Below are 57,671 nucleotides of genomic sequence, written 5' to 3'. Positions count from 1 at the left end.
CCTGATCGCGACCGGTTCCGAAGTCAGCTTGGCGGTGCGGGCGCAAAAACAATTGGCCGAAAAAGGGATTCACGTACGTGTGGTCAGCATGCCTTGCCGCGAACGGTTTGATCAGCAGTCCCAAGAGTATCGGCAGTCCGTTCTGCCCAAAGAAGTCTCTGTGCGCGTCGCCATCGAAGCGGCACATCCGATGGGATGGGACCGTTACGTCGGTGAACGGGGAGCCGTGATCGGGGTGGACCGTTTCGGTGCATCCGCGCCGGGTTCCCTTGTCATGAAAGAGTACGGTTTCACCGTCGAAAATGTGGTCGCACAGGTAGAGCAGCTGTTGGGTTGAGGAAAAGTCGGTTGTCGGGAAGACAACCGGCTGATTGTTGGCAAAGTACGCGGGCTCGAATTTCCTGTATCCGCTCGGACGGGAAATTCGGGCCCGTTCCCCTTTAATGGGGTGGCCGTCCCAAGCGACCTTGGAGTTTGCAAAAGAGGAGCGAGAGGGAAAGCGGCTCACCCGAAAACGCGAGTGGATTTCGCAGTCTCCCGGTTGTTTGCGGACAACCGGATTTTTTTGTGACGCATGCTACCCATCCTTCCTTTTTCGACGACTGCGGGTTTCCACCTGCCGATCTTTTTTTGGCGAACCGGGCACATTAAGAGCGATCACTCAGAAAGGAGGGATCGCTTTGCGTCGGTTGCCCAAAGCAGGTGCGATGTCTGAACAAGGGTGTCAACATTTCACCGCCGACCCGAACAACCATACACATCCCCCAACGGAAGAGTGCGAGGCTTACCGTCGATCGGTCCTCCTTTCCTTGCCATCTGCGTGGTCGTGGCCGCCACGTTGCCGTTGACAGATGCATTGATTTCTTTTGTTATCTCGGCTAGACTGAGGGAAGATTGACGGAAATGGTGAGATAAAGGGGGAACGTGCACGTTACCGGGCACAGGGGCGTGTGCGAACGATATGAAACGGATTCGCGTGTTTGGGGTGGATGACACCTTTTATCGGGATATTGAACTGATTGCCGGGCTGTTTTTCGGTGAGGCAAAAGTGGTGACGAATGACGAACCGCGGCCGGATATGAGGCTCGCCGTTCGGGTGGAAGATCATGGCGATACCATAGAAGCGGCAGTGGAAATGGCGGACTCGGATGACGGGCAACGTTGGTCGGCGGCACATACCAAACAAGTTCCGTCGACGCTTTCCGGTCGGGAGCGCCGCAAAAAAATGAAACAGGCGATCAACCACGCTTGGTTGCGTGTATTGCAGGAAGCCACAGGTGTGGTGCAGCCTTGGGGGATTCTGACCGGCGTGCGCCCCACCAAACTGTTCCACATGCTGTTGTTGGCCGGTTATGGGAAGGAAGAAATCCGTCGTCACCTGCAATCGGAGTACCTGATTCAGCCGGAGAAAATCGCCTTGCTGGAGGAGATCGTCGACCGACAACTGGCTGTTTTGCCGGATTTGTATGAACTGGATCGGGAAGTCAGTCTCTATATCGGCATCCCGTTTTGTCCTACCAAGTGTGCGTACTGCACCTTTCCCGCCTATGCGATCCAGGGACGCAACGGCTCGGTCACCGCGTTTCTGGAAGGCCTTCACGAGGAGATTGCGGCGGTGGGTGAGTGGTTGAACCGGCAGGGATTGCCGATTACGACCGTGTATTTCGGCGGGGGTACGCCCACTTCCATTTCCGCGGAGCAATTGGATGCTTTGTTCTCCCGGATGAAGCACTCGTTCCGTGCGTTTGACGGCGTGCGGGAATGGACGGTGGAAGCCGGCCGCCCGGACACGATTGATGAAGAAAAACTGAACGTGCTGAAGAAGTGGCAAGTCGACCGGATCAGTATCAACCCGCAAAGTTTCCGAAACGAAACACTGAAGGCGATCGGCCGTCACCATACGGTGGAAGAGACGCTGACCAAATTCGCGCTGGCCCGTGAGATGGGCATGAACAACATCAATATGGATCTGATCATCGGCTTGCCCGGAGAAGGTTTGGAGACGTTCCGCGAAAACTTGCGCATCGTGGAACAGTTGCGGCCAGAGTCGCTCACCGTACACACGTTATCATTTAAACGCGGTTCCACCATGACCCGGAACAAGCGGAAATACCGTGTGGCAGAACGGGACGAAGTGGCCGATATGGTCAACCTGGCCCGGGAGTGGACCAAGCAGGCGGGGTATGTTCCGTACTATCTGTACCGGCAAAAAAACATCCTGGGCAACCAGGAAAATGTCGGTTACGCATTGCCCGGCCATGAAAGTTTGTACAACATTATCATCATGGAAGAGCGGCACACGATCATCGGATTGGGATGCGGGGCGGTAAGCAAAATCATCCCGCCGGGAACGTCCAAGGTGAGCCGCTGGGCCAATCCGAAAGAACCACAAGCGTACATCGACACGTACCGGACGATGATCCCGGAAAAATTGCGCGCACTCTCCGAAGCATACGGATAGTATGTCGCGGTTCAGGGGGAAACCGAAGCCTCACCGCTTTTTTGAAGCGGCGGGGTTTTTTATTGGCGAGGTTTATTTCCGACTGGGCTTGCATCAGGACCGAAGGAAAGACCGGCAGATGCAGTACTGTACCACTCTTTTAATGATTTGGTTACCTTCTTCCATGAACTGGGCCATATGGGGAGAAAGAAGCTATGGGGTTTGCATTTTGGGATTACAGGATGCAATTACTGGGAAAGACGATTTAAAAGCGATTTACTAGGCGCCCCATGGATGAAACAGTTTTGGCATGGATATCACTCAATTTTGCCGATTTCAAACTTCCGCAAGGTATTGCTGATATGCTGGTCTTAAATGATACTAACAAAAAGACCTGTGTCTGATATCATGACTGTTTATCAATATGAAAATTGCACGTTATCCTTTCTCATTCAAAAAAGAAAAGATAACGTACTTTTGTTTTTGAAGTAGTGTATCTCTTCATTTGGTGTATACAGACTATGACCACATCATCAAACGTTATGCATTCCGTTTCTCATTTCTGTAGACAGAAAGCAATTCTCGCTTAAAATCCTCATACATCGAAAACGCCTCTTTTAATATTTCTTTCAAGTCATTATAATTACGAAATACGGGCGCCCTTACATTTTCATCTGTCCCATCTAATAATCGCTTTAAGATATCCCACGGACTACCTGTAAGTAACTTCCCATCCTTCCGTACTACCCATATGAACTCTAATAGACTATATTTGAGAGAGATGTTGAATTTAAATTGATAAGGAGACCCTTCCTCCGCAATTTGAAAGAAATTTTCTCTCTTGTCGAAACGGGCATGATAACCCAACTCATTAAATATACGCAATACCTCATGATTGTCATATAAAAATTCTTCATCAAAATTATACTTCATAGACAAGTTTTGGTACCTCTCAATAAATTGAATATTCTCTAATGCCACTTTGATTTCCGGTGTTAATTGCATTGTTATTCCTCCCTGAAACGAATTTCAATGCCATATTTATTTCCGGTGATCAACGATAAAACCGTGACGCGTGCGGTGGAAGAAGCGGTTGTCGAAGCGCTGGGGGAAGAAATAATCGAACGGGTGAAGACGTCGATGGTCGGAGAAGATTTTTCCGCCTATCAACAAGTGACACCGGGAACGTTTCTCTTCATTGGTGCCGGAAACCCGGACAAGGGAGCCGTGTACCCGCACCACCACCCACGATTCACCATCGATGAAGATACATTGGCGATCGGGGTGACCGCACTGGTACACGGAGCATGGAAGCTGTTGCACGGTTGACGGGGTTGACTCCTCCATCGTTTTTCAAGCGGAATAGAATGTGAAAGCGATTTTATCAGAGGGCAATGATTTTCCAGGTGAGCGGCCACCTGAGCCTGGCCGAACGGAGCCCCGGAAAAAGTGCAGGAATACATTCGCGGGCAGTTTCCTCTAAAGGAAAGCGTACTTTGTCCGCGCCCTGCACTTTCTTCTTTTGCAGGGCGCAGGTGCTGGCCGAAGCGAGTGCGCGATATTACCAAGCACGAGCTGGAATCGATTTCCATCATCTGAGATCGTTATCGCGATGGACTTTCTGTCCGGAAGGAGCGTTCGCCGTTTCCTTGCCGTAAGCGACCAGCAAGACGACCGCCAGCGCTGCGACGACGGATTGCCATGTGATCATTTCCCCCAGCATCACCGCCGAAAACAAAATCGTGAAAAACGGTTGCAGGTATTGCAGTTGACTGACACGGGCGATGCCGCCTTGGGCCAGTCCGGCGTACCAGAAGAAAAAACCGAGAAACTGGCTGACCAAGGCCAAGTATAAAAAAGCCCCCCACACGTGCATCGGAACATCCATCATCCCGGGCACGATCATCCAAACTGTCGGAACGATGAGCAGCGGAAACGAAAGAACCAGTGCCCAACTGATCACTTGCCATCCACCCATCTCGCGGGACAGTTTGCCTCCTTCCGCATATCCCCAAGCGGCGGACAAGACGGCACCCAACAATGCCCAGTCTGCGGTGCGCCATCCGCCAAATCCCGCTTCTTGCCAGGTATACCACAACACGATCAAACATCCTCCCGCACTGCAGACCCAAAAGAGTCGGGACGGCCGTTCCCCAGCCCGCCATGCACCCAAACCGGCAGTCACCAACGGCAGCAAAGCCAAAACGACGGCACCGTGGGAGGAAGGGACACGGGTCATGGCCCATGCACTCAAAACGGGGAAACCGATAATGACGCCGAGGGCAACGCTGAAAAGCGGTTGCCATTGACCGCGTTTCGGAAGAGGGGGCCGTTTGGCCCACAACAGGATGCCCGCCAAAAGCGCTGCGATCACCGCCCTGCCCAGACCGACGAATACCGGGGGCCAATGGGCGACAACCATGCGGGTGAAAGGCAATGTAAGACTGAAACTGACCACACCGATTCCACCGTAAAACATTCCTTTGGCAACCGGACGGTTCATCTGTTTTCCCCCATCTTGTTTGAATTTATTTGCTATAGTGTATAATAGTTTATCATAGGATACAATCCCCCCATGTCAAGGATTTGAAAGGAATGAAATTCGTGTCGTTGGGAGACAACATCCGTCAACATCGCATGAAAAAAGGTCTGTCCCTGCATACACTGTCACAACGATCCGGTGTCAGTCCGTCCATGCTGTCCCAAATCGAACGCGGCGTGAAAAACCCCACCGTACAGGTGGCATGTCGGATCGCGGAAGCGCTGGACGTCACATTGTCGCAACTGTTGGGGGAGAAACCCCGGCGGCAGACGATCCTCATCCCGAAGCACCGGCGTCTCGTATACCGGGAAGAAGAGACGGGAATCGAGCGGCATGTGCTGTCACCCGCATTTCCGTCAAAGGGGGTGGAGCTGGTGATGAATGTGCTCCCGGAAGGAACAGATACCGGAGCGTTCCCGCCCCACCAACCCGGTGTGACGGAATTGGTATATGTGGAGGAGGGTGAATTGGAAGTGACGTTGGACTCTGCCACCTATCGGCTGAACGCGGGGGACTCCTTGTACTTTGAAGCCGATGTGCCGCACCGGTTTCAAAACGTGGGGAAAGGGCGTTGTCGATACTTTCTCGTGATTGATTCGAATACCCACGACTGACTCTTGACAAGCCGTTTTCATTCCATTAAAATCTATTGCTAATCGAACGAAACGAACCGGATATGCCCATGATGTGTCTGATCATTCCATCAGGAGTTCAGAGTGAGCGACTGACCTGCATTCGGTAGAGCGAAGACCCGGAAAGCGCAGGGATGAAATCGCGGCATTTCCTCACTGATCAGACCTCCTCTGAACGAAAACCCGACACGGTCAACATCGATGAAGGGACAAGTACCCGTCAAACGGGCAGTCAGAGAGAGGACGCCGTGGCTGGAAGCGTCCTTCTGTCACGCGGCGGGGAATGACACCCGGAGGTTTCGGGGCGAACTCCCGTTGGGGACAGTAGACTCGAACGTTTGCCGAACGTTATATCGGCCTCGAGTGGGAGACACACCGTTGATTGCGGGTGTCTTCAAACAGGGTGGCACCGCGGGTGATGGTGGAAGACCAATCTCTCGTCCCTGACAGCATCGTCAGTGGCGGGAGATTTTTTTATTGGATCGAGAAAAAGGAGGCAGTACCGATGAACGTACGCATTCCTCGCGGCACGGCCGACATCATGCCGGGAGAAGTGGAGAAATGGCAATACGTCGAAGAAAAAGCGCGCGATGTGTGCAGGCGTTATCATTTTTCCGAAATTCGCACGCCGATCTTTGAACACACCGAGTTGTTCCAACGCGGGGTGGGTGAGACGACCGATATTGTGGAGAAAGAGATGTACACTTTTGAAGATCGGGGCGGACGCAGCCTCACCCTGCGCCCCGAAGGGACAGCGGCTGTGGTGCGGGCGTTCGTGGAACACAAGGTGTATGGCCAGCCCCAACCGACCAAGTGGTTTTACATCGGACCGATGTTCCGGTACGAACGGCCGCAGGCGGGGCGGATGCGCCAGTTTCACCAGTTCGGCCTCGAGGTGTTCGGTTCACATGATCCCGGAGCGGATGCCGAGGTGATCGCGCTCGGTGCCCACTTTTTTGAGGCTGTGGGCCTGAAGGGCGTCACCGTGCACCTGAACAGCGTCGGTTGTCCGCGATGCCGACCGGTGCACCGGGAGAAACTGGTTGCTTATCTCACACCGCACAAAGACCGGTTGTGCCGGGATTGCCAATCGCGATTGGAGCGGAACCCGCTGCGTATCCTGGACTGCAAAAACGAGACCTGCCGGCAGATCACCGAAGGCGCTCCGGCTGTGTTGGACGTGTTGTGCGACGAGTGTGCGCCGCATTTTGAAGCGGTGAAACGGCACCTGGATCTGCTGGGCGTTGATTACACCGTCAATCCGCGGCTGGTGCGCGGATTGGATTATTACACCCGGACAGCGTTTGAATACATGCTGGAAGGGCTGGGTGCGCAAGCGTCGACGATCGGCGGCGGCGGGCGCTACAACGGCATGGTGGAGGAATTCGGCGGTGGCGACGTCCCCGGCATCGGCTTCGCCACCGGATTGGAGCGCGTGTTGTTGGCGTTGGAGGAGCAAGGCGTGACGCTGCCGCTGGATCGGAGTCTGGATTGCTTCCTGGTCACGCTGGGAGATCAGGCCCAAGAAAAAGCGGTCACACTTTTGCAATCACTCCGCAAGGCCGGTTGTTCGGCGGACCGGGATTATCTGGGTCGTAAAATCAAAGCGCAGATGAAAGCGGCCGATCGGATGAACGCCCGATTTGTGGCCATTTTGGGGGAAGAGGAACTGAAACAGAATCAGATCGTGGTCAAGGACATGACCACAGGCGAACAGGAAACGGTCAACCTGGATCAATTCGTCGACTACATCCGTCAGGGAAGCAAGCGTTAGGAGGTATCAAGGGATGGAAAGCGTGCATAAAACGCATCATTGCGGTGAGCTGCGAAAAGAACATGTGGGCCAAGAAGTCGTCCTCAACGGTTGGGTTCACAAACAACGCGATTTCGGCGGATTGATCTTCCTCGATCTGCGTGACCGCTCAGGGCTGGTACAAGTGGTGTGCAATCCGGAAACATCCCCCGCCGCTGTGGAAATCGCCCAAAAAGCGCGGAGCGAGTACGTATTGGCGGTCAGGGGAAAAGTGATCTCCCGCTCCCCGGAGACGGTCAATCCCAAGCTGGAGACGGGGGAAATCGAAGTGCAGGCTGAGGAGATAGAAATTCTCAACCCGGCCAAAACACCGCCGTTTGTCATTCAGGATCAGGTGGACGTGGACGAACCGGTGCGGCTCAAATACCGGTATCTCGATCTGAGGCGGCCGGTGATGCAACAGACGCTGATCCTCCGTCACCGTGCGATGCAAGTGGTGCGCCGTTTCCTGGACGAGCGCGGTTTCATCGAAGTGGAAACACCCATGTTGACCAAAAGCACACCGGAAGGCGCACGTGACTATCTGGTCCCGAGCCGGGTACATCCGGGCGAATTCTACGCTTTGCCCCAATCGCCTCAATTATTCAAACAGCTCTTGATGGTGGCGGGGATGGAGCGGTACTTCCAGATCGCTCGCTGTTTCCGGGATGAGGATTTAAGGGCGGACCGGCAACCCGAATTTACCCAGATCGACATCGAAGCCTCGTTCCTGCCGCAAGAAGCCTTCCTGGAGATGATGGAAGAAATGGTGGCGACGCTCTTCCGTGAAACAATCGGGGTGGAGGTGGAGCGTCCCTTTCCGCGGATCACTTATCGGGAAGCGATGGAGAAATACGGTTCGGACAAACCCGACCTGCGATTCGGCATGGAACTCGTCGATTTGTCGGAGATCGTGAGAAACAGCGGATTTAAGGTGTTTTCCTCCACCGTGGCCGCAGGCGGCCGGGTCAAGGCGATCAATGTGAAAGGATGTGCGGGCTGGAGCCGCAAAGAGATCGACAGTTGGGGCGAAAAGGCGCAACAGCTGGGAGCCAAAGGTCTCGCTTGGCTGGCGGTGAAAGAGGAAGGCCGCAAAGGTCCCGTCGCCAAATTCCTGAGCGAGGAAGAATGGGAGCGGGTCCGGGAGGCAACCGAAGCGGAAACGGGCGACCTGCTCCTGTTCGTGGCCGACCGGCCCGAGGTGGTGGCTCAGGTGCTGGGCGAACTGCGGCTGAAGCTGGGTAAACATCTGAACCTGATCGATCCCAACGTATACCGGTTCGCTTGGATCACCGAATTCCCGCTGTTGGAATATGACGAGGAAACGAAACGGTATTACGCGATGCACCATCCGTTTACCATGCCGGTGGAAGAGGACATTCCGTTGTTGAAAACCGACCCGGGCCGCGTTCGGGCGCAAGCGTACGACATGGTGCTCAACGGATATGAAATCGGCGGGGGCAGCCAACGGATCCACCGCCGGGAAGTGCAGGAGGCCATGTTTGAAGCGTTGGGTCTGTCGATGGAAGAAGCGCGGGAGAAATTCGGTTTCTTGCTGGAAGCCTTTGAATATGGTGCACCGCCGCACGGTGGCATCGCATTCGGATTCGATCGTTTGGTGATGCTGTTGGCGGGCCGGAGCAACCTGCGGGACTGCATCGCGTTCCCGAAAACGGCCAGCGCCAGCTGTTTGATGACGGAAGCACCGTCGCCGGTCGATGAACGCCAATTGGACGAATTGCATATCGCGGTACGCGAAGCAGTGACCCAAAAGGCAGAGGAGTAAAGGTATGTCTTTGTTCGGGCGTGTCCGGTTTTATCCGTGAGGGAGCACATGCTTTTCCGGGTCAGTGAAGACGTAAGCCCGGCCGGGCAAAGACGCGGAACGCGCAGGTGTGAAATCTCGGGCAATTTCCTCTGAGCGAATCGTACTTTTCCCGTGTCCCGGCTCCGGGTCGAAGCGCCATGACCTGCTCTCTTGCAGGGGGCAGGTGGAGCATGCCGGAAAGCAATGGCGCAGCCGTCACCCGACACGCTCTGGGGAGATGGTGCTTGAATAAGGGAAAACTCTGTGGTAACATATAAACACACCAAGAGCCCTGCGATGTACGTGAACCACCGAAAGTTTTGAGCCAACACCATTACAAAAGGGAGCTCGGCGTCGTCTGGGGGAGCGGAAGCCTCCGGTGAGAGGACCCGTGAACTCAGGCGCAGGGCACCCACCTGCGAGAGAGCAGGTTCAAAACTAAGGGAGCCACGGCATAATGGGGCTCTTTTTTTATTTATTTTAAGTTTCTCGATTCCGGGGAAGACTGAACGATGTGATCGCTGCGACGAGGAGGGGGAAGATGAAAATCGGCATCGACATCGACGGTACCATCAAAGATACCCAATCGGCCGCCGTCCAGGTATACAATGAAGCGCTCAACCGCAAGGTGAAACGGGAGGACATCAAGGAGTTTCACTTGGACAAGGCTTACGGTTTGAGCAAAAAAGAAGGCGCCCATCTGTGGCGCAAGCTGGAACACAAAATCTACTCCCTGGCCGTTCCGCTTCCCGATGCGGCTGAAGTTTTGACCCAGTTGCAGCAACAGGGTCACGAAATCCACTTCATCACCGCTCGTCCGGGGAAGCCCAATATTGTGGATATCACGAAAAAGTGGCTGAAAAAGCATGGCTTCCCCTACAACGGGGAGAATCTGAAAATGAGTGCGCAAAACAAGGCGGAAGTGGCCCGGCGTCTCGGCATCGAACTGTTTTTTGAGGACGCGCCGCAACATTTGGACCGTTTGGTGGAAGCGGGCATTCCGACCGTCATCGTCGACGCGGTGTACAATCGGGATTACCCCCATGATTTGCCGCGCATCACCAGTTGGAAGCAGGTGTTTGCTTTGGTGGAGCAGATGGAAGCGCGACGCGTCCCGGATGAGTGAACGCGACCTTTCGCTCTGAGGGTTGGACACCAGTCGATCCCCCGAAGAGTTGTATCTGTCGGCTTCAGTTTTCCCGGTCCGTCCCTCTTCCCGATTCTCCTTTCATCCAACGAAGAAAGTGCTGCAACTTCCCTTCATAACCGATGTCTGTCGGGTGATAAAACGTTTTGCCGACATGTTCGTCCGGCAAATATTGTTGGGGGATGTAACCGCGCGGATAATCGTGCGGATACCGGTAGCCGATCCCCCGATTCTGCCCTTTGGCACCGGGGAAATGGGCATCCCGCAAATGCGGGGGGACTTCTCCGTGCGATTCGTTTTTCACCGCTTCCATCGCTTCATTGATCCCGCGTACGACGGCATTGCTTTTGGGGGCGGTGGCGATGTAGATGACGGCTTGCGCCAGCGGGATTTGCGCTTCCGGCATGCCGATGAAGTCCACCGCATGTGCCGCCGCAGAGGCGATCAAAAGTGCGCGCGGATCGGCCATCCCCACGTCCTCCGCCGCATGGATGAACACCCGACGGGCGATGAACCGGGGATCTTCTCCGGCTTGGATCATTTTGGCCAGATAGTACAATGCCGCATCGGGATCGGAACCACGCATGCTCTTGATGAAAGCAGAGACAGTGTCATAATGCTGATCCCCGCTTTTGTCGTAGCGGATCACTTTTCGCTGGATGGATTCCTCCGCCACGTCCAGTGTGATACGCCGGACACCGTCTTCATCGGGATCGGTGGTAAGGACGGCCAGCTCGATGGCATTGAGGGCGTTGCGCGCATCACCGCCCGCCATCCGCACAATGTGCTGCAAAGCAGCTTCTTCGGCTTCAACGCGGTATGTGCCCAATCCTCGCCGTTCATCCGTCAACGCCCGACGAATCAGGGTCATCAGGTCCTCTTCCCCGATCGGCCGCAATTGAAAGAGGCGCGATCGGGACAACAAGGCCGGATTTACTTCGAAAGACGGATTTTCCGTCGTCGCTCCGATCAGGATGATGGTGCCGTCTTCCACTGAAGGCAACAGGGCATCTTGCTGTGACTTGTTGAACCGATGGATTTCGTCGATAAACAGCACCGTTTTTTGTCCGTACATACCCAGTCGCTCCCGTGCCTCCTGAATGAGGCGACGGATATCCGAAACCCCGGCTGTGACCGCATTGATCTGTTCGAAATGGGCACTGGTGGTATTGGCGATCACACGTGCCAAGGTGGTTTTTCCCGTTCCGGGCGGACCGTACAGGATGATAGAAGTGAGCTGATCCGCTTCGATGGCCCGGCGGAGCAGTCTGCCCTTGCCGATAATATGGGATTGTCCCACGATTTCATCCAATGTGCGCGGCCGCATGCGAGCGGCCAACGGGGCGCGTTTTTCCGATTCCTGTTGTCGTCCGTATTCAAACAGATCCATCGCACTTCTCCTCTGCAATTCTCTGCATCTTCCTGATTACAGGGTACAGGAACAAGCGTTCCAGATCAACTTGGATTCCAAGCATGAGGTCGTGTCTGGTTCGTCACAACGCTGCGGAGAACATCCGCAGGGCTGGTCAACCAACCGTACGCGGGCTAGACCTGCAATCCCACGGCTTGAGCCGGGGGATAGGTGACTGCCCTTTCCGAGCGAACAAAAACCTTTCCCGGTTCGCTTCACTTGCGTCCGCTCCGATTTGCTCCGTCATGGATTGGTCAGACACGCTCCGAGCCCGACCGGTTGAAAGAACCGAAACAGTGCATTCATTCACGGGCCATGTTCTCCGAGCAGATTGACACTAAGATCCCATGAATCGGACCATAATAAAATTAAGCAAAAAGTACGATGAATGCAGATTGGACGGATTTGGCGAGTTTCGGTACAATTTGGGGAGAGCAAAGATGGGACAGAAACGAGGAAGAGGTGTGATTCGGTGAAAGTGTCCACCAAAGGACGATACGGTTTAACCATCATGATGGATTTGGCCCGGCGATACGGAGAAGGACCGACGTCTCTGAAAAGTGTCGCCGAACGGCATCAGTTGTCGGAGCATTATTTGGAACAACTGATTTCTCCCCTGCGCAATGCCGGTTTGGTGCGCAGCGTACGCGGAGCGTACGGGGGATACATATTGGCAAGGTCCCCGGAGGAGATCACGGCAGGGGATGTGATTCGCGTATTGGAAGGACCCATCTCTCCGGTGGAGTTTTCCGAAGAGGACGATCCCGCACGCCGGGACTTGTGGAAACGCATTCGGGATGCGATTGCTGACGTGTTGGACAACACGACGTTGGCCGATTTGATCCATTTCACCCCGGATGGACAAAGCGACGCTTATATGTTTTATATTTAAAAACAGCAGCAGGTGAAGACGATGTCGATTTATTTGGACCATGCGGCGACAACGCCGATCCATCCCAAAGTGAAAGAAGCGATGCTTCCTTTTTTGGAAAACCACTTCGGCAATCCCTCCAGTTTGCACGCCTACGGACGCACCGTACGTCAAGCGATCGATCACGCGCGTGATCAAGTGGCGGCATCCATCCATGCTGATCCCGGTCAGCTCATCTTTACCAGCGGGGGAACAGAGGCGGACAACTTGGCGTTGATCGGTGTGGCGACAGCCATGCGGGAAAAAGGAAAAGATCGGGTCATCACCACGACGGTGGAGCATCATGCCGTGTTGGATACGTGTCGATATCTGGAAAAAATCGGGTTTCAGGTCATCTACGTACCGGTGGACGGACATGGCCGTGTGAAGATCGAGGAGTTGAAACGGGCCATCGATGATCGTACCGCCCTCATCAGTGTCATGTACGGCAACAATGAGGTGGGCACCCTGCAGCCGATCGAGGAGATCGGGAAAATCGCCAGAGAGCGGGGCGTCTGGTTTCATACCGACGCCGTTCAGGCACTGGGTTCGGAACCGTTGGATGTGCGCAATTTGCCGGTGGATCTGCTCTCGATATCCAGTCACAAGATTAACGGGCCCAAAGGTGCCGGCGCGTTGTACATTGGGCGGAAGGTGCCGATACAGCCGCAAATGCACGGCGGCGTACAGGAACGCAGAAGGAGAGCCGGCACGGAAAATGTGATCGGAATTGTCGGCTTCGGGCAAGCGGCAGAACTGGCGATGGCCAACCGGGAGGAACATCGCGACACGGCACAACGCTGCCGGGAAGCGATGTTGGACACATGGCGTCGGGAGGGCCTCTCTTTTGTCGTCAACGGCCACCCGGAACATTATCTGCCGCATGTGCTCAATGTCAGTTTTCCCGGAGCAGAAACCGAAACCTTGTTGATGAACCTGGATCTGGAGGGGATCGCGTGCTCCAGCGGTTCGGCTTGCACATCGGGAACGCTGGAGGTTTCCCATGTGTTGAAAGCAATGGGCTTGCCAAACGAGATTTCGCGTTCTGCGATTCGGTTCAGTTTCGGTTGGGGCAATACGGTTGAACAGGTGACGGAAGCGGCAAAAACGGTTGCCCGCGTCGTCCGGCGTCTCACGAAGCGGTGAAGTGAAAGAGTCGAGGTCGTGATACGGGTTTTTGCTTTTGAGACTGCTGATCAAGTGATGAAGCCAACACGATTTTCAGTAGCGGGTCCGCATTTCCCGTCGAACTCCGGCTGTTGCTGCGGAGCGAAGACGTGAAATCGGAGTTCGCCGGTTTGTACAACCTGAGTGTTTCGCCCGTTGCGGCGAAACACTTCTTTTATCCGAAAAAACAGGGAAGGGAGAGTAAAGGATGAGAAAAGATGGGAATATCATCAACGGAATGGACGATTGGGAATCGACCTTGGACAATATCGATTGGAAAGAAGTACTGCAGGAAATCGACAGTGCCTTGTTGGACAATTTGGCAGCCGAGTTGGGGTTTCGTTCTTATGAATTACTGAAACGGGCTTCACGGATGTTGACGCCCGATTATTACCTGGTCCATCTGTCCGACGGCCGATGGGGATTGTGGAGTCCGACGCATTACAAACACCAGGACCCGGTCTTCACTCACAGCCGGGAAGAAATGTTTGAACTCATTCAAGACGGATTTCAATTGCCCAACGAGGAAGCGGTTCAATATGTGCGGGAGACGTTGGATTCGGTCAGGCAGATGCAACGTTGCATCCAATGCGGTTTTGAATTCGATCCTGAGGACCCGATGCGGAAGGAATGGGGAATGGAAAGCGGTGTGGAAGCACCCGAGCGGTTTTGCTCCCCCGAATGCGCGATGGAAAGCGTGGTAAAACAGTTGCAACAGGATCACGGGTGGGAATGACGAAGCATTTTGCGAATTTGTGATGAAATGTTTGCATTTTCACTGGCTTTTGGCATTCTTTTCTCACTATACTGGTATCAGAATGGTTGTTCGGTAAGAGGTGCGAAAAAGCATGCAACAATCCGGGCTCGACCTTTGGGGGGAACAGTATCTCAAAGGTGCCGTCATCCAGGAGATTTACCACAATGAAGAGAACGGCTTCGGGGTGTATCTGCTGAAAATCCTTGAAGCTTCGGAGCTGACGGATCAATCGGAAACCGTCGTGGTGGGTCATCTGTTTCGCCCGCATCCGGATGAGGTGTTGACCTGTTACGGACAATGGGTGCAACACCCCAAATATGGACGGCAGTTCCAGGTTCAGCGAGTGAAAAAGGAGTGGCCCCGATCGGAAGAAGCCGTCGTCAAATATCTGTCCAGTGGACTTTTTCCCGGTGTCGGCAGGAAAACGGCGGAAAAAATCGTCCAACATCTGGGGCCGGCGGCACTGGAGAAGATCAGCGCCAATCCGGATATTCTGACGGAAGTACCGGGGATAACTTCGGCACGGGTCCGGACCATCGCCGACAACATCCGGGAGAACCAGACATTGGAACAGGCGATGGTGTATTTGTACGAGTTCGGGATCGGGCCCGCTTTGGCCTTGAAAATCGTACAGACATACAAGGAAGAGACCATGAACGTCCTGCGTGAAAATCCATACCGGCTGATCGAGGATGTTGAAGGGATCGGTTTTCGACGGGCGGATGAAATTGCCCGTCAGGCCGGAGTGGCGCAGGATTCCCCGGCTCGTTTTCAGGCGGCGGTTTTGTATGTCGTCAAAGAAGCCGCATACACTTACGGGCATGTCTACGTGACCCCGGAACAGCTGTTGGCGGAAGTGAAGGAGCTGTTGGGAGAAGACGCCTCCCTGTTTGATGATCGTGCCCGTCAGCTGTTGGATCAAATGGTGACGGAAGAACGGTTGGTGGAAGCGGAAGGGCATTTCTATCTGCCGTCTCTGTATTACGCGGAGCACGGATTCGCTTTGCGTGTACGGCTGTTGATGGAGCAGAAAGTGCCCACTTTCCCGGCACAGGAAATCTACCGGGCGATTGGTGAGTTGGAAGAGGAGCTGGGAGTGGCGTATGCCGACCGGCAACGGGATGCGATGATGGAAGCTGTTTCTTCTCCCCTGATGATTTTGACGGGGGGACCCGGTACCGGGAAAACCACTGTCATACGCGGGATTTGTCATCTGTTTGCCCGTTTGCATGAGTGCTCGCTTGATCCTGCCGTTTATGAAGGGACCGACCGGCCTTACCCGATCCGACTGGTTGCGCCCACGGGCAGAGCAGCGAAGCGGATGTCGGAGGCGACAGGCCTCCCGGCGATGACCATCCATCGCCTGCTGGGGTGGAAAGGGGACTTTTTTGAGCGAAATGCGGACAATCCCATTGAGGGATCGTTGCTGATCGTCGACGAGGTGTCGATGATGGACATCTGGTTGGCCAACCAATTGTTCCGGGCGATTCCCAAAGGCATGCAAGTGGTGTTGGTGGGAGATCAGGATCAACTCCCCTCGGTCGGTCCCGGCCAAGTACTTCAACATTTGTTGCAGGTGGAGGACATTCCGCGCGTGGAGCTGACGGAGATATTCCGGCAGGAAGAAGGCTCTTCCATCATCACGTTGGCACACGCATTGAAAAAGGGAGAAGTACCGGCCGATCTGGTCCAACCCATGCCGGATCGCCGATTTTTCCCTTGCACCCAGGAACAGGTTGTCGATGTGGTGCTCCAAACGTACCAGCAAGCCATCAAAAAGGGATATACGTTGTTTGACGTGCAGGTGTTGGCTCCGATGTACAAAGGCCCCGCCGGTGTGAATCGCATCAACCGGGCGATTCAGGAAACGGTTAATCCCAAACGGGACGGCGTCCGGGAAATTATCTGGGGTGAAACCGTTTTCCGCGTCGGGGACAAAGTGCTTCAGCTGGTCAACCATCCGGAATATCCCATTTACAACGGGGATATGGGTGTCATCATCGCAATTGAGGAAACGGCGGCGACTGACGAGCCGGTCTGTTGGGTGCGGTTCGATCGGCTGGAGGTGCCATACAAACGCAATCAACTGAATCAGCTTTCATTGGCCTACGCTTGTTCCGTCCACAAAGCACAAGGATCGGAGTTTCCCATCGTCATATTCCCCGTGGTCCACGCTTACAGGCGAATGCTCAGACGCAACCTGATCTACACGGCGGTGACGCGCAGCAAATCGTATTTGATTCTGTGTGGAGAGCGGGAAGCCATTCATATGGGTGTCCAGCAGATTCGTGGAGATGAGCGCAACAGCCATTTGGTCGAATTGTTGCGGCGTTGGCATCAACCCCCAGCGTAGGTCCCGGAGGGCAAATGCATACTAAGAAATGCGAAAGGAGGCACTCCTTTTGCGAAAATCCCAAGATGTCATCGGTTTGCCGGTGTATCATGTGCAAACAGGTCGGCATTTGGGGATCGTCCGGGATCTGCTGTTTGATGAAACGCAACGGCTGTGCGGGTTGTTGCTGGAGGACGGCGGTGCATTCAAACCCGGGCGGTATCTCCCTTCCGAACGGATTGGTGCCATCGGTACGGATGCGGTGATGGCGGACAGCGAACCGATCCCCTTTTTCTCTCCTCAAGCGCTCCGGCGATGGACGGGCATGTTGACGGGACAGCGAAAATTGCGTGGACGACCCGTGATGACGGAACATGGACACGCATTGGGAATGGTGGAGGACGTCTATTTTCTGGAAAATGCGGGAACGCTGGTAGGGTACGAACTGTCCGACGGTTGGTGGTCCGATTGGCGGGAGGGACGGAAAGTCCTTCGCACCCCTTTGATTTGGGGAGAAGAGATCATGATCGCCCCCGCCGTCGGTTGGCAAATGGATGAGTGAAAGTAGGGGAGAACATGCTTCGCTGTCCCAGTTGCAATTCCCATGATTTGGGCAAAGTGGGCACCAATCAGTTCTACTGCTGGAACTGTTTTGTCGAATTCACCGTTGCCGGCGGCGAGATTTCCGCAGTCTTCCAAGTGGAAGAAGACGGCAGTCTCAGTTCGCTGAATGACCTGTTCCTGGATGAATCCGATCATCAAGCCGCCCTTTAGGGGGAAAGGAGGATTGGCTATGATGCGTCGAATCCTTTCCGCTTTGGCGGTCGGCACCGTTCTCACCTGGATTGTCGGCCGTATGACGGGCCGAATCGCTCCGATGCGCGGCAGGCGGTGGATGGGCCGAATTTGGCAGATGAGCCCGTTGAAGCGCATGCGCACCAATTTGGCGCTGAGTCGAATTTTGATGCAGGTCATGGGCAAACAGATGGTCCGTCGCTGGGCCCGATAACCGTCCTTTTCCTTCCTCCGCCAACCTTTCCCGGTTTTCTGCCCGGGAAAGGCGAAATACTGGTGGGACCGTCCTGTTCTCGATTCAGAGCGGGACGGTGTCCCACCTTTTCCATATCATCTATACATATTTCGGTGGGACGAGGTACTATACTGTTATCAGAAGATCCCGGGAGGTGGGATCGGTGGAGCGCCTCACACGGCATCGGGCTTTGTACATATCCGTGCTGACGTTGGTAATCTTGGGCATCATCTTTTTGCTTGTGCAGATCGGACCGTGGCTGCAAGGGCTGGCGGGATTTCTGAAGGCCGTATTTACCCCCTTTTTGTTTGCGGTGGTCATCTCCTATCTGTTGCACCCGATTGTCACCATGCTGAGCCAGCGGGGCGTCCCCCGATCGGTGGCCGTACTTCTGATATACACATTGTTCATCGCCTCGATCGTGGTTATCGTGATGAATCTGGTGCCGATGTTCGATCAGCAGCTGGAAGAGCTGGCTGAACATTTGCCCCAATGGAACAATCAGATCCGGAGCTGGATCGATCAGTACGATCACAATAAACAGGTATTGCCTCACAGTGTACAGATCGGGATCGAGCGATCGCTGGACAGATTGGAACAATCGGTTGCCGACGGGATTGGGAATTGGTTGAGCGGCATTGGCAGTACCCTCAACCAGGTGTTGATCGCGTTGGTGGTTCCGTTTCTCGCTTTTTATATGCTGAAGGACACGCAATTGATCGAACGCAGCATGTTGGCCTTCTTTCCCGTGCGTCATCACAAAAATATTCTCCGTTTGTTTCGGGATATCGACACGGCGTTGGGTAATTATATCCGCGGTCAGTTGTTGGTCTGCCTGGTGGTGGGTGTAATGGCATACGTCGGTTACAGGTGGATCGGTCTGCCATACCCGCTCCTGTTGGCTTCGTCGGTGGCGGTATTCAATGTGGTGCCGTATCTGGGTCCGTTTCTCGGAGCGATTCCGGCATTATTGGTCGCTTTGGCCATCTCCAAAAAGATGGTCGTCTCCGTTTTGCTCATCAATCTGATCATTCAAATGTTGGAGGGGAATGTGATTTCGCCGCAAATTGTGGGGCGTACCCTTCACCTGCATCCACTGTTGATCATTTTTGCTCTGTTGGCGGGAGGTGAGGTAGGCGGGATTTGGGGCATGATATTGGCCGTACCCTTTTTTGCCGTGTGCAAGGTGATCGTCGAACACGTGACCCGTCATGTGATCCACCGTTGACAGGCAAACGGAGTCGAGAGAGAGCGGTTCGCAAGCGTTTGAAATCGGCGCGTTTCGTGTAGTATAATGAAAGACGAGCATGATCTTCCAAATCGACCGAAAGCGATGAGGGAACCGAGTGAACCAACTCCCCCGTTTCAGAGAGGAAGGCCCGCGGCTGAGAGGCATTCCCGGTGTGGAAGGTGCACGGCCAGTTCCCGAGTGCAGGCAAACCCTGCCGGCGAAAGCCGTTATCCTTGACGAGCGACCGTCAGCATCAAGCGGGCGGTAATCGGGGTGGTACCGCGGGAAAACCTTCTCGTCCCTGGGACGGGAGGGTTTTTTGTATTTTGCGAGGAGGGAAATCGTATATGAAGGCGGCCGAAATACGAAAAAAGTTTCTGGATTTCTTCGTAGAGAAAGGGCACAAGATAGAGCCCAGCGCTTCGTTGGTGCCGGTGGATGATCCATCCCTTTTGTGGATCAACAGCGGCGTGGCCACATTGAAAAAATACTTCGACGGCCGGTTGACGCCGGACAACCCGCGCATCGTCAACGCGCAAAAATCGATCCGTACCAACGATATCGAAAATGTCGGGTACACCGCTCGTCACCATACGTTTTTCGAAATGCTGGGCAATTTCTCGATCGGGGATTACTTCAAGGAGGAAGCCATCCTCTGGGCATGGGAGTTTCTGACGGATCCCAAATGGATGGGATTGGACCCCGATCGTCTTTCCGTCACCATTCACCCGGAAGATGATGAGGCTTACCGAATTTGGCGGGAAAAAGTGGGCATTCCCGATGAGCGGATCGTCAAACTGGAATCCAACTTCTGGGATATCGGCGAAGGACCGAGCGGACCCAATACGGAGATTTTTTACGATCGCGGCGAGCATCTGTGTGATCCGAATGATCCGGAGTGCTATCCGGGCGGGGAAAACGAGCGGTATCTCGAAATCTGGAACCTGGTCTTTTCCCAGTACAACCACAACCCGGACGGCACCTACACACCGCTGCCCAAGAAAAATATCGATACCGGAATGGGTCTGGAGCGGATGGCCTCGGTGATGCAGGACGTGCCGACGAATTATGACACGGACCTGTTCCAGCCGATCATTCAGACCACGTGCCGGAAAGCCGGGGTGGAGTACGGCAAAGACAAGGAAACGGACGTGGCGCTCAAAGTGATCGCCGACCACATCCGTACCGTCGTGTTCGCTGTGGGCGACGGTGTACTGCCTTCCAACGAAGGGCGCGGATACGTGTTGCGCCGCCTGTTGCGCCGTGCGGTGCGCTATGGACGGAAACTGGGGGTTGACGGTCCGTTCCTGTACCAATTGACCGGTGTTGTCGCCGAGATCATGAAGGATTACTATCCGGAACCCCTGGAGAAACAGGCGTTTATCGAACGTGTCATCCGGGGGGAAGAGGAACGGTTTTTGGAAACCCTATCGGAAGGGCTGCACATTTTGTCACAGGTGGTGGAACGGGTCCGGGAGGAAGGTACCGGCCGCATTTCCGGTCAAGATGCTTTCAGGTTGTATGACACGTACGGTTTCCCGGTGGATCTGACCGAAGACTTTGCTCGGGAACACGGGTTGGAAGTGGACCGGGAAGGCTTCGAACGGGCGATGGAGGAACAACGCGAACGTGCCCGGGCCGCCCGGCAGGATGTGGACAGCATGCAAGTGCAGGGGGGAGCGCTCGCCGAGCTGGACGTGGAGAGCACTTTTGTCGGTTACACTCGTTTGCAGACGGACACGCGTGTGGCCGCGTTGGTGCATGACGACCAGTTGGTGGATATGGTGGGCGCGGGTGAAACCTGTCTCGTCGTGTTGGAAGAGACGCCGTTCTATGCGGAAAGCGGGGGACAGGTGGCCGATCAGGGTTGGATTCGCAGTGACGGCGCACGCCTGCGCGTGGAAGATGTGCAAAAAGGCCCCCGCGGCGAACACCTGCACACCGTTCGCGTGGAAGAAGGCGTGATCCGTAAGGGAGACCGGGTAACGGCGGAAATCGAGGAATCCAAACGGGCGGATATCGTCAAGAACCACACGGCTACCCATTTGTTGCACCGGGCGTTGAAAGACGTGCTGGGTGAACACGTCAACCAGGCCGGATCGTTGGTGGCACCCGACCGTCTTCGTTTCGATTTCACGCACATCGGCGCCATGACGGACGAAGAGATCCGGAAAGTGGAACAGTTGGTCAATGAGCATGTCTGGGCCAACACAGAAGTGGAAACGTTCCACAAACCGCTTGCCGAAGCGAAGGCGATGGGAGCCATGGCGCTGTTCGGTGAAAAATACGGAGAAGTCGTACGCGTTGTCCGTGTGGGCGACTACAGCTTGGAGCTGTGCGGCGGCACGCACGTCAACCGCACGGGTGAGATCGGATTGTTCAAGATTGTGAGCGAAAGCGGCATTGGCTCCGGCACGCGGCGGATCGAAGCGGTGACCGGTCGTCATGCGTTCCGCTATCTGGAAGAGCAGTTGCAGCTTTTGCATGAAGCCGCTGACCGTCTCAAAGCGCGTCCTTCCGAAGTGGTGGAACGGTTGGATGCCTTGCAGACCCGATTCAAGGAATTGAGCCGTGAAAACGAATCGCTCCGGGCCAAACTGGGACGGATGGAAGCCCGGCAATTGACCGATCAGGTACAGGAAGTCAACGGGGTACCTGTTTTGGCCGCCCGCGTATCCGTCTCCGACATGGACGGTTTGCGACAAATGGCGGATGATTTGCGGAACCGGATGAAAGAATGCGTTGTGGTATTGGGTGCGGTCAATGGGGATAAAGTACAATTAGTGGCTGCCGTGACATCTTCCTATGTGAAGGAGGGACTGCATGCCGGAAAACTGATCAAGGAAGTGGCGGCCAAATGCGGCGGTGGGGGCGGCGGACGTCCTGACATGGCACAGGCCGGCGGCAAGCAACCTGAACAATTGAACGATGCGCTCCGTTTGGTTCCGGATCTTGTACGGCAACAGTTGGAAGCCTCAAGCAAATAGAGGAAATCCCTTCTGTTGGGGCGAAGTAAAGAGTACAAATGGCCCATCCAAACAAAAGAGGTGTTGTAGAATTGTCCATGGATAAGACAATGAAGTTCGACTTTCGGGGGGAGGAACAAGAGGAAGTCAAGCCGGAAGAAATCCTTTTGGTCGTGTATGAGGCGCTGAAAGAAAAAGGGTACAATCCGATCAACCAAATTGTCGGGTACCTCCTGTCCGGAGACCCTGCCTACATTCCCCGTCACAAAAACGCGCGCGCCTTGATTCGAAAAGTGGAGCGGGATGAGCTGATTGAAGAGCTCGTCAAACACTATTTGCACTCCCGCTCGGATCGTTGAAAGGATTCGACCGGTGCGCACATTGGGATTGGATGTGGGAGAACGGCGTGTGGGCGTGGCGGTGAGTGATCCGATGGGTTGGACGGCACAAGGGATCGAAGTGATCGACCGTGCCCGTACCCCTGACTGGATGGCGCGCGTCGGGGAGCTGGTCCGCCAATATGAAGTGGAAGCGATCGTGGTGGGGCTGCCGCGCAACATGAACGGTACGATCGGGCCACGGGGCGAAGCGTGTCAGGCGGCAGCAGAGGAACTCCGGCGCCGTTTCTCCCTCCCCGTTCATCTCTGGGACGAGCGTTTGTCGACAACCGCGGTGGAACGCACGCTGATTTCGGGGGATGTCAGCCGCAAGAAACGGAAACGCGTAATCGATCAAATGGCGGCGTCTTGGATCTTGCAGGGATTCCTGGATGCCCAAAGGAGGATACCTGATCATGAACATTCATCAAACAAATGAACCGGAATACATCGTGATCCCGGACGAGGACGGAAACGAAAACCGGTTTGAAATCCTGTTCACGTTTGAGCAGGATGAAACGGGTAAAAAATACATGTTGGTCGTCCCGGCGGACGAGGACGCGGACGATGAAGAAGAACAGGAAGTCTACGCCTTTCGGTATGAAGAGGACGGAGATGACAAGCTTACCTTCTATCCCATCGAGGAAGAAGCGGAATGGGATATGGTGGAGGAAGTGTTCAACACCTTTATGGCCGAACCGGAAGACTTCGAAGAAGATCAAACGGGGCGATGATTCGTATGGATCATCAGGAACCGCGTCTGGGAAAAGAGGTTCATACCCTTCGCAATGCGTACGGCCCGAAATTGGTACTGGTCGATGAAGAGGGCGGTGAAACCGCCTATCATATCGTTCACGAAGTGGAAGTGAACGGAGAGCATTACGCCGTACTGCAAGAAGCCGACGACCGGGAGGAGGATGCCTACCTTTTCCGTGTGAAAAACGAGCGGGTGGAACCGATCGAAGACGAAGCGGAATGGGAAAAGGTGGCCGAGGCAATCGATGAGTTGTTGTATTTTGATGAATGATGACGAAAAACGGGGGGCAACCCCCGTTATTTTTTGTTGAGAAGTTGTGCTAACATAATGGGTGGAATACGCAAGAGAGGAAGTACAAGATGAAGTGGCTGATGCATCTCCTTTTTACACTTGTGCTCTTGGCCGCCTGGTCAATTCTCGCCTATATTTACGTCGACCATACGCTTAGCTCTCCCCCCCGCACCGAACCGGTGCAGTTGGAGATTCCGCCAGGCACGTCGATCACTGAGATCGGGCGGTTGCTGAAAGAAAACGGCCTGATACGTCAAGATTATTTTTTTACCGCGTATGCTTGGTGGAAAGGACATACCAATCTGCAAGCGGGTGTTTACGAAATCCCGCCCAATGAAACGCTCGATGGCATGTTACAAATGTTTTCGGCAGGCAAAACCGGGGGTTCCCGCGTGACCATTCCGGAAGGGTATACCGTGGAACAAATCGCTTCATTGATGGAACGAAAAACCGGTATCAATCGGGAAGATTTTTTGCGTGCCGTGAACGAAGCGCCCTATCCTTATGATTTCGTCCGGGAGATCCCCGATAAACCGGGTCGCCGCCATCGTTTGGAAGGATATCTGTTTCCCAGTACATATCATTTTCCCAAGGGCATTCAACCGGAAAAAGCGGTGGACATGATGTTGCAGCAATTTCAACGGCGATTGACGCCGGCTGTCCGACAGCGGCTGAAAGAGGAAAACCTGACCGTCGACGAATGGATAACGGTGGCATCCATTGTGGAGCGGGAGGGGCAAGTCAAAGGGGAACTCCCCAGAATTGCGGGTGTGATCTTCAATCGGTTGCAAAGGAACATGAAATTGCAAGTGGATGCCACGGTGCAATATGCTTTGGGAAAACAGAAAACACGTCTGTTTTACAAAGATCTGAAAGTGGACAGCCCGTACAATACTTACCGTAATGAAGGGCTGCCGCCAGGGCCCATTTCCAATCCGGGCGACGATGCGCTCAAAGCGGTGCTGTATCCCGAAAAACACAGCTATTTGTATTACGTCACCAAAAAGGACGGAACACATGAGCATTATTTTGCGGAGACACCGAGAGAGCACGAACTCAACATCGAACGCAGCAAGAAAAACGAACAGCTGGCAGAACAACAATAAACGGATGCGATTCATGAAAATGACGTATCCGGATCAAACATGTCCTCAAACAAACACCACCGGTTCAAAAAACCGGTGGTGTTTCTCTTCAGTTGGTTTCCGCTTTTGATGAAATCGCCGGCTCCTCTATCCACGGACGCGGGCAATTTTTGGCTTTGAAGAAGTCGCCGCCTTTTCGGGCCACATCGTCGGTTCCCCATTCGATATCCTTGTCCAGTTTTTTCAGCAGCGGTATATGTTTGGAGCAGTGAATATACGCTTCTTCCACTTCCACCATCACCCATCTTTCCGGCTTGCGGAAGCCCTCCTGGTTCAGCTCTTCCATGATTTGTTCGGGAAGATGGTCCAACTTTGTCAACTCGTCGTTTTCGATGATCTCCGCCTTTCCGTTAATGTGCAAACCAATGGCGTGTCGGAAAAAATCGATGAATATGATGCCGATATGCGGATTTTCCAAGATGTTTCCCAAGCTGGCCATGACCCCGTTGCCCCGGTATTCGGGATAGATCAGGGTTTTTTCGTCGAGCACGTGCACAAATCCAGGGGGACCCGCACGGAACGAACAGTCGCATTCTCCGTGGGCGTCGGCAGTGGCGATGAACATCATTTCCTGATCGGCAATGAAGGATTTCATCACTTCATTCAAATGGTCCAACATCTGTTTGTTGTAAAAACTGAGTGCACGATGGGTGGTGCCAAAACGTTCCTGCAACAGATGTTCTCCGTTGGAACCGGGCAGGCGGGTGGACTGAGCCGGCTGCATTGGCTTTGGGACTGATACGGTAGCAGCCACCGTGGTCGAAGGGGTTGCCGATTGGAGTGACGGGTGAGTTGACGAGGCAGGGGCAGGGTTGACTCCGGGCTTGTCCAATATCATCTGTTTGGTCAGTCGTTTGATTTTGCGCATGATCCTGACGGGATCCCGCAATTTGTTGACCCATTCCCCCCAATCGGCATGGCCGGTCAAGGTTCCTTCCTTTTGCACCTCTACATATTCGACGATACTTCCACCCGGCTGCTCTGCCAACATGGTCAGGCCGATCGGAATGCGGTAAGGTTCGCGGAGAATCCGGACGCCATTGTCCTTGAGATGATACTTGAAATCAATAATCGAGTCCACTATAAATGTAACGGAAATGTTTCGACAAGCGTTGACGACGTCCTGCGGACCTGCAACCAATACCATGTTGTGAAACCAGGCGTACTCCAAATTCGTCTGTGGGTCACGAAAACGGTGGCGGACAGATTCTTGCAACAGCTGTTCGTAATGGGTTACCGACGCGGAGAGGTCTTCCACGTACATTCGACTGATCGTTCTCAAAATTTTCATGCATATCATTCCCCTCTTTGATCCCCGTCTGTTGAAAATATGGATCGTAGAGATCAACCTGATGCGTCAAGTACGTTTCCATTATAGCAAAGTGCGACATCAGAATGTAAACAGTCCAGTTCTCCCCGTATGTGCCATTATCCGGACCAATGCACCATTTTTTTGCTCACGGCATAGACTGATACCCAATCCAAGCCAGGAGGAGCGAACACGTGATGGGGATTCCTTTCATCGTCAAGGTGAACAATGTGTCGTCCGCAGGTGAACTCAATTTTTCTCCCGGTATCAATTTTCTGCTTAACCAGGAGCATTTCGGCAAGACCAACGCCACCAACGAAAATACGGGTGATTTGGCACGGGAGTTGATTATCGGACCGATCGGGGATTTCGATGTGGTGGATAAAGCGATCAAACAAATCAAAGCGGTTTGACGCACTAAATGGGAATTTCAACTGCTCTTGAAGAAACGTTAACAATCTTCCGGTAGATTGAAAGGGGGTGGATCTGAAAAAGGGAGGGGAATGGCATGTCCGATTTGACGAGACGGCAGTTCATGACATACCTCGGCGTGGGTACGGCGGCATTGATCGGCACCGCCACCGGCGTCACCGGCATTGCAAAAGCGGCAGGGGTGGAAATGCCGACTGCTTCCACGTCCAAAGGAAGCGGACGGGTTCCTTTCAAGCCGATTGCACCGTCAGACAAAGACGATTTGGTGTTGCCCAAGGGGTTTGAATATGACGTGATTGCCGCTTGGGGAGACGATATTGGCAATGGAGAGAAATTCGGTTTCAACTGCGATTTGACCGTGTATTTTCCGATCGAGAAATCTTCGGAACACGGGCTGTTGTGGGTGAACCATGAATATACGGGAAACGGGAAAATCTTTTTGTATCGACCCGACACGCCCGAGCAGGAGAAGCATCGCATTGAACAGTACAATTTGGGCGGCAGCATCATCGAGGTCAAAAAAGAGAACGGCCAATGGCGTTTGGTCAAAAACTCCCGCTACGCCCGCCGGGTGACCGCCAACACGATGATCGACCTGACCGGTCCGGCACGTGGCGACGCGGCCGTCGGCGGTGCGGTGGAAGTGGAAGGCACATTCGCCAATTGCAGCGGCGGGCGAACCTTGTGGAACACGGTATTGTCCTGCGAGGAAAATTTCCAGGAAGACGCGAAGCGCTGGGGAAGAAATGAAACACACTACGGCTGGGTCGTGGAAGTGGATGTGTTTGACCCGAAATCCAAGCCGAAAAAGCATACCGCATTGGGGCGTTTTTCCCATGAAAACGCGGCGATGACGCTGTCCAAAGACGGCCGTCTCGTCGTATATATGGGAGACGACGCAAAAGACGAGCATTTCTACAAGTACGTCAGCGAGGGACGCTTTGATCCGGCCAAAGGAAAAGAAAACGCCCGCTTGTTGGAGCGGGGAACGCTGTATGTGGCCAACCTGGAAAAGGGGAAATGGCTGCCGCTTGATTTGGAGAAATCCCCGGCGCTGAAATCGAAATTCCGCACACAGGGAGAAGTGCTGGTTCATGCGCGTGAAGCGGCCAAATTGTTGGGAGCCACGCCGCTGGATCGTCCGGAGGACGTGGAAGTTCATCCAATCGATCAGTCGGTATACCTCGCATTGACCAACAATGATCGCCACGGCAACTATTACGGCCAAATCCTGCGTTTCGTCGAAGAAGATCCGGCATCGGAACACTTCACTTTTGAGGTTTTTGCGGTGGGTGGCCCGCAATCCGGCTTCGCCTGTCCGGACAATCTGCTCTTCGACTCCAAAGGCAATTTGTGGGTGTTCTGTGACATGTCGTCGGACAAGCTCAACCAAGAGGGCGTGTACAAACCGTTCAAAAACAACGGAGGGTTTTTCATTCCCACCAGCGGTCCCCACAAAGGAGAGGCGTTCCAGTTCGCGTCCGGCCCCGTGCAGTGCGAGATGACCGGTCCATGGTGGACGCCGGATGAAAAGACGTTGTTTGTGGCGGTTCAGCATCCGGGAGAAGAGACGACCGATCCCGCAAACCCGACCAGCCGCTGGCCGCGCGGCGATATCCCCCGTTCGGCCGTTGTAGCCATCAGGGGGTTCTGACGAATCGATGATCGGCAATATTGGTTTTCCTGAGCTTTTGTTGATCCTGTTGCTGGTATTGTTGCTGTTCGGCTCCAAACGGTTGCCGGAAGTCGGTCGGTCAATCGGCATGACACTGAAGGAATTGAAGCGGTCGGCCAGTGGTGTGCTGGATGACGAAGACCGGTCGCGAGAAAAAACAGCCCCACAGGAGACGGAGGTAAAAAGCGCTACCAAATCATGAATGGGTGACGAATCCCCCCCGACGGTTGTCGGGGGTATTTTGATGGGGGCGGATTTTCTTCCGATCACCTGTTCCCCGTATATCAACCTTCGACGATGTCGATGCTGGAAGTGAAATCGGGGAGCGGGGGTGGCAGCATTGAAGACCAAAACAAGGTTCACCGGACGGGGATGGGCGACAGGGCTGGTGTTTTTCCTGGCCTTTGCCGCTGTGGCTGCTCGTTTGTCCCACATTCAACTGATGACATCCAAACAAGCGGATCTGATCGCACGGGCACAGGAGCAACAAAGCAGGGAATACGTGGTAGACAGCGGACGGGGCATGATCTTGGACCGGCATGGCGATCCCATCGTCGGAGAACGAGGCAAGCGATTGATCGCCTTTCCGATGGACCGGCAACAGGTGCGGCTTCATACGGCCAAACTGAAACGTGTGGCAGAGATCGCGGGGTATTCATACGATGCGTTGATCCGGAAGTTGATGACATTGAAAAAACCGCAATCCCTGCCGACGCCGGAGGGGAACGATTGGATGGTCACCCCGGATCAGGAGCGAGAGATTCAAGCACTTCACATTCCCGGTATCCATGTGATGGAGACGGATAATCGGTCGTCCCCGTACGGGTTGGCACGGCAGTTGATCGGCAGGGTGGCGCGGGACCCGTTTTTGCTGCGCGAACGATATGGTGAGGAATTGGCAGGTGGCACGTATCAACCGCTTTCGCGGATCGGGATATCCGGTCTGGAAGCCTCCTTTGAGCCGTTTTTACGCAGTCCGTCCGAAAATGTGATTACCTATGCCGTGGACGGAAGGGGCCGGCCCTTGAACGGACTTCGCCTGAAGCAATTGTCGGACAAGGGTGGCTCGGACGCTGTTTCCTATCAGGTTGTCACCGCATTGGATCGACGGATGCAGCATGCGGTGGAAAAGATCCTCAATGATGAGGGAGTGGCCGATGGAGCAGTGGTGTTGCAGGAGATTGCCACCGGCGATGTACTCGCGATGGCCAGTCGCCCGTTGCCCGACGACGGCTCTTTTCAGGAACGTCCTTGGGACAACCGGGCAGTGATGGAAACCGTGCCCGGGTCCATTTTCAAAACAGTGGTCGCGATTGCCGCATTGGATACGGGGATCGTCAAGCCCGATACGGTGTTTATCTGCAGAGGAGAGTTGGGACGTTACGGATTGCGCGATGCCAAACCGGGAGGACACGGGAAACAGACTTTCGCCCAGGCGTTTGCCCATTCCTGCAACGTCGTGTTTGCCCGGTTGGCGGAACGGCTGGGGGGAGAGACCATCGAAAAATATGCCCGAAAGCTGGGGCTGGCACAAAAAGTGAGCTGGAACGGGTCGGTATTTCACGAATCCGATTTCCGACAACTGCTGGAAGAACAGACGGGCATGATTTTCTCCGGGAAGGCGGCTCGACGGGATCGCGGAGCAGTGGCACAAACCGGAATCGGTCAACGGGATGTTCGTATGACGCCGTTGCAGGCGGCCAATTTGGTAACATCCCTGTTTCACGACGGTCAATCGTTGACTCCCCGTCTGGTGTTGCGGGTGCAAAGTCCCGACGGCCGAGCGGTTGCGGTATTTCGACCGCAGGCCTATAAGGAAACATTCCGGATCAAACCGAAGACATTGGTACAGGTACGGCGCATGATGCGTTCAGCTGTTACGGAGGGAACGGCTGTTGCAGTCCAAGACGCCAAGTGGAAGCTGGCGGGGAAAACGGGTACGGCCCAAGTGGGAATAAACAAGGACCGATACAACAAATGGATGATTGGATACGGTCCCTATGATCAGCCGCGATATTCGGTGTCCGTCGTGCTGCGGGGCGTTTCCGACAGTCAGGACCCCCGGGCCTTGCGCATTTTTCAACGTGTGATGGACGAAGTGGCGTTGATCGAAGCGGAAGAACGTGACGACGGGAAACGAAAATAGAGAAGAGACGGGCGCATCGGCAGGTCTCCGGTGCGTTTGATTTTTCCGATGGCGTTTCTTTGATAAGATAGAAACATCCGAAGTTTTCGCGGGAGTGGGAGAGACATGTTTGTTGAGGTGATTCTACCGGTTTTTCTGATCTTCGCCTTGGGTTACGCGGGTCAAAAGCGTTTGCGGATGGATGTGCGATCCCTTTCCACGGCCTCGATGTACCTGATGTCGCCGTTGTTGGTTTTCCGAACCTTGTACGCGGCGGACATCGACCGGCAGTACATATATGTCACCATCTACTCGCTGGCACTCTGCCTGATCTTGATCGGCTGGGTGAAAATAACGGCACGCATCAGGGGATATACGAAATCGGAAGAAAGCGGTCTGATTTTGGCCACTGCGTTTATGAACAGCGGCAACTTGGGTGTTCCTGTCGTCTTGTTTGCGTTCGGTCAGGCCGGTTTGCATTACGCCATTGTCATCATGGTGGTGCAAACGATCTTGATGAGCACACTCGGCATCTATTATGCGGCCAAAGGCAGCGCGGCCGGTGAACAGGCGATCGCGTCCGTGGTCAAAATGCCGATCATCCATGCCGCTGTGCTGGGGCTTCTGTGGAATGCCTGGGGCTGGGAAGTACCCCGCAGTTTGTTGCAGGTGATCGACTTCGTTGCGGACGCGGCCATTCCCACGATCATGCTGGCCTTGGGTATGCAGTTGGCCGAAATTCCGCTCAACCGTCTCGACTGGGAGAAAGTCGGTTTTTCTCTTTTGTCACGGTTGATCCTCTCCCCCGTCATCGCTTGGTGCATCGCCATTTGGTTGCCCGTGGACCCGCTGCTCAAGCAGGTGATGGTGGTGGCTGCGGCGATGCCCTCAGCCGCCAATACGACGATGTATTCGTTGCAATTCGGCAGTGAACCCAAACTGGTTTCGGGCATCACTCTGTTGAGTACCGTGATCAGTGCGGTCAGTTTGACGGTGGTACTCGGGATGTTGCGTTGACGGTGTGGATGGAAGTGCCGGTCAAATGCTGCGAACGCTCTCTCATCGGCTGTGTATCATGAAGGGAGTGTACCTTTCCCGGACCGTTCCTGTTCGGCTGGGGCGTATCCGGTGAATACTTTCTGATTGCTTTTCCGGTTGCTTCACCTGTGCCCTGCCAGGAAAGTGATGGACCCGGAGCGCGGGACGCGGGGACAATATGCTTGCTGAGAGGAAATGGCCCGTATTTTCATGCCTGCGCTATCCGGGTCCTCTCTTGGCCGGCTTGGTAAGTTGCTGAACCGTGAAATCATTTGCTCCACACGGATTTTCCAGACACGCCCTGGCTGGAAGGATGCCCCGGGAAGGTCACCCTGCTCACCACGGGACATATCAGTACTTTCCACCTGTTTGAGCACTGGTCAACTGCACTCTCGTGCCAGGGATGAACAGCTCCCTGTTTGAGACTGCTGGCAATTGCAATTTCGGGTGCGCCGTTTTCCCTCTTGCTTCTCTCTTCTCTCATTCGACAGGCTTTAAGGTCGCTTGTGGAAAAATGGCTGCCCTTGTCACCTGTTTGCATGTTATTTTATCTATTTTCTGATAATATATAGATAATTCGATACCTGGGAGGGTCCTTGGATAAAATGTTGCACAGATGGTGGAAACGAGCATGTTCCATCTTGTTGGGATTCAGCCTGCTGCTGCCGCTTCCCGCGGAGGCTCATCAACCGGACAGGATAAACACGCCGTTTACATGGGAGCATCCCGCTCCGTTCACCCCCGTCCTGCATGCTGCAACACCGGAGTCCGTCGGGATGAGGGAAACGCCGCTCGACGCCGTGGATGCTTTCATTCAACAATCGATTGCCGATCGCGCCATGCCTGGAGCGGTGGTGTTGGTGGCCAGAAGCGGCGGGGTGGTCAAGCATACCGCATACGGTGATGCCGCCCGCTACCTTGACGATCAGGGAACGGTGATGGAACATCCGGTGCCGATGCGTCAGGACACGATCTTCGATGTGGCTTCCATCAGCAAAATCTTTACTGCTGTGGCGGTCATGAAATTGTATGAACAGGGGAAATTCCGCTTGGATGACCCGGTGGCCCGCTACTTGCCGGAATTTGCGCAAAACGGCAAGGAAAAGGTGACGATTCGTCAGCTGATGACGCACACGTCCGGTTTTCGTCCCGGGCCGCTTACGCCGTTGTACAAGGTGCCCGGAAGCAGGGAAGATCGGTTGCGGTATGTTCTGACTCATCCGTTGGACCATGAACCGGGAACCACCTACGTGTATTCGGATTTGAATTACATCACGTTGGGAGCGTTGGTGGAGCGATTGTCCGGTGAGCGGCTGGACCGGTTTGTCAAGGAACAGATCACCGCGCCATTGGGGATGAAGGACACGATGTATCATCCTCCCGCAGAGTTGAAGCATCGGATTGCCGCCACAGAGTATCAGCCGTGGACGGGACGCGGATTGGTGTGGGGGCAGGTTCACGACGAAAACGCCTGGGCGTTGGGAGGCGTGGCCGGTCATGCCGGTGTCTTCTCCACGGCGCGCGATTTGGCGGTTTTCAGCCAGATGATTCTCAACAAAGGGGCCTATGGTGGCAAACGCATTCTCCGCCCGGATACGGTGAAACTGATGGAGGTCAATCAAACCGGGATGTTCCCGGGACAGGATCACGGCTTGGGTTGGGAGCTGAACCAACATTGGTATATGGACGCGTTGGCCTCTCCCCGTACCATGGGGCACACCGGCTATACCGGCACCTCGTTGGTCATTGACCGCGCCAACGGTGTGATCGCTGTCTTGTTGACCAACCGGGTCCATCCTACCCGTCAAACGGTTTCCACCAACCCGGTACGCCGGCAGTTCGCCCGATTCGTGGCCGATGCGATCCCCGTCAACCTGCCCGGCAAAGAGGAAGCGTGGTTTGCCGGATACGGTGACAATCTCGACCGGCTGCTGACGTCCGACCGGTTGGACCCTTCAGAGAAACCTCACAGTCTCTCTTTCATGACGTGGTACCGCATACAGCCGGACCGTGATCAGGGAGTGGTGGAAGTGTCAGCGGACGGTACCCATTGGACCGCCATCGGTTCGCCGATGAGCGGCAGTGGGGAGTGGAGGCGGATCACGCTGACGCTGCCTGCTCAAACCCGTTATGTCCGTTTCCGCTATCATACGGACACCTATGGCAACGGCCGCGGATGGTATGTGCAAAATCCGGTGGTGACGGATGAAAGCGGGAAAGCCATTCCGCTGGATTGGTCATCCGATGGGTGGGAGATACGTTGTGATTGATAACCATCGCCCACAGCCAACGGAATTTGGGTAGAATGGTTGATTTAAATGCCCCAAAATCTGCAACGCTTCCCTAATCTATGGGAAGCGTTTGCTTTTGGTTGATTTCCCCCGTACAGGCACGCGCCCAGTCATCCGTACATATAGCTAAGAATACCTGCAAAGGGAATGTGGACGGAGGTGTGGAGCGCGTGCCGGAAATATTGGCGGCTTTGGCAATGATGCTGAGGGAGGCAGTTCTGTTTGTCTCGTATATCAAAAACAACGCATTTCCCCAACCTCTCTCGGAAGAGGAGGAAGAAAAGCATCTCAGGCTCATGGCCCAAGGGGACAAAAAAGCACGCAACACCTTGATCGAACACAACTTGCGGTTGGTTGCCCACATCGTCAAAAAGTTCGAGAACACGGGAGAAGATTCGGAAGACCTGATTTCCATCGGCACGATTGGTCTCATCAAGGCCATCGAGTCCTACCAAACTGACAAGGGCACCAAATTGGCCACCTATGCAGCGCGATGCATTGAGAATGAGATTCTGATGCATCTGCGGTCGCTCAAAAAGGCTCGTAAAGATGTCTCACTGCATGACCCGATCGGAACCGACAAAGAGGGGAATGAAATCACCCTCATTGATGTATTGGGTACCGAACGGGATGAAGTGATGGATTTGGTACAGATGAAGATTGAGAAGAAGAAAATTTACGGCCATCTGCATATCTTGGATGAACGGGAGCAAGAGGTGATCAAAAGCAGGTTTGGCTTGAACGGGGAGGATGAGAAAACGCAACGGGAGATCGCAAAAGAGCTGGGGATCTCACGCTCGTATGTGTCACGGATTGAAAAGCGGGCACTCATCAAGCTGTTTCACGAGTTTTACCGGGTGAAAAGCGGTAAGTAGCGGCAGATGTCGTGTTGATTTTGCGAAAACGGTTATCATATAATAAGGGCAAGAGAGAACGCACAGGACTGCCCCACCGTGGGCCGGCGGCCGTAAGTAAAGTTGCCCCCTTTACTTACGGCCTATATTATGCCCGACAACAGCGGTTCAGCGTCGCCTCTTCCGACGGGACCGGCATCGGTTGCCATGGTCCAGGAAGAGACGGACGATGGCTGCAAGTGCGGTCAGCAGAGCCGCGATGACTTGTAGCCATTCCTTCAAGGCCTCACCCCCTTTGCCGATCACTCGGCCCGGGCGGTGAGGCTTTCCGCTCTCTCTTACCCAATCAATATATTACCACAATACATAATCATTTGACAGATGAAACAGGGTTAATGAGCCGATGTCAGTTTCAGTCCCACAATGCCGCCGATGATCAGCACCAGAAAAACCAATCGGAGCGCGGTTTTGGGCTCGTCAAAAAACAACATGCCCACCAATACCGTACCGGCCGCCCCGATGCCGGTCCATATGGCATACGCGGTGCCGACGGGCAACGTTTTCAATGATGCGGACAACAACAAAAAACTGCCGATCATGCCACCGATGGTCACAGCAATCGGGATCGTTTTTTGATACTTGAGCCCGATGGCCCACACTACTTCCAATATACCCGCCGCCAACAGATACAACCAAGCCATCTCCATCAGCCTCCTCACTGTGAAATTCCCGACCAGTAGATCCGCCAAATGCCGTCGATCCGTCGACGGAGCATTTCCGGACCGTAGTAGAACAACTGAATCAGTACACCATCCAACAAACAAAGGTATGAGGCGATCAGATCATCGAGATTCGCCTCGCGAATGACGCCCGTTCGGATCCCTTCTTTGAAACAATCCTTTAAAACACGTGTCAGCCAGGTTTCGGCCTCCAAAAACCGATCACGGATCTTCTCCTGCAGAGCAGGGGGAGAAAACAACATCGCACGTTGGTAAAACGCGAACGCTTCACCGTGTTCGGATGCGTAGGTCAGGCCGTTCGTCAACAGCCGGTACAATCGCTCTTTCACCGGTTTGTCTTGCAAAGAAGCGAACAATTTCTGGGTATCGGCAAAATGTGCCTTCATGATCTCTTCAAAGACGGACAGAAACAAAGCCTCTTTGCTTGCAAAAAAAGCGTAGATGGAAGGCTTTCGAATGCCCACCTCCCGAGCGATCATCGACAGGGAGGCGCCCTCATAACCATATTGGGCAAAAAGGCGAATCGCGGTTTGTTGAATACGCTGTTTGGTGGTCAAGACATGACACCTACCTAACGTTAGGTAGGTTCATTTTACTCTGCTTGAGATGAAAAGTAAAGGGGAAGACGACCGGTTTGTCCAGTGAGTGACCGATCCGAACAAAGGATGACGGTTTCCCGCGGTGATCGAAGCAATACCACGTGGAATTGCCGGACACGTCCTGGCCGGCCGTCGTTTCCTGCACATTGGATAACACCGTTCCTGTAATGAAAGAAGATAATTGCAAACCTTTCACTGGAAGATTTCACTTGAATCTTCCGCCACATATTCGCCATGTTTTGTCCTTCTTTCAATCTATTGAACTGGTCTGATGAAGCAGCTATCATAAGATCATAGCCATCTTTTCATATTTTCATAGAGAAGGGGATGGACGGTTGAAGAGAAAGGTTTTGTTCCTGATGGGGTTGGTGGTCGTTGTCGGCTTGGGCACGGCTTACGCCTTTTCCGACACATTGTTCGGCGGACCGCCCAAATCGGTCAAAAAGACGGAGTCGGTTCCGATGACGGCCGTGACGGATGAACCGGAGGATCAAGGGCAGAACTTGGATGAGGAGTTGTCCTCGATTCAGAAGAATGCCGACGGGGAGCAAACAACAGGGAAAAAGCTCTCCTATTATGCCAACTATTCGGTCAGCAAAGAAGAGATCAAGCGCGATCACCAAGAAGCGATTCGAATCTCAGCAGATCGCATCAAAAAGAAAAAGCTGGACATCAAGCCGGATCTGGATGATCCGAAATACCGCGATTTCATCAAGGGGATGGCGACGGATCTCGCTTCTTACAGCAAAGAAGAGCGGGATAAGATCATTCAGTACGCCAGGGACGTGGACCGCTACGAAGACCAAGAGAAGAACAAGCGGATCAACGAGCTGGAAAAGAAGTTGGCTGCCGGTGAAAAGTTGACGGGGACCGAACTGGCGGAACTGCGGGATCTGTTGCCGAACAAAAAAGGAAATCTGCCCATGACCCTGGATCGCTCGCCGAAATCCGGCAAAGAAAAAGAAGAAGTGAAAGGGTCACCGGAAACGGTCAAAGGGTCCGAACCCAAGTCCCAACCGAAACAAGGCACTGACCAACAAGAGGGAGAAGGAATCTCCACCCAGCCTGCACCGGCGGATGGCAGTGGTCAGGGAACCAATCCGGAACAACCCGCAATTCCGGAACAACCTGCAACCGATGACCAGCAAAATGCGGTCGGCGGTAATCAGGGAGAAACCCGTACACCCGGGTCCAACAACAGTGAACCCAACCAGGGAAGTGCGGATCGGGAACAAAACGTCCCGGGCCAACCGGGCAATGCACCGAGCGGCGAAGTGCCGGGTTCCACCGCCCCCAATGAGCAAGGGAACGGGAGCGATGGCAGCAGCGGTGGCGGCACGGTGCAACCCCAACCGGGCGACGATCAAAACAAGGGTAATCCACCTTCGTCCCGTCTGATCCCGTACGACCGGGAAGCAGCCAGGGATTACGCGTACCAATGGTGGAACAAACGGAACAATGAGCAATTCGGCTATTACAGCCGGGTCAGCGGCGGATGTTACAACTGTTGGTACGATTGCACCAATTTCGCTTCGCAAGTGATGAAAGCGGGTGGATTGGTGGAATGGAAGAAAACGAACTACTGGTATTACAGCGACAAGAAACCGTCCTATTCCTGGGGTGTGGCCAACAGCTTGTACAAACATCTGAAATTCCGTGCAAAACCAGTGCGGTCGATGTTTGACCTGCAAATCGGCGACGTGGTGCAGGCCGATCTGGATGGTGACGGTGACATCGACCATTCCGCCGTGGTAACGAAAGTAACACCGACCGAGGTGTACGTCACCCAGCACACCACGGATAAAAAGGATAACCCGTTGAGTCTGTGGATCCTGTACGGGTTCAAAGTGTACGGTTGGGATATTCAATCGGCCAACTATGAAGCACCGACCGGTAATTGAATACTGCCAAGGAACAGTTAACGGACAAAATGCTGTATAGATATGTACAAAGCGTTCGTAACGGATGATAAACCGTCGAACGCTTCTTTTTTTGAACCAGTCTCTCCTACTACTAACGAGTGTCAAAAATCTGTGAATGGCCAAAAAGCGGTCGGCGACGCTCAGTACCAAAACCCGCTGCCCGACCGGCAAATCCATTTGCCCGGCGGAAAGTCGAAAGCTTCCCTCTGGCGGACTGCCGAACACCATATCAAACTTACCGATCCGATCCCGATCTGCAGCGCCTGCATGAACGACATGCCATGATCGCCATTTGGGATGATCACGAATTTGCCATGGACAGTTGACGTGGGAGGAGAGTCAAAATGGCTCGAAAGATCCTTTCTGTGGTTTTGAAGGTGGTATTAGTAGCTGGAATCCTCATTCTTATCTTCCTGCTTCTATGGTCATTGGTTTTGTGGATCCACTCAAACACGGGTGACAAGGTTTGGAGTGAGCTTTCAGATCACCAAAACAATATTCCCCCAAATTCACTCCCGGTGGGGACTGTGGTGTTTCAATCTCATTTCTCTTGGTTCCCTATCATCTGTGGCATCTCCATCGTACTGGCTGTCATCCTTGCAATTTGGGGCATCAAGCGGGCTTTCCGATAGAACATTACATCCCGAGAGGGACAACTTGTCAAAGAATCACGAAGCTCACCCATACCCTCCCAAAAAAGGGGGATATCATCATTGTTTACAAAAGACGGGGACGGCTGAAAGTGTCACATGATGCACTGTCACGGTTGAAAAGCGTGGCTGTTTGCGGAGAATCCGGTGGCACTCAGAGCGCCTGCGTATGGTGTCAATCAACATGGATCATTTCCCGTTATCCATGAAATGGTATTCCTGTGGTAATCTGAAATCAGTAAAGGGGGTGTTAAGAAATTTATAACAACGAGCTTGATCGTTTACTAACGGGGTACTTCTATACTAACATGTATGTACAAAGATATAAATCTTTCAATTACCAAGGAGGTCCTGTCTGTGAGCGTCATTGGAGAGCTGCTACGCCATCGGGCGCGGTTGTCACCGGATGTGGAGGCGGTGGTGTCGCCGACGAAACGGTTGACATACCGGGAATACAATGGGATCGTGAACAGGTTGGCCCATTACCTGCTCCAATTGCAAGTGCAAAAAGGGGATCGGGTTGCACTTATTTGCAAAAACAGTCATTATTTTCCGATTATCTATATGGCTGCGGCGAAAATCGGCGCCGTAACGGTACCGATCAACTGGCGGCTCAAAACGGATGGCATTCGTTACATATTGGAAGACTGCACCCCCAAAGTTCTGTTTTACGACGGAGAATTTGATCAGGTTGCGCCTTTGTTGGGAACGCTTCCTTTCCTTCAGCAGGAAATTCGCATGGATATAGAAGAAGACGATTCCTTTTTGGAGGAGTTGGTGGAAGGATATCCCGATGAAGAGCCGCAGGTGGATGTGATCGGGGAAGATCCCGCCGTGATCATCTATACCTCCGGAACCACCGGCCGTTCCAAAGGGGTCGTATGTACCCACACCAATATGTACGCAGCCAGCATCGCCAACACGGCCACATTGGAATGGCGGTACCGGGATCGGTTTTTGGTGGTCACCCCGTTGTTCCACATCAGTGGTATGATCATTCCCGTCTGTGCCCTGGTTCGTGGCCTTACGATGGTCGTGAACGACCAATTCCACCCCGTACAGATTTGGGATCTCCTGAATGCTGAGAGGATTAACATCATGTTTTCCGTGCCGTCGATGCTCAGCTACATGTATGAGTCGTTGAAGCATCAGGATGCGGATGTGCCTACCCTTCGCATGATTATCTGCGGCGGGGACAAGGTGCCGGCGGAGTTGATCCGGGGGATGTACGATTTCGGGTATCATGTGGTGCAGGTGTACGGCGCGACGGAGTATGCGGGAGCCGCCACGTTTTGGTTGCCGGAATATGGTCTGGAGACATGCGAATCCGCTGGAAAAGCCGTTTATCTGACCGAGATGAAAATCGTCGATCCCACCACGGGCGAAGCATTGCCTCCGGGTGAAAAAGGAGAAGTGGTTTTAAGGGGACCATTGATGTTCGCAGGGTACTGGAATATGGAGGAAGCCACCCGGGAAGTGATTCGAAATGGTTGGTACCATACGCGGGACGTGGGCTGGATGGATGAGAACGGCTTATTGTACGTGGTCGACCGGCTGCGGGACATGATCATCCACAACGGGGAAAATGTGTTTCCGGCACAAGTGGAATCGGTTATCAATCAGTTGGAGGAAGTGGCCGAGTCCGCCGTGGTCGGTGTCGCGCATCCTGTAAGTGGCGAACTTGCCCGGGCTTATGTCGTGCTGAAAGAAGGAAGCTCGATGACCGAAGAAGAGATCATCACCCATGTCCGCCGGCATTTGCCCGATCACTTTCTGCATGAAGTCGTCTTTGCGGAGGAACTGCCGAAAAACAGCATGGGGAAAGTGATGAAGTACATGCTTCGTCAACATGCCAATCAACAAGAACAGGTGCATTGAGTTGAAGGCCCCCCTATGGGGGCCGATGAGCGTTTGCGAAATGGATGGAGGGTCCGGAAAGAGTTTTCATCTTCACATATCCGGCCCTTCTATCTCGTTTTCGTCCCGATTATTTTTTGTAATGTGATGGAATGAAAAATGTCTTACAAGACGGTGACCGGCTTCTTTCATGATTTGCCCGGCTTCCATCCGGAGAGAAATGGCCATGGCTCAATAACGAGGACGAACATAAGAAAGATGAGCTGCGCCGTTGAAAAGGAGCGCCATGAAAATTTCTCCTTCTGACATTCTGATAAAAAACCGGGTGACCCTATTGGATTTCACCCGGCTAACCCCATTTTCAAATCACTCAAAATGCTTTAGGTTGTTCAACCCACGATCCGCAATTCTTTGGAAAAACCGGTAAGAATCTCGCATCCCTCTTCGGTGATGATCACGTCGTCCTCGATCCGCACACCGCCGACGCCCTCCACATAGATACCCGGCTCCACGGTAATGGCCATGCCCGGTTGCAGCGGGTCCATGTTGGTTTCGGTCAACGAAGGATACTCATGCACCTCGATGCCGAGACCGTGTCCGAGCCGATGCGGAAAATGATTGCCGTAGCCCGCTTTTTCGATCACGTCCCGTGCAGTCTTGTCCAATTCTCCGATGGGCGTTCCCGGTTTGCATTTCCCCAGGGCGTTGAGCTGTGCCTGCAACACCGTTTCATAGATTTCCCGCTGCTGTTCTCCGACCGAGCGGTATGCGACGGTACGGGTAATGTCCGAACAGTAACCTTCCAGTACGACCCCAAGGTCGAACAAGACCAAATCTCCCTCCTGCAAACGGTGGTTGCCCGGTATGCCGTGCGGCAGACCGGACTTTTCCCCGAACAGCACCATCGTGGAAAAAGCCATGCCCTGAATCCCCTTTTGTTTCAGCGCCATTTCGATCGCGGCGACCACTTCCGTCTCGGTGACGCCTTCTTTCAAAGCGGAGATGCCCACTTCCACACCATAATCGGCCAAGCGGGCCGCTTCCCGCATGATGCCGATCTCCTGTGCATCTTTGATCATACGCAGCTGATGCATCTTTTCTTCAGCCGAAACGAGCCGGACATCCGGAAAGATCGACATCAATAATTCTGCACGACGGTAGGAGAGATGATCCTTTTCCACAGCCAGGGTACGAACCCCGTCCGGGTGAATCTGTCGGAAGATGAGCGCATCCCGGATCATTTCCCACGGATTTTGGGTATCGTCGTAACCCAGGATCTGATAGGACCATCCGGCATCTTTGGCCTGTTTCACTTCCATTTGCGGACAGATCAACAGCGGTTCGGCTTCGGGAAAAACAAACAGCCCCAACAGCCGTTCATGCGGATGACAAAGAAATCCGGACAGGTAGAACACATTGGCGGTAGAGGTGAGGAACGCAGCATCGATCGATTCCTGTTTGATCCATGAGGAAAGTTTCTCCAAACGCACCTGCATGGATTTGCTCCTTTCTATACAGAAGGGGTCAGTGTTTGAATACTCAATGTCATCATCCGCCTGATTATGAAAAAAATCAAGGGAAAAACAAAAAAAGACGGGAAGTTCCCGTCAAACGAAATAGGTGAAACAGAACACCACAGATTGCACGTGGGAAGGACGTGCTTGTCTAGGGCCTGTCTGGTAAATCTGTGAGAGAGTAAATGCTTTCCCGGGTGAGCAAAGACCGATGCTCGACCGAGCGAACACCCAGAGAGCACAGAAATGAAATCGCGAGCAACTTCCTCTAAGCGAAGCGTACTCTGCCCGCGTCCTGCGTTCCGTGTTGGAGCGGCCATGCCCTGCTTCCTTACAGGGCGCAGGTGGAGCGAATCGGGAAAGCAATGGGACTTTCACCAGACACGTTCCGGCCATCTCGAACCGGATGGTATCCCGTCAACCGTGTGAGAAGTCCAACCGTGCCTGGTCACGTGGAATCTCACATTCGAAAAGCAGGGATTTACGTGCGTCGCGGGATTGGATCGAGCTGACCGCATAGGCACGCCAAGTGGCTTTGTCCCGCGTCAATTCCATCACGGCGTAACCGTGTGTGGTGCTGTCAAACCGTTTGATCCAGGGATTTTGCATGGTGATGAGTTCGGACAACCGACGAATCACTTCGTCCATGATGCCTTCGGACAAGGATGACACCGGGCCGTAAACGTCGGCAATCATTTGCTTGACAGCCGAAAGCGGCAACGGATTGGAACCGGAGATCGATCCATGAATCGTTTGTTTCAGCATTTCTTTCAAATTGGAAGAGGTGACCGAGCCGACCATCAGTTCCACACCCACCGCCTGTTCGTCGGACGCGTTGTCGTAATCAGTATGGATCAAGTTCGCTTCAAAAGTGTGCAAATCACCCGTGATCGTGATCCAATTGCGAACGCCTGCTTTTTTCAGCGCCTCCGTCACCTCACGGCGTTCGCCTGCGTAGCCGTCCCATGCATCCAGATTGAGATACTGTCCGAACAGTTTCAAAGGGGTGTACTGGACTTCATTGGCCCAGATTTTCCACAATGCCGCAGTGGATTTCATCCGATCGAGGAACCAAGCTTTTTGTTCCTCCCCCAGCATCGTCTGGTCCGGGTCGTTCATACGGGGACAGCCGGGGGACAGGTAACGTTCGCCCAGTTCCTTCTCTCCGCACGGGTGGGCGCTGCGGTAGAGCCGTTGATCGGTCAATACGAATTCGGCCAGGTCTCCCCAGGAAAAGGAACGGTAAATGCGGATGGAACGGTCAAATGATTGCGTTTCATCAAAAGTGACGCGTGCCGGCATGTACTCAAACCATACGCGGTTGGCCGTCAACCGGCGTGACGGATCAGATTCCGGGCTGTCGTCGGGAGCAACGGCCGGGAAATACGTATCGTTGGCAAATTCGTGATCATCCCAGATGGCGATCATGGCATGCCGTTCATGCAGGCGCTGCAGATCGGGATCGGATCGGTAAGTTTGATAAAGCGTTCGGTAGTCCGCCAGGGTGAATGCTTTCGACTTCCCGCCGGGCAGATGGATTTGCCGGTCGGGCAGCGGGTTTTGGTACTGAGGGTCGCCGACCGACTCATATACGTAGTCCCCCAGATGGATGACGAAATCCAGTTCCTCCTCCGCCAGCATTCGGTATGCGTTGTAGTAGCCGTTCGTGTAGTCGGCGCAGGAAACGTAACCGAAACGGACGGAACGCACAGGCGCACCCGCCGTGGGGAGGGTTCGGAACCGGCCGGTGCGGCTGACATGACCGGAACGCGTGATAAACCGGTAATAATAGGTGGTTTGCGGTTGAAGGCGTCCGTCCACATCCACTTTGACGATATGGTCATAATCCTGGTAAATCGGTGCGAAGCCGCTGAGTACAATATGGGAGAAGTCCGCTTGTTCGCTGATTTCAAACTGGACAAAACGCCCTTGGCGAATCGCCTCGATGACGTCTTCATTTGGGGATGAGGCGGGGTCTTGCATCCACTGCACCAGACCGGGGTCCACCTTGTCTGTGGTAAGACCCGGAGAGACACGAGGGTCCACCCGTGTCCACAGCATGGCACCGGTCGGAGTGGGATCGCCGGAGGCGACGGATTGGGGAAAACCCATCCCGGGAGCATATTGCGCTTGGAATCGAGGATAGCGAGAAGTGGCGATGGCCGCTTGTGCGGCGTTGGCCGTACGGGAGATGGCGACCACCGGACCTTTCGTCAGGCTGTCAACGAGAAACAAAGCCGATCCGGTGAGCAGCGATTTGAGAAATACCCGCCGACCTAGGTCGATCGTAGGGGTCTTTCGATCACTCATTTCCCATCCTCCTTTGGACAACCGATTGCTTTCACCATAACAAAGGCATATGAATGTACATTATCGTTACTGTTAAAATCTTTCGAAAAGATGAGGGTGAATGCCTGTCATAAAATGCGAATGAGAGCCAAACCTTTTCCAGGTTTGAGTGAAGCCTTTGTGGATGGATGTGGATTGTCACGCCGGATCAAGCGAGAAGCCCACGGCGACCAAAGGGTGCCTTTGTGCTTCAGCCGGCGGAGCAAGTCACACTCTTTTATTGTTGCTCTATGCACTCCCGCAGGGGGGATACAGCAAAAAGCCCGCTTTCATCTGCGTGAATCAATTGAAAAGTGGAGTGAACATGGTTTCAATGCGGTGTTCCTTTTGCTCTTGGTGGGATAAATGTGGTATAGTTATTGCCGATATTAAGTACGGACGATCGATGAGGTGGGCCTGTGTTTAAAGCGATTGTTCCCGATCTGTATGTACAATCCATTTATGATATTGACCTTCATCTGCTGCAACGTCGCGGGGTCAAAGCGGCCATTGTTGATTTGGACAACACCTTGGTGGAAGCGGACCGCCCCGACGCCACCCCCAAATTGGTCAGTTGGTTGGACCAGGTACGGGGGATGGGATTTCGCGTGATGATCGTTTCCAACAACACGCGCACACGTGTGTCACGGTTTGCGACACCCTTGCAGATTCCATTCATTCACCGTGCCAAGAAACCGCTCTCCAGCGCGTTTAAAAAGGCGTTGCGGCACCTGGAGACCAAACCGGAAGAAACCGTGGTGATCGGTGACCAGTTGTTCACCGATGTGTTGGGTGCCAAACGAATGGGCCTGTTTGCGATTCTGGTTGTGCCGATTTCCGAATCGGAAGGTTTCTTCACCAAGATCAACCGGATGATGGAACGGATCGTCTTTCGTTGGATGAAAGAGAAGGGAATGTTACAATGGGGGGATCGCCCGTGAGGGAATCGGCGTTGTACTGTGTGGGATGCGGTGTTCCGCTGCAAGCCGCGGACCCGAAACAACCGGGATATGTTCCGGAAAAGGTGCTGGCGGAGGCGAATCAGGATGCCGTTTGCCAGCGTTGTTTTCGTATACGGCATTATAACGAAGTGGCACCTGTCCTCCAGGACCCCGGCTACTATGAGGACTTGCTGCGCCGGATTGCGGATACGGACGGTCTTGTCGTTCAAGTGGTCGACCTGTTTGACTTCAACGGCAGTTGGATTCCGGATCTGCCTCGATGGATCGGGGAGAATCCCCTTCTGTTGGTAGCAAACAAAATCGATTTGTTCCCCAAATCGGTCAAGCACGGGCGGATTCGTGAATGGGTGCGCCGGTCGGCTGAGCGCCTCGGCGCGAATCCGGTGGATATCGTGCTGTGCAGTGCAGCCAAAGGTTTTTACATACGGGAAGTGATGGCGGCCATCGAGCGTCACCGCCAGGGCAGGGACGTGTACATCGTCGGCGTCACCAACGTGGGGAAATCAACGTTGATCAACCGTTTGTTGCATGATTTCGGCGACGGAGGTCAACCGATCACGACCTCGCCGTATCCGGGCACGACCTTGGATACAATCCGGATTCCGTTGGAAGACGGACGCGTACTGATTGACACTCCCGGCATCGTACGAAAGGATCGGTTGAGCGAATGGGTTTCTCCCGCCGATTTGAAGGTCATCGTACCCAGAGGCACGATCAACCCGCGCGTGTATCAGCTGAACGACCGGCAAACGCTGTTTCTGGGCGGCTTGGCACGTGTCGATTTTATCGAGGGACCCCGTCAGCCGTTTGTGTTGTATGTCTCCAATGCGTTGTACATTCACCGGACCAAGTATGAAAAAGCGGATGCAATCCAACGTGCGCATCTGGGAGACCTGTTGGTGCCGCCGGATGATCCGTCCGTCTTGCCCCCTTGGCGCAAACATCGATTCCACATTCCGGGCGGCAGAAAGCAGGATCTGGTGATCGCCGGTCTCGGTTGGGTCGCTGTCGGTAAAGAAGCGGCCGGGATCGAAGTATGGGTGCCGGAAGGCATCCAAGTGGAATTGCGTCCGTCTGTCATCTAGCAATGGCTTCAACAGGCAATATCAAAGGGATAATGGGAGCGGGTTTTCTAAAGCGAGTGATGCCAGAGCTTCCTGGAACGAGTTTGCAATAACATGCTTCGGGACGCCTTGCTCTGTTCCGGAAGAAGCGCAGAGAGCGAGAGCCGGAAAGTGATGCGGACGATATAAATCAGACACACTCCAGGATGTGTCTGGTTATTTCCATAAGGGGGCAACGTTTTCCCTGGTGAGCGACTACCAAGCCCGACCGAGCGAAGACCCGGAAAGCGCAGGAATGAAATCGCGGGCAATTTCCTCTCAGCGAAGCGTACTTTGCCCGCGTTTTGCACCCCGGTCGGAGCGAGTGAAGAAAACGAGTCCGCCCGCGGGTTTCATCTTTCGAGAACTTGGAAAAGGTTAAAATGGGGGAGAGGAGAGCATCACCTATGCACATCGACGGAACGACCGGTGTCGTGGCCTTGTTGGGTCATCCGGTGGCCCATTCCAAATCGCCGGAGATGATGAATCGTGCGTTTCAGGCGGCCGGCCTCCCTTATTTATATGCGGCGTTCGACGTGGCTCCGGAAGCGTTGAGCGATGCCGTTCGCGGTTTGCGCGCCTTGGGTGTCCGTGGTTGGAATGTGACGATCCCGCACAAAGTCGCCGTGATGGAATGGTTGGACGAAGTGGATGAAACGGCCAAGGCCATCGGTGCCGTCAACACGGTGGTCAACGACAACGGTCGATTGGTCGGATACAATACCGACGGTGCGGGCTATCTGCGCTCGCTTCGGGAAGAGACCGGCTTGGAAATTACAGCGCAACGCGTATTGATGATCGGTGCCGGCGGCGCGGCCCGGGCGGTGGGACATGCATTGGCGACGGCGGGGGTGCGGCATATCACGGTGGCCAACCGCACGGTGGAAAAAGCGGAAAAGCTGGCCGCCCATCTCCGGCAGTGGACGGCGACAGATGTCGTCGGGTTGTCTGAGATCGACCGGGTGATGGAGGAAACCACCCTGCTGGTGCAAACCACATCCGTGGGAATGCATCCGCATGCGGACGAGATCCCGATCAACCCGTCCTGTTTGCATGACCGGCTCATCGTGAGTGATCTGATTTACCGGCCGAAGTGGACCCGGTTGTTGGCAGAGGCGAAAAAGCGGGGAGCCCGTGTGCATTCCGGATTGGGCATGTTGCTCTATCAAGCGGTGTTGGCGTTTGAACACTGGATGGGACGTCCTGCGCCGGTTGAAATCATGCGGGAGGTGCTGGAAGCCTCACTGCAAGGAGAATGATGGTGGAAATGAGGATGTGTGATGAACATCGGCATTTTTGGCGGCACGTTTGACCCGATTCATATCGGGCATCTGATCATTGCCGAACAGGCATGGCAAAGTGCCGGGTTGGACGAGGTGTGGTTCATCCCGGCAGCATCTCCGCCCCACAAGCCGGGACAGGACATCACACCTGCAGAACATCGGGTGGAAATGGTCAGGCTGGCGATTCGCGATCATCCCAAGTTTCGATTGTCCACGGTTGAGTTGCAACGACCTGGACCGTCCTATACCGTGGATACGGTTCGCCAGCTGTGCGCACAGCATCCACGCGATCGGTTTTTTCTCATCGTGGGCGGGGACATGGTGAATGATTTGCCGAATTGGTATAAAATAGAGGAAATCCTGCAAATGGTGGACATCATCGGACACGCGCGTCCCGGAACGACAACGGACGCTTTGCCCCCGGAGATCGCGGAGAAAGTGATCTGGGTGCGAGATCCCGTCACCGTGAATGTCTCGTCCACACAGATTCGCCGGCAACTGGCGAGCGGTGCTTCCGCGCGGTATCTTTTGCCGGAACCGGTGCGCAAGTACATCAAGGGGAAGAGATTGTATGGAACGTGAGGCATTGTTGCAAGCTGTAGAAAAGGAACTGCCGCGATCGCGGTTTGAACACACTTTGCGCGTGGCGGAGACGGCCGTTCGACTGGCCGATCGGTTCGGAGCCGATAAGGAAAAGGCCGATTTGGCGGGCATACTGCATGATTACTGCAAATATTGGCCGGATGAACGCATGCGGGACTGGATTCTTCGTCATCATTTACCGTCGGATCTGTTACACTATAATAAAGAATTGTGGCATGCCCCCGTCGGTGCCGAAGCGGTGCGCGAGTGCCTGGGGGTAACGGACCCCGAGGTGTTGGACGCGATCCGTTACCATACGACCGGACGGCCGAACATGACGCGTTTGGAACAAGTGATATTTCTAGCGGATTACATCGAACCCGGCCGACGGTTTCCCGGTGTGGACGAAGTGCGCGCCGTGGCCGAATCCGATTTGGACCGTGCCGTGCTGATGGCACTCGACAACACGATTCGCTTCCTGATTGACCGTGGTCAAAAGGTGTATCCGTTGACGCTTTTGGCCCGCAACGATGTGTTGGAGCGGGTGTCAGGAAAAAATTCATCCTGAGGAGGGTATCGTTTTTGAACCTGGTGGAGATTGCGCAATTGGCGGCTGCGACTGCCGAGGAGAAAAAGGCACAGCGTGTCACCATCCTGGATATCCGTGGATTATCGGTGATCGCCGATTACTTCGTCATCTGTCACGGAAATTCGCAAAAGCAAGTGCAAGCCATTGTGACTGCGATCAAGGACAAGATGCACGAGGCAAAGGTTCCTCTCAGAGGAATCGAAGGGTTTGCCGAGGCGCGCTGGGTACTGATGGACCTCGGAGATGTAGTCGTCCACGTCTTCCACAAGGATGAACGCGAATTTTACGACCTGGAACGGTTGTGGGGCGATGCCAGGGAAATTCGACAGGTTCAGTGAATCATGAACCGGTTTGAAATGGGTCCATTTTGTGAACAATGTTAAAAACACGTGAACAAATGGTTCAAAACCCATTGACACTTGTCCAAGCTGTTTCATATAATGTGAATCAAACGTCGCTAAAAGCCAAGATTCGACAAAGCTTGGATGAGGAGTAGTAATCCAGCTTACTCTGCTCAGAGAGTCGGCATCAGGTGCAAGCCGATCAGAGAGGTTGGGTGAACTCGCCTCATCGCTCCGGATGGGAAAGCTCAGTACTGTCCGGCGGAACATCCCCGTTACGGATGAAGGAGTGGGCATTTGTCCGGCAGACGCCGTACAAATGTCAACTAGGGTGGTACCGCGGGAGTTGTGAACTAACCTCTCGTCCCTAGCATGGAAGGCTGGGGGCGGGAGGTTTTCATATTTGGTGAGAAGGAGGTTGGGTCACATGCGGACGTATCAACCGAGTGAAATCGAACCGAAATGGCAAGCGGTCTGGCAGGAGCGCCGCATGCACCGGACCGACGAGGATCGGGACAAACCGAAATTTTATGCGCTGGAACAATTCCCTTATCCTTCGGGTGAAGGGTTACATATGGGCCATGTCCGGGTGTATACCATCGGGGATGTGATTGCCCGGTTCAAACGGATGAATGGTTATCGCGTCCTGCACCCCATGGGTGCCGACGCATTCGGCCTTCCGGCGGAGAATGCCGCCATCCAGCGGGGGGTGAATCCGCGCGAGTGGACGTTGAAAAATATGAAGCGGATTCGGGAGGAGCAGACCCGGTTGGGCGTATCGTACGACTGGGAGCGGTATGTCGGTACGTGTCTGCCGGACTATTACAAGTTGACACAGTGGCTGTTTCTGCTCTTTTACGAGCGCGGCCTGGCTTACCGCAAAAAGGCGGCCGTCAACTGGTGCCCCACCTGCAACACGGTGCTGGCCAACGAACAGGTTGAAGACGGGCTGTGCTGGCGTTGTGACACGGAGGTGACCAAAAAGGAGCTGGAGCAATGGTTCCTGCGCATCACCGATTACGCCGACCGTCTGCTCGAAGGATTGGACCGTCTGCCGAAGTGGCCGGACAAAGTAAAGGCCATGCAGCGTAACTGGATCGGTCGCAGCGAGGGGGCGCACGTCACCTTCACCATTCCCGAACTGGATGATGAAAAAGTGACCGTGTTCACCACCCGTCCCGACACATTGTTCGGTGTCACTTACTTGGTGTTGGCACCGGAGCATCCGCTGGTTCCGCAATTGATCCGCGGGAAGGAAAACGAATCGGACATCGCCGATTTTATCGAACGCATGCGGAAAGAATCCGAAATCACGCGGACAGCGGCGGATGCGGAAAAAGTGGGGTATTTTACGGGAGCGTACGCCCAACATCCTTTAACCGGCGAAAATGTACCGATCTGGGTGGCCAACTATGTCTTGATGGATTACGGAACCGGTGCGGTGATGGGAGTACCGGCCCACGACGAGCGTGACTTCCTGTTCGCCAAAAAATACGATTTGCCGATCCGTGTCGTCATCCGTCCGGAGGAGAGCGACACCGACGAGTTGACCGAAGCGTATACCGGTGAAGGGAAACTGATCAACTCGGGTGATTTCAACGGATTGAACAACCGGGAAGCGATCAGGGCCATCGCCCGTCATCTGGAGGAAAAAGGGTTGGGCGGACCGACGGTCAACTATCGCCTGCGCGACTGGTTGATTTCGCGGCAACGGTATTGGGGATGCCCGATTCCGATTGTCTACTGCGACGATTGCGGCATTGTCCCGGTGCCGAAAGAACAGTTGCCGGTCCTTCTGCCCGAAGACGTCGTATTTGACGGCAAACGCAATCCGCTCACCACGTCGGAATCGTTTGTGCACACCGAATGCCCCCGCTGCGGCAAGTCGGCACGCCGGGAGACGGACACGATGGATACGTTTATCGATTCGTCCTGGTATTTCTTCCGGTATACGGATGCGCACAACGAAGACATGCCGTTCGATCCGGACAAGGTGAAGGAGTGGCTGCCGGTCGACGAGTATATCGGCGGGATTGAGCACGCCGTGTTGCATTTGTTGTACTCACGGTTCTTTACCAAGGTCCTGTACGATGCCGGTTTGGTGCCGGTGGATGAACCGTTCACCAGCCTGCTGACTCAAGGAATGGTGCTCAAGGACGGGGCGAAAATGTCCAAGTCCAAAGGCAACGTGGTCAGCCCGATGGACATCGTGGAAAAATACGGAGCGGACACCGCGCGGATGTTTATCCTGTTTGCCGCACCGCCGGAGCGTGACTTGGAATGGTCGGATGCCGGTGTGGAGGGAAGCTACCGTTTCCTGAACCGCGTCTGGCGGATGGTGGAGCAGCACGCCTCCCTGTTCGAACAACGTCCCGCACCCGATATGACGAGCAGGGAAGCCCAAGAACTGAACCGGTTGCGGCACCGGACCGTCAAAAAAGTGACGGAAGACGTAAATGAACGTTATCACTTTAACACCGCCATCAGTGCCATTATGGAATTGGTCAACGGCATCTATGCTTATCCGGAGGATGCCGACCGTGGAACGCTGGCCGATGCGATTGAGACGGTCGTGCTGTTGTTGGCGCCGTTTGCCCCGCATATCGCCGAAGAACTGTGGCAGCGGATGGGTCATCAAGACAGCGTGCATGCCCAGTCGTGGCCGACTTTCGATCCGGCGGCTTTGGTGCAGAACGAAGTGGAGATCGCGGTGCAGATCAACGGCAAGGTGCGGGACAAAGTGGTTGTGCCGGCCGAGGCGGACAAAAGCGAAGTGGAAGCAATGGTGATGAAGCTGGACCGCATCCAAACGCTGTTGGAAGGGAAAACGGTCCGCAAGGTGATCGTCGTACCGCGGAAACTGGTCAACATCGTGGCCAACTGAACCACATGATCGGATGTATCATGGTTTAGGATAAGCGAGCGGGAATCCTCCCCATTTCAATGGGGTAGATGGATAGCGAGCGTTGCTCGGTATCCTCTTTCGGGGATGCTTAGAGCAACAATATAATATTGACATGGAGTGCGGAAACACTTAAAACACTATATCCAAGCGAAAACTCGGTAAACAAAACCAAACCAGGCATGGGACGTGCCTTCGTGGATGGATGCAGGGCACTGCGCCAGATGAAGCGAGAAGCTCGCCATTGAAATGGCGATGTAGTTCACCGACTACTCAAGCCCGATAGAAAGGACCGGAACGCGCAGGGATTCTATTGCCGGTCGTGTTGTCGAACCCTGTGCTTCCGGTGCTGGGCGGGCTTGTTTTCTTACGTTCGTTCCATCGTAACGGTTAGAGTTGCTCGATACAAATTCAGATTCGCTCCTCTAAAAGTGAAGGGTATTCGTTTTCCACGAGCGACCTTTCAGCTTGTCGAAAGGGAAGAGAGGGAAAACAGCTCACCCGGAATCACGATTGTACCCGCCACTCTGTCAGCAGTTGCAGCTCGCTTTGTGGGCGGGCTTTTTCTTTTTGCATGAGAAATCGATCTCTTCCATATCCTAAAGGATAATCGCCGATCACATCTGAAGATCGGAAATCCGCAGGAAAGGAAGTTGTCTATGCGCGTGGAACCCGATTCAAAATTACCGCCGATCGGAGCGGACGAAGCCCGTGATGCCAAGTTGGCGCAGGAAGGAACGACCTTGGGCAGTGCCGTGGATGAGAACAAAGAAAAAAAAGTGAAAGGTCCCAACCGGCCTTCCACTTGAGATGTCGAACCGCTTCAAGCCCGGTCCGGTTGCAGGTGCAGCCGTGAACCGGGCCTTTTGATAAAGAGCGAGCTTCAGGGTTGGGATGTCGGGAGGGCTTTGTCCCTCACGCAAGTCTGACAGCATTTGGGTGCAATGGAGTCGAGAAGGGCGAAAACACTTAACTACCATGGCTTTCTCCACGATGGTACTGTTTGGGGAAAAGTCCGGCCTGCACACGGCATACTAGGCAACCGCCGGTTGCAAGAGGGAGATTTGCTTTTGTTCGACCTTGGGGTCGTACCGGAAGGTTGCTGTTCGGACATCACCCTACCGTCGCATACCGCTCGGTCGGAGAACAGCAGCGGGAAATCTGTGAATATGTGAGCGAAAACACGTTACGAAAATCATCAGTGGTCGGGCATGGAAGAGAAAGCTGCACGTGTGGGACAATTACCGGACCGACGGCGCCTGCCTGGACCAAGCCGAATGGAGGTGGGTTGCCCGCCGGATGAAACGAAAAGTCCACGGCGACCAAAGGGAGTGCCTCCGGTGCTTCGGCCGTGTGGGGCATGTCATGAGATCATCATGACAGGAATGCCAAAAAATGCATTACGTGGTAAAATGAAAGCGGCTTGGTCGGGGCATGACATGTGGGAGCATCATTCAAGTAACCGAAGAAGCCGCCTGCCCCCCTGCGCCCACAGAAAGTGCCTTGGGGCATATTCATCAATGATATGAAAGGCGGCGTCCCGGCATCCCTTTGGGAGATGGGAAGAGCAACCAATGTTGTCCGTTTGGCAAACACTGTCTGGTAGCGGGTTTGTTACAACATGTATGAGGGTCCGGTGGCGAACGAATCTTTACACTTCAGCCGTACTGGTAACAGGGACGCCGTCCCATAGAGGTACATGTCTTGGGCAGAGCTTTCACGGACAGGATGAACACTGAAACCGGACGTTTCCAAAACGGAAACGGACTCCCCGAAAATCCGACGCTTTCAAGGGTGGGGAGTCTCAAAGTTTTTTCTCAGCGCGTTGGAAGGATTGTTGCACCTTGTGAAGGTCCTCGGAAAATTTCATGTGCGTCAGTTGGAAAAGACGGGTGAAACAGGGGGTGAAGGCGTCATTTAACAGATGCAGTCCCTCACGCGTGATCCCGCCGGGAACGGCCACCCGGTCTTGAAGGGATTGCAGTGTGAACCCGTTCTCTGACAGCAATTTTCCCGTGCCGATGACCATCTGTTCCACCAGGGAAACGGCGGTTTCCTCAGGCAGTCCGGTCACTTTCACGGCGGCTCGGGTCCATTGTTCCAAGATGTTGGCAAGAAACGCAGGGCCACAGCTGGCCAAATCGGAAGCGGCGCGCGTATGGGCCTCGTCGATGTACAACGGCTCGCTGATGCAGGAGAAGAGCTGGTATAACCACTGAGTGTCTTCATCCGAAAAACGGGTTCCGGGTATCAAAAGAGAGTTGCCCGACAATGCGGCATGACAAATACTGGGGATCACTTTGGCGATTTTCCCTTCCAGATGCTCTTCCAAATCGCGAATCATCACCGGGCTGGTGATGGAAATGACATATTGATCCGGCCGGACAACATCCTGTATCTCATCCAACACATGTCGAAAATCTCCCGGTTTTACGCAGAGAAAGATGCAATCCGCCTTTCTGGCCGTTTCCAGGTTGTGATCGGCCACGTGAATGCCGGGGCAATCCAGAGCCAGCCGTTCCGCTTTGTCCCGTGTACGGTTGGAAACGATGATATGATCGGGTTGCATGGCGTAGGATTGGACAAATGCTTGAACCAGATTGCTCCCCATGCTTCCCGTCCCGATGAAGCCGAATTTCATCACAATTCCCTCCCCATCCGCATGACGCTGCCCATTTCTCCTAAACCATATGCAGGAACGGGGAGGATTATGAGGCAAGGGGGAGTAAGGGGTGTGGGAGGAAAAGTGGTATCAGCGGATCGATAAATGGGCGCTGGCCACAGGGGTGCTGGCACTGGTTGTGATCGGACTTATCGTGTTGTTGATCAGTCGCCAGGAAGAGACTGCATCAGTTCCGACCCTGCCCGCCTACAAACCGGTCCAACCTGCGAAACCGTCTGTCGGGAACAAGGATAAAGCCACCGAGATTGTCGTCGACGTAAAGGGGGCGATCAACCATCCGGGTGTGTACAAGTTGTCCGGCGGTTCGCGTGTACTGGACGCGATGAAGCAGGCAGGCGGTGCGGCACCGTCGGCGGATTTGAATCGGGTCAACTTGGCTCAGCCATTGGCTGACGGGATGGTGGTCTATATCCCGCGAAAAGGAGAACAGGGACCTCCGCCCGTAGTCGGTGCGTCCGTTTCAACCCCCGGTGGAGGGACGCAGAAAAGTACGACAGATCATGGCGGCAAAATTTCGCTCAATTCCGCCACAGCGGAACAGCTCGATCAGCTGGATGGGATCGGCCCTTCCAAAGCAGCGGCGATCATACGTTATCGTGAGGAACACGGTCCTTTTCGCTCAGTGGACGAGCTGGCCAACGTGCCGGGAATCGGGGAGAAAACATTGGCCAAGTTTCGCGATCGCTTGACAGTACCTTAAAATCCGTTTATTGGATCAAGAGACGGAGCACTGTTTCCCGGTCGAATCTACCCGATGGTTGTGTCCGGTGATGACGAATCAGAGGGGGATGGCCTTTTTTCCATCGATGATTGAGCTGAATCAAAACAGGAGAGGGGAAAAGGCCCACCCGTACAAAAGAGATTGACAGAAAAAGTCGCCTTTCATCCCATGTCTTCAATCGCGGGATGAAAGGCGACTTCCGCACGGTGTCGTTATGCCGGAGAAGCGCATCGGTGTGCCGGGATACATATATCAATACGCCCAGTCTGCGAACACACGGAAACTGGGTGTCTACGAAGTTAAAGCAGTATCAGTTTATGGTGACTCGGATACTGTTTTCTCCAGATGATTTTGTGTGATCCAGGATTTCCGTTTGTGGCTCGGTCATATCAGCAACAATGGTTGGATCGGATCATCGACGGAACGGCCAAACAAGGAACGGCGAAGCTCTACAGGAAGAATCGCAAATGGTTCACTGCCTTGCCGATCACGTTGAAGCCAACCAAGGCGAAAAAAGAGGCATTGACCTCGGACTCCGCTGAATCCCACGATGACCATAGGAAGTGCCTGTGACACTTTAGCCGTGTGAATCGTCAAGTGACTTGTCCGGATACAAGACGGCGTTTTGCAGATGGAAGAATGCGGAGTACGCAGGACTTTGTCAACAATCGGCCCCCTCGTGAACCAAGGGGGCCGAATTTCATCGATCAAGCAGTCATCACTTTGCGGATTTTGTCCAGTGCCCAATCCAGCTCCTCTTTGGTAATCGTGAGCGGCGGGGCGAAACGGATGGTGTTTTCGTGTGTCTCTTTGCACAGCAATCCTTCTTCAGCCAGACGTTCGCAGTGCGGACGGGCCGGTTCGAATAATTCCATTCCGATGAAAAGACCTTTGCCGCGGATTTCCTTGATGATCGGATTTTGGATTTGTTTCAGCTCGGCCATGAAATATTCGCCCAATTCACGGGAACGCTGAGGCAATTTTTCTTCCACCAGCACATCCAGCGCAGCCACCGAGACGGCGCAGGCCAACGGGTTGCCGCCGAAGGTGGAGCCGTGGGAGCCCGGTTCGAACACACCCATCACTTCTTTGTCGCCAGCCACGGCGGAGATCGGCATCACGCCGCCACCCAACGCTTTCCCCATCACATACAGGTCCGGCCGGACGTCTTCCCAGTCGCAGGCGAACAGTTGGCCGGTCCGCCCGAAGCCGGTTTGGATCTCATCGGCGATGAACAGGACGTTGTGCTCTTTACATACTTGATAGGCTTCACGCAGATATCCTTCCGGCGGCACGATGACGCCCGCTTCCCCTTGGATCGGCTCCACCAGGAAGGCGGCCGTGTTGGGCGTGATGGCCGCTTTCAGCGCTTCGACATCACCGTACGGAATGATTTTGAAGCCGGGGGTCAACGGACCGAATCCGCGTTTGTACTCGTCACTGGACGAGAGGGAGACCGCGGTGATGGTCCGGCCGTGGAAGTTGTTTTCACAGACGATGATTTCCGCTTGGTTTTCCGGCACTTTCTTCACGTCATACGCCCAGCGCCGGGCCGCTTTGAGGGCGGTTTCCACCGCCTCGGCACCGGTATTCATCGGCAAGATCATCTCTTTGCCCGTCAGTTGAGCCACTTTTTCGTAAAAAAGTCCCAGCTGATCGTTATGGAAAGCACGGGAGGTCAAAGTGACTTTATCCGCTTGTTCTTTCAACGCCGCGATCAGGCGGGGATGGCGGTGTCCATGGTTCAATGCCGAATAGGCGCTCAGCATGTCCATGTACTTGTTGCCGTCGGCATCCTCCACCCAGACGCCTTCCGCCTTGGATATCACGATCGGCAGGGGATGATAGTTCCTGGCGCCGTATTTGTCCGTCAGTTCGATCAACGCTTGGTTTCGTGACATGATGGCCTCCTTGGATGAATAAATTTGATGTGTGGGCGCATATCAACACGCCCTGACCCGAAAATGAGCAATCTATCACCATTTTAGATGGAATTCGGAACGGAATCAATGACGGAACATTTTCTTTAAAAAGCGGTTGACGGCGACATGAGAGACCGGTATAATGAAAAACAAGTTTTCTGATTGTCGATACAATTGAATCGGATTTGGAATCTCTTATCGAGAGTGGTGGAGGGACTGGCCCGATGAAACCCGGCAACCCCGGTCTGTACGAACCGGAAGGTGCCAATTCCTGCGGAAACCGCCGCCAACGGTTTCCGAGAGATAAGAGAGGAGAGCTGGCGTATCCAAAGCCTCTTCTCTTATCGGAGAAGAGGCTTTTTCATTCCACTGTTGCAGGCTTCCGTCACCAATCGGAAAGGCGGCTTTTGGCAGGCGTGCCCTTCTGAGTGTGTGTTGCAAGAGCGAGAGAGAGGCTCACACGACCCACAGGGTATGCGGAGAGATACCCCAAAGCGTTCAATCCCTGCGAAAGG

At 54.1% G+C, this 57,671-nt stretch carries 53 protein-coding genes, 1 other RNA gene, 1 riboswitch and 2 other annotated features (1 of these 57 only partly in view); of the genes, 44 read left to right on the top strand and 10 right to left on the bottom strand.

The window, feature by feature from the left end; genetic code table 11:
- Both tkt and JQC72_RS03780 read left to right on the top strand, forming a co-directional pair.
- On the top strand, positions 1-337 hold the end of the coding sequence (gene tkt / locus JQC72_RS03785) for a transketolase (RefSeq protein WP_205492927.1). It extends 1,673 nt beyond the left edge of the window; 337 of the gene's 2,010 nt are visible here — the last part of the coding sequence; its start codon lies off the left edge, out of view; its stop codon occupies positions 335-337.
- 624 nt (positions 338-961) lie between these two features.
- Positions 962-2,461 carry a coproporphyrinogen III oxidase gene (locus JQC72_RS03780; RefSeq protein ID WP_205492926.1) on the top strand — a complete coding sequence of 500 codons (1,500 nt, stop codon included), beginning with the start codon at positions 962-964 and terminating at the stop codon, positions 2,459-2,461.
- Between the two features lie 519 nt (positions 2,462-2,980).
- Here JQC72_RS03780 and JQC72_RS03775 read toward each other — a convergent pair.
- Complete coding sequence (locus JQC72_RS03775; RefSeq protein ID WP_205492925.1) at positions 2,981-3,445, bottom strand: hypothetical protein; 465 nt, start codon at positions 3,443-3,445, stop codon at positions 2,981-2,983.
- Positions 3,446-3,472: 27 nt separating this feature from the next.
- Here JQC72_RS03775 and JQC72_RS03770 point away from each other — a divergent pair, with 27 nt between their 5' ends.
- A complete protein-coding gene (locus JQC72_RS03770; RefSeq protein ID WP_205492923.1) occupies positions 3,473-3,769 on the top strand; it encodes a M20/M25/M40 family metallo-hydrolase in 297 nt (98 codons plus the stop codon).
- Between the two features lie 262 nt (positions 3,770-4,031).
- Here JQC72_RS03770 and JQC72_RS03765 read toward each other — a convergent pair whose 3' ends face one another.
- Positions 4,032-4,943: a DMT family transporter gene (locus JQC72_RS03765; protein ID WP_205492921.1), complete on the bottom strand. Its 912-nt coding sequence runs from the start codon at positions 4,941-4,943 to the stop codon at positions 4,032-4,034.
- 92 nt (positions 4,944-5,035) lie between these two features.
- On the opposite strand from JQC72_RS03765, the gene JQC72_RS03760 reads away from it, so the two are divergent.
- From JQC72_RS03760 to JQC72_RS03740, 5 genes are all read left to right on the top strand, one after another.
- Positions 5,036-5,596: a helix-turn-helix domain-containing protein gene (locus JQC72_RS03760; RefSeq protein WP_205492919.1), complete on the top strand. Its 561-nt coding sequence runs from the start codon at positions 5,036-5,038 to the stop codon at positions 5,594-5,596.
- Positions 5,597-5,806: 210 nt separating this feature from the next.
- Positions 5,807-6,062, top strand: a binding site (T-box leader).
- Positions 6,063-6,119: 57 nt separating this feature from the next.
- Positions 6,120-7,388 (top strand): histidine--tRNA ligase, encoded by a 1,269-nt coding sequence (gene hisS, locus JQC72_RS03755; RefSeq protein ID WP_205492917.1) that lies wholly within the window; start codon positions 6,120-6,122, stop codon positions 7,386-7,388.
- A 13-nt stretch (positions 7,389-7,401) separates the two neighbouring features.
- On the top strand, positions 7,402-9,192 hold the full coding sequence (aspS, locus tag JQC72_RS03750; RefSeq protein WP_205492915.1) for an aspartate--tRNA ligase: 1,791 nt from the start codon (positions 7,402-7,404) through the stop codon (positions 9,190-9,192).
- A gap of 307 nt (positions 9,193-9,499) precedes the next feature.
- Positions 9,500-9,681, top strand: a non-coding RNA gene (gene ssrS / locus JQC72_RS03745) — 6S RNA.
- A 73-nt stretch (positions 9,682-9,754) separates the two neighbouring features.
- On the top strand, positions 9,755-10,339 hold the full coding sequence (locus tag JQC72_RS03740) for a 5' nucleotidase, NT5C type (RefSeq protein ID WP_205492913.1): 585 nt from the start codon (positions 9,755-9,757) through the stop codon (positions 10,337-10,339).
- Between the two features lie 64 nt (positions 10,340-10,403).
- On the opposite strand, the gene JQC72_RS03735 is transcribed toward JQC72_RS03740, so the two are convergent.
- Positions 10,404-11,750 carry an AAA family ATPase gene (locus JQC72_RS03735; protein WP_205492911.1) on the bottom strand — a complete coding sequence of 449 codons (1,347 nt, stop codon included), beginning with the start codon at positions 11,748-11,750 and terminating at the stop codon, positions 10,404-10,406.
- A gap of 493 nt (positions 11,751-12,243) precedes the next feature.
- On the opposite strand from JQC72_RS03735, the gene cymR reads away from it, so the two are divergent.
- From cymR to mltG, 14 genes are all read left to right on the top strand, one after another.
- Entirely contained in the window at positions 12,244-12,663 is a 420-nt protein-coding gene (gene cymR, locus JQC72_RS03730; RefSeq protein ID WP_205492909.1) for a cysteine metabolism transcriptional regulator CymR, read from the top strand.
- Positions 12,664-12,684: 21 nt separating this feature from the next.
- A complete protein-coding gene (locus JQC72_RS03725; RefSeq protein WP_205492906.1) occupies positions 12,685-13,827 on the top strand; it encodes a cysteine desulfurase family protein in 1,143 nt (380 codons plus the stop codon).
- A 229-nt stretch (positions 13,828-14,056) separates the two neighbouring features.
- Positions 14,057-14,584, top strand: a complete 528-nt coding sequence (locus JQC72_RS03720; protein ID WP_205492904.1) for a hypothetical protein — start codon at positions 14,057-14,059, stop codon at positions 14,582-14,584.
- A 112-nt stretch (positions 14,585-14,696) separates the two neighbouring features.
- A complete protein-coding gene (gene recD2 / locus JQC72_RS03715) occupies positions 14,697-16,958 on the top strand; it encodes an SF1B family DNA helicase RecD2 (protein WP_205492902.1) in 2,262 nt (753 codons plus the stop codon).
- Positions 16,959-17,007: 49 nt separating this feature from the next.
- The gene (locus tag JQC72_RS03710) at positions 17,008-17,499 is read left to right on the top strand and encodes a PRC-barrel domain-containing protein (protein WP_205492900.1); all 492 of its coding nucleotides are present in this window, start codon (positions 17,008-17,010) and stop codon (positions 17,497-17,499) included.
- 14 nt (positions 17,500-17,513) lie between these two features.
- Positions 17,514-17,711: a YrzR-like zinc ribbon domain gene (locus tag JQC72_RS03705; RefSeq protein ID WP_205492898.1), complete on the top strand. Its 198-nt coding sequence runs from the start codon at positions 17,514-17,516 to the stop codon at positions 17,709-17,711.
- A gap of 19 nt (positions 17,712-17,730) precedes the next feature.
- A complete protein-coding gene (locus JQC72_RS03700) occupies positions 17,731-17,946 on the top strand; it encodes a hypothetical protein (RefSeq protein WP_205492896.1) in 216 nt (71 codons plus the stop codon).
- Positions 17,947-18,130: 184 nt separating this feature from the next.
- On the top strand, positions 18,131-19,195 hold the full coding sequence (locus JQC72_RS03695; protein WP_205492894.1) for an AI-2E family transporter: 1,065 nt from the start codon (positions 18,131-18,133) through the stop codon (positions 19,193-19,195).
- A gap of 350 nt (positions 19,196-19,545) precedes the next feature.
- The gene (gene alaS / locus JQC72_RS03690) at positions 19,546-22,185 is read left to right on the top strand and encodes an alanine--tRNA ligase (protein ID WP_205492893.1); all 2,640 of its coding nucleotides are present in this window, start codon (positions 19,546-19,548) and stop codon (positions 22,183-22,185) included.
- 77 nt (positions 22,186-22,262) lie between these two features.
- Positions 22,263-22,523 (top strand): IreB family regulatory phosphoprotein, encoded by a 261-nt coding sequence (locus JQC72_RS03685; RefSeq protein WP_205492891.1) that lies wholly within the window; start codon positions 22,263-22,265, stop codon positions 22,521-22,523.
- A 13-nt stretch (positions 22,524-22,536) separates the two neighbouring features.
- Complete coding sequence (ruvX, locus tag JQC72_RS03680; RefSeq protein WP_205492887.1) at positions 22,537-22,980, top strand: Holliday junction resolvase RuvX; 444 nt, start codon at positions 22,537-22,539, stop codon at positions 22,978-22,980.
- A complete protein-coding gene (locus JQC72_RS03675; RefSeq protein ID WP_205492885.1) occupies positions 22,958-23,275 on the top strand; it encodes a DUF1292 domain-containing protein in 318 nt (105 codons plus the stop codon). Before ruvX ends, JQC72_RS03675 begins: the two co-directional genes overlap by 23 nt.
- Before the next feature lie 5 nt (positions 23,276-23,280).
- Positions 23,281-23,568 (top strand): DUF1292 domain-containing protein, encoded by a 288-nt coding sequence (locus JQC72_RS03670; protein WP_205492883.1) that lies wholly within the window; start codon positions 23,281-23,283, stop codon positions 23,566-23,568.
- 89 nt (positions 23,569-23,657) lie between these two features.
- Positions 23,658-24,695, top strand: coding sequence for an endolytic transglycosylase MltG (gene mltG, locus JQC72_RS03665; RefSeq protein ID WP_205492881.1), 1,038 nt, complete (start codon positions 23,658-23,660; stop codon positions 24,693-24,695).
- A gap of 88 nt (positions 24,696-24,783) precedes the next feature.
- On the opposite strand, the gene JQC72_RS16400 is transcribed toward mltG, so the two are convergent.
- The gene (locus JQC72_RS16400; protein ID WP_302104455.1) at positions 24,784-26,025 is read right to left on the bottom strand and encodes a pyridoxamine 5'-phosphate oxidase family protein; all 1,242 of its coding nucleotides are present in this window, start codon (positions 26,023-26,025) and stop codon (positions 24,784-24,786) included.
- Between the two features lie 212 nt (positions 26,026-26,237).
- On the opposite strand from JQC72_RS16400, the gene JQC72_RS03655 reads away from it, so the two are divergent.
- The 7 genes from JQC72_RS03655 to sigK all read left to right on the top strand — a co-directional run bounded on the left by JQC72_RS03655 (position 26,238) and on the right by sigK (position 34,479).
- A complete protein-coding gene (locus JQC72_RS03655; RefSeq protein ID WP_205492879.1) occupies positions 26,238-26,456 on the top strand; it encodes an SPOR domain-containing protein in 219 nt (72 codons plus the stop codon).
- Positions 26,457-26,551: 95 nt separating this feature from the next.
- Positions 26,552-28,129, top strand: a complete 1,578-nt coding sequence (locus tag JQC72_RS03650; protein WP_205492877.1) for a PhoX family protein — start codon at positions 26,552-26,554, stop codon at positions 28,127-28,129.
- Between the two features lie 7 nt (positions 28,130-28,136).
- Positions 28,137-28,352: a twin-arginine translocase TatA/TatE family subunit gene (gene tatA / locus JQC72_RS03645; RefSeq protein WP_205492875.1), complete on the top strand. Its 216-nt coding sequence runs from the start codon at positions 28,137-28,139 to the stop codon at positions 28,350-28,352.
- A 138-nt stretch (positions 28,353-28,490) separates the two neighbouring features.
- Entirely contained in the window at positions 28,491-30,296 is a 1,806-nt protein-coding gene (locus JQC72_RS03640; protein WP_205492873.1) for a peptidoglycan D,D-transpeptidase FtsI family protein, read from the top strand.
- A 105-nt stretch (positions 30,297-30,401) separates the two neighbouring features.
- Positions 30,402-31,292 (top strand): AEC family transporter, encoded by an 891-nt coding sequence (locus tag JQC72_RS03635; RefSeq protein WP_205492871.1) that lies wholly within the window; start codon positions 30,402-30,404, stop codon positions 31,290-31,292.
- Between the two features lie 626 nt (positions 31,293-31,918).
- Positions 31,919-33,583 carry a serine hydrolase domain-containing protein gene (locus JQC72_RS03630; protein ID WP_205492869.1) on the top strand — a complete coding sequence of 555 codons (1,665 nt, stop codon included), beginning with the start codon at positions 31,919-31,921 and terminating at the stop codon, positions 33,581-33,583.
- A gap of 191 nt (positions 33,584-33,774) precedes the next feature.
- On the top strand, positions 33,775-34,479 hold the full coding sequence (gene sigK / locus JQC72_RS03625; RefSeq protein WP_335342387.1) for an RNA polymerase sporulation sigma factor SigK: 705 nt from the start codon (positions 33,775-33,777) through the stop codon (positions 34,477-34,479).
- Between the two features lie 371 nt (positions 34,480-34,850).
- On the opposite strand, the gene JQC72_RS03620 is transcribed toward sigK, so the two are convergent.
- Together JQC72_RS03620 and JQC72_RS03615 are read right to left on the bottom strand one after the other, a co-directional pair.
- Positions 34,851-35,159, bottom strand: coding sequence for a DMT family transporter (locus JQC72_RS03620; protein WP_205492865.1), 309 nt, complete (start codon positions 35,157-35,159; stop codon positions 34,851-34,853).
- Positions 35,160-35,173: 14 nt separating this feature from the next.
- Positions 35,174-35,755 (bottom strand): TetR/AcrR family transcriptional regulator, encoded by a 582-nt coding sequence (locus JQC72_RS03615; RefSeq protein WP_205492863.1) that lies wholly within the window; start codon positions 35,753-35,755, stop codon positions 35,174-35,176.
- Between the two features lie 377 nt (positions 35,756-36,132).
- Between JQC72_RS03615 and JQC72_RS03610 the strand changes: the two genes are divergently transcribed.
- The 4 genes from JQC72_RS03610 to JQC72_RS03595 all read left to right on the top strand — a co-directional run bounded on the left by JQC72_RS03610 (position 36,133) and on the right by JQC72_RS03595 (position 40,247).
- Positions 36,133-37,698, top strand: coding sequence for an amidase domain-containing protein (locus tag JQC72_RS03610; protein ID WP_205492862.1), 1,566 nt, complete (start codon positions 36,133-36,135; stop codon positions 37,696-37,698).
- Between the two features lie 119 nt (positions 37,699-37,817).
- Positions 37,818-38,045 (top strand): alkaline phosphatase D family protein, encoded by a 228-nt coding sequence (locus JQC72_RS16780; protein WP_205492861.1) that lies wholly within the window; start codon positions 37,818-37,820, stop codon positions 38,043-38,045.
- A gap of 18 nt (positions 38,046-38,063) precedes the next feature.
- On the top strand, positions 38,064-38,351 hold the full coding sequence (locus JQC72_RS03600) for a hypothetical protein (RefSeq protein WP_205492859.1): 288 nt from the start codon (positions 38,064-38,066) through the stop codon (positions 38,349-38,351).
- Between the two features lie 375 nt (positions 38,352-38,726).
- Positions 38,727-40,247, top strand: coding sequence for a class I adenylate-forming enzyme family protein (locus JQC72_RS03595; RefSeq protein WP_205492857.1), 1,521 nt, complete (start codon positions 38,727-38,729; stop codon positions 40,245-40,247).
- Positions 40,248-40,615: 368 nt separating this feature from the next.
- Here the strand turns inward: JQC72_RS03595 and JQC72_RS03590 are convergent, their stop codons facing one another.
- Positions 40,616-41,722 carry a M24 family metallopeptidase gene (locus JQC72_RS03590; RefSeq protein ID WP_205492855.1) on the bottom strand — a complete coding sequence of 369 codons (1,107 nt, stop codon included), beginning with the start codon at positions 41,720-41,722 and terminating at the stop codon, positions 40,616-40,618.
- Positions 41,723-42,157: 435 nt separating this feature from the next.
- The gene (locus JQC72_RS03585) at positions 42,158-44,050 is read right to left on the bottom strand and encodes an alkaline phosphatase D family protein (RefSeq protein WP_205492848.1); all 1,893 of its coding nucleotides are present in this window, start codon (positions 44,048-44,050) and stop codon (positions 42,158-42,160) included.
- A 437-nt stretch (positions 44,051-44,487) separates the two neighbouring features.
- Between JQC72_RS03585 and JQC72_RS03580 the strand changes: the two genes are divergently transcribed.
- The 9 genes from JQC72_RS03580 to JQC72_RS03540 all read left to right on the top strand — a co-directional run bounded on the left by JQC72_RS03580 (position 44,488) and on the right by JQC72_RS03540 (position 53,005).
- On the top strand, positions 44,488-45,009 hold the full coding sequence (locus JQC72_RS03580) for a YqeG family HAD IIIA-type phosphatase (protein WP_205492846.1): 522 nt from the start codon (positions 44,488-44,490) through the stop codon (positions 45,007-45,009).
- Entirely contained in the window at positions 44,991-46,115 is a 1,125-nt protein-coding gene (yqeH, locus tag JQC72_RS03575; protein WP_205492844.1) for a ribosome biogenesis GTPase YqeH, read from the top strand. The genes JQC72_RS03580 and yqeH overlap by 19 nt, the downstream gene beginning before the upstream one ends.
- A 425-nt stretch (positions 46,116-46,540) precedes the next feature.
- Positions 46,541-47,392 carry a shikimate dehydrogenase gene (locus tag JQC72_RS03570; protein WP_205492842.1) on the top strand — a complete coding sequence of 284 codons (852 nt, stop codon included), beginning with the start codon at positions 46,541-46,543 and terminating at the stop codon, positions 47,390-47,392.
- A 21-nt stretch (positions 47,393-47,413) separates the two neighbouring features.
- Positions 47,414-47,998, top strand: coding sequence for a nicotinate-nucleotide adenylyltransferase (locus tag JQC72_RS03565; RefSeq protein WP_205492840.1), 585 nt, complete (start codon positions 47,414-47,416; stop codon positions 47,996-47,998).
- Positions 47,988-48,566 carry a bis(5'-nucleosyl)-tetraphosphatase (symmetrical) YqeK gene (yqeK, locus tag JQC72_RS03560; protein ID WP_205492838.1) on the top strand — a complete coding sequence of 193 codons (579 nt, stop codon included), beginning with the start codon at positions 47,988-47,990 and terminating at the stop codon, positions 48,564-48,566. The genes JQC72_RS03565 and yqeK overlap by 11 nt, the downstream gene beginning before the upstream one ends.
- A 14-nt stretch (positions 48,567-48,580) precedes the next feature.
- Complete coding sequence (rsfS, locus tag JQC72_RS03555) at positions 48,581-48,925, top strand: ribosome silencing factor (protein ID WP_205492836.1); 345 nt, start codon at positions 48,581-48,583, stop codon at positions 48,923-48,925.
- A 135-nt stretch (positions 48,926-49,060) separates the two neighbouring features.
- Positions 49,061-49,300 (top strand) — a binding site (T-box leader).
- A gap of 55 nt (positions 49,301-49,355) precedes the next feature.
- Entirely contained in the window at positions 49,356-51,812 is a 2,457-nt protein-coding gene (gene leuS / locus JQC72_RS03550) for a leucine--tRNA ligase (protein ID WP_205492828.1), read from the top strand.
- A gap of 677 nt (positions 51,813-52,489) precedes the next feature.
- Entirely contained in the window at positions 52,490-52,639 is a 150-nt protein-coding gene (locus tag JQC72_RS03545) for a hypothetical protein (RefSeq protein WP_205492824.1), read from the top strand.
- A gap of 135 nt (positions 52,640-52,774) precedes the next feature.
- Positions 52,775-53,005, top strand: a complete 231-nt coding sequence (locus JQC72_RS03540; RefSeq protein WP_205492821.1) for a M24 family metallopeptidase — start codon at positions 52,775-52,777, stop codon at positions 53,003-53,005.
- 629 nt (positions 53,006-53,634) lie between these two features.
- On the opposite strand, the gene comER is transcribed toward JQC72_RS03540, so the two are convergent.
- Positions 53,635-54,471, bottom strand: coding sequence for a late competence protein ComER (comER, locus tag JQC72_RS03535; protein ID WP_205492819.1), 837 nt, complete (start codon positions 54,469-54,471; stop codon positions 53,635-53,637).
- Between the two features lie 91 nt (positions 54,472-54,562).
- Here comER and JQC72_RS03530 point away from each other — a divergent pair, with 91 nt between their 5' ends.
- Positions 54,563-55,213, top strand: coding sequence for a helix-hairpin-helix domain-containing protein (locus JQC72_RS03530; protein ID WP_205492817.1), 651 nt, complete (start codon positions 54,563-54,565; stop codon positions 55,211-55,213).
- 396 nt (positions 55,214-55,609) lie between these two features.
- The gene (locus JQC72_RS03525) at positions 55,610-55,807 is read left to right on the top strand and encodes a hypothetical protein (RefSeq protein WP_205492815.1); all 198 of its coding nucleotides are present in this window, start codon (positions 55,610-55,612) and stop codon (positions 55,805-55,807) included.
- A gap of 134 nt (positions 55,808-55,941) precedes the next feature.
- On the opposite strand, the gene JQC72_RS03520 is transcribed toward JQC72_RS03525, so the two are convergent.
- A complete protein-coding gene (locus JQC72_RS03520) occupies positions 55,942-57,135 on the bottom strand; it encodes an ornithine--oxo-acid transaminase (RefSeq protein ID WP_205492813.1) in 1,194 nt (397 codons plus the stop codon).
- 213 nt (positions 57,136-57,348) lie between these two features.
- A riboswitch (SAM riboswitch) is annotated at positions 57,349-57,466 on the top strand.
- Positions 57,467-57,671 lie beyond the last annotated feature (205 nt).

It is taken from the genome of Polycladomyces zharkentensis, from assembly GCF_016938855.1.
Classification (GTDB): Bacteria; Bacillota; Bacilli; order Thermoactinomycetales; family JIR-001; genus Polycladomyces; species Polycladomyces zharkentensis.
This window is presented reverse-complemented; position numbering and strand designations above follow the sequence as displayed.

Bases quoted from the DNA above. Each gene is read 5' to 3' on its own strand.
- JQC72_RS03635 (WP_205492871.1), top strand. From the start codon at position 30,402: ATGTTTGTTGAGGTGATTCTACCGGTTTTTCTGATCTTCGCCTTGGGT.
- JQC72_RS03720 (WP_205492904.1), top strand. From the start codon at position 14,057: ATGAGAAAAGATGGGAATATCATCAACGGAATGGACGATTGGGAATCG.
- JQC72_RS03670 (WP_205492883.1), top strand. From the start codon at position 23,281: ATGGATCATCAGGAACCGCGTCTGGGAAAAGAGGTTCATACCCTTCGC.
- yqeK (WP_205492838.1), top strand. From the start codon at position 47,988: ATGGAACGTGAGGCATTGTTGCAAGCTGTAGAAAAGGAACTGCCGCGA.
- JQC72_RS03705 (WP_205492898.1), top strand. From the start codon at position 17,514: ATGCTTCGCTGTCCCAGTTGCAATTCCCATGATTTGGGCAAAGTGGGC.
- JQC72_RS03735 (WP_205492911.1), bottom strand. From the start codon at position 11,750: ATGGATCTGTTTGAATACGGACGACAACAGGAATCGGAAAAACGCGCC.
- mltG (WP_205492881.1), top strand. From the start codon at position 23,658: ATGAAGTGGCTGATGCATCTCCTTTTTACACTTGTGCTCTTGGCCGCC.
- JQC72_RS03540 (WP_205492821.1), top strand. From the start codon at position 52,775: ATGGAGTCGAGAAGGGCGAAAACACTTAACTACCATGGCTTTCTCCAC.
- JQC72_RS03675 (WP_205492885.1), top strand. From the start codon at position 22,958: ATGAACATTCATCAAACAAATGAACCGGAATACATCGTGATCCCGGAC.
- JQC72_RS16400 (WP_302104455.1), bottom strand. From the start codon at position 26,025: ATGAAAATTTTGAGAACGATCAGTCGAATGTACGTGGAAGACCTCTCC.
- JQC72_RS03780 (WP_205492926.1), top strand. From the start codon at position 962: ATGAAACGGATTCGCGTGTTTGGGGTGGATGACACCTTTTATCGGGAT.
- JQC72_RS03590 (WP_205492855.1), bottom strand. From the start codon at position 41,722: ATGCAGGTGCGTTTGGAGAAACTTTCCTCATGGATCAAACAGGAATCG.
- JQC72_RS03545 (WP_205492824.1), top strand. From the start codon at position 52,490: ATGCGCGTGGAACCCGATTCAAAATTACCGCCGATCGGAGCGGACGAA.
- aspS (WP_205492915.1), top strand. From the start codon at position 7,402: ATGGAAAGCGTGCATAAAACGCATCATTGCGGTGAGCTGCGAAAAGAA.
- JQC72_RS03650 (WP_205492877.1), top strand. From the start codon at position 26,552: ATGTCCGATTTGACGAGACGGCAGTTCATGACATACCTCGGCGTGGGT.
- comER (WP_205492819.1), bottom strand. From the start codon at position 54,471: ATGAAATTCGGCTTCATCGGGACGGGAAGCATGGGGAGCAATCTGGTT.
- JQC72_RS03725 (WP_205492906.1), top strand. From the start codon at position 12,685: ATGTCGATTTATTTGGACCATGCGGCGACAACGCCGATCCATCCCAAA.
- hisS (WP_205492917.1), top strand. From the start codon at position 6,120: ATGAACGTACGCATTCCTCGCGGCACGGCCGACATCATGCCGGGAGAA.
- JQC72_RS03740 (WP_205492913.1), top strand. From the start codon at position 9,755: ATGAAAATCGGCATCGACATCGACGGTACCATCAAAGATACCCAATCG.
- tatA (WP_205492875.1), top strand. From the start codon at position 28,137: ATGATCGGCAATATTGGTTTTCCTGAGCTTTTGTTGATCCTGTTGCTG.
- JQC72_RS03770 (WP_205492923.1), top strand. From the start codon at position 3,473: ATGCCATATTTATTTCCGGTGATCAACGATAAAACCGTGACGCGTGCG.
- yqeH (WP_205492844.1), top strand. From the start codon at position 44,991: ATGGGGGGATCGCCCGTGAGGGAATCGGCGTTGTACTGTGTGGGATGC.
- leuS (WP_205492828.1), top strand. From the start codon at position 49,356: ATGCGGACGTATCAACCGAGTGAAATCGAACCGAAATGGCAAGCGGTC.
- JQC72_RS03585 (WP_205492848.1), bottom strand. From the start codon at position 44,050: ATGAGTGATCGAAAGACCCCTACGATCGACCTAGGTCGGCGGGTATTT.
- JQC72_RS03520 (WP_205492813.1), bottom strand. From the start codon at position 57,135: ATGTCACGAAACCAAGCGTTGATCGAACTGACGGACAAATACGGCGCC.
- JQC72_RS03620 (WP_205492865.1), bottom strand. From the start codon at position 35,159: ATGGCTTGGTTGTATCTGTTGGCGGCGGGTATATTGGAAGTAGTGTGG.
- JQC72_RS03630 (WP_205492869.1), top strand. From the start codon at position 31,919: ATGTTGCACAGATGGTGGAAACGAGCATGTTCCATCTTGTTGGGATTC.
- JQC72_RS03700 (WP_205492896.1), top strand. From the start codon at position 17,731: ATGATGCGTCGAATCCTTTCCGCTTTGGCGGTCGGCACCGTTCTCACC.
- JQC72_RS03600 (WP_205492859.1), top strand. From the start codon at position 38,064: ATGGCTCGAAAGATCCTTTCTGTGGTTTTGAAGGTGGTATTAGTAGCT.
- JQC72_RS03570 (WP_205492842.1), top strand. From the start codon at position 46,541: ATGCACATCGACGGAACGACCGGTGTCGTGGCCTTGTTGGGTCATCCG.
- JQC72_RS03765 (WP_205492921.1), bottom strand. From the start codon at position 4,943: ATGAACCGTCCGGTTGCCAAAGGAATGTTTTACGGTGGAATCGGTGTG.
- recD2 (WP_205492902.1), top strand. From the start codon at position 14,697: ATGCAACAATCCGGGCTCGACCTTTGGGGGGAACAGTATCTCAAAGGT.
- JQC72_RS03760 (WP_205492919.1), top strand. From the start codon at position 5,036: ATGAAATTCGTGTCGTTGGGAGACAACATCCGTCAACATCGCATGAAA.
- alaS (WP_205492893.1), top strand. From the start codon at position 19,546: ATGAAGGCGGCCGAAATACGAAAAAAGTTTCTGGATTTCTTCGTAGAG.
- JQC72_RS03685 (WP_205492891.1), top strand. From the start codon at position 22,263: ATGGATAAGACAATGAAGTTCGACTTTCGGGGGGAGGAACAAGAGGAA.
- JQC72_RS03565 (WP_205492840.1), top strand. From the start codon at position 47,414: ATGAACATCGGCATTTTTGGCGGCACGTTTGACCCGATTCATATCGGG.
- JQC72_RS03775 (WP_205492925.1), bottom strand. From the start codon at position 3,445: ATGCAATTAACACCGGAAATCAAAGTGGCATTAGAGAATATTCAATTT.